This is a genomic window from Flavobacterium faecale (genome assembly GCF_048320115.1).
In the GTDB taxonomy this organism is placed as follows: domain Bacteria; phylum Bacteroidota; class Bacteroidia; order Flavobacteriales; family Flavobacteriaceae; genus Flavobacterium; species Flavobacterium faecale_A.
On sequence record NZ_CP182943.1, the window covers coordinates 576714 to 634384 of the forward strand.

Consider the following 57671-nt stretch of genomic DNA (forward strand, 5'->3'; position numbering starts at 1 on the left):
CTCAATATTCTAAATCCGAAAGATTCTTCGTCTTTTTCCCTAGCGTGCTAAAAGCTAACACTAAGGCTCTAGAAAGGAGGTGTTCCAGCCGCACCTTCCGGTACGGCTACCTTGTTACGACTTAGCCCTAGTTACCAGTTTTACCCTAGGCAGCTCCTTGCGGTCACCGACTTCAGGCACCCCCAGCTTCCATGGCTTGACGGGCGGTGTGTACAAGGCCCGGGAACGTATTCACCGGATCATGGCTGATATCCGATTACTAGCGATTCCAGCTTCACGGAGTCGAGTTGCAGACTCCGATCCGAACTGAGAACGGTTTTGTAGATTCGCACCTGGTCGCCCAGTGGCTGCTCTCTGTACCGTCCATTGTAGCACGTGTGTAGCCCAAGGCGTAAGGGCCGTGATGATTTGACGTCATCCCCACCTTCCTCACAGTTTACACTGGCAGTCTTGTTAGAGTTCCCGACTTGACTCGCTGGCAACTAACAACAGGGGTTGCGCTCGTTATAGGACTTAACCTGACACCTCACGGCACGAGCTGACGACAACCATGCAGCACCTTGTAATTTGTCTTGCGAAAGATCTGTTTCCAAATCGGTCAAACTACATTTAAGCCTTGGTAAGGTTCCTCGCGTATCATCGAATTAAACCACATGCTCCACCGCTTGTGCGGGCCCCCGTCAATTCCTTTGAGTTTCAAACTTGCGTTCGTACTCCCCAGGTGGGATACTTATCACTTTCGCTTAGCCACTGAGATTGCTCCCAACAGCTAGTATCCATCGTTTACGGCGTGGACTACCAGGGTATCTAATCCTGTTCGCTACCCACGCTTTCGTCCATCAGCGTCAATCAATTAGTAGTAACCTGCCTTCGCAATTGGTATTCCATGTAATCTCTAAGCATTTCACCGCTACACTACATATTCTAGTTACTTCCTAATAATTCAAGTTTAGCAGTATCAATGGCCGTTCCACCGTTGAGCGATGGGCTTTCACCACTGACTTACTAAACCGCCTACGGACCCTTTAAACCCAATGATTCCGGATAACGCTTGGATCCTCCGTATTACCGCGGCTGCTGGCACGGAGTTAGCCGATCCTTATTCTTACGATACCGTCAAGCTCCTACACGTAGGAGTGTTTCTTCTCGTACAAAAGCAGTTTACAATCCATAGGACCGTCATCCTGCACGCGGCATGGCTGGTTCAGACTTGCGTCCATTGACCAATATTCCTCACTGCTGCCTCCCGTAGGAGTCTGGTCCGTGTCTCAGTACCAGTGTGGGGGATCTCCCTCTCAGGACCCCTACCCATCGTAGCCTTGGTAAGCCGTTACCTTACCAACAAGCTAATGGGACGCATGCTCATCTTTCACCGTTGTGACTTTAATTATAAAGTGATGCCAATTCATAATACTATGAGGTATTAATCCAAATTTCTCTGGGCTATCCCTCTGTGAAAGGTAGATTGCATACGCGTTACGCACCCGTGCGCCGGTCTCTAGGTCCGAAAACCTATACCCCTCGACTTGCATGTGTTAAGCCTGCCGCTAGCGTTCATCCTGAGCCAGGATCAAACTCTTCATCGTATATTGTGCGTCCGCCATAGCGGACTATTAATTGTCGACTCAGTATCTATCGGTTTTTATTCGAATCTATCGATTCTATTACTCTTATTCTTTTGTTCTAACATCTCTGTTAAAACGGCTGTCAATTCAATATGTCTAGGAACGTATTCTTCTTTTTTTATCCTCGTTAACCACAATTTAATGTGTTTCTCGAAGCGGGTGCAAAAGTAAAAAACTCTTTTGTTTCTGGCAAGAAAAAATTAAAGTTTTTTTTTTAGAATTTTATTTCTATTTCTTTAACCTCTCTTATCAATAACTCAATGAACTTCTCTATTCTTGCGGGGTGCAAATGTAAAACGTAAATCCTAATCTCACAAGCTTTTTTTGATATTTTTTCTAGAAGAATTTCTCCCTCTTTATTTCTCTTAAAACCTGTCAGTATTTCTAGGAACTTATTCGCTATTGCGGGTGCAAAAGTAGTGAGTCTTCCCAATTAAACAATACCCCACAACAACCTTTTTTTAATCTTTTTTACAATATGCTGGAAATGCATTGTTTATGTTTTTATATTTGTAGGAATTTGGAGCTTTTATTATCGAGAATACTATGGACTATATCTTAGTTACTCGTATTATTAGACCATTTTCAGTATTTGCGTCTGATTATTTCAGGGTCGGAACTGTAATTCTATATCATTACAAGAGTACTTCAGCATTATTACATAGCAATCTGTATCCTATTTTAAACCAAATAAAACTAAACAGACTTCTTTTCATGATTAATTTTAATCTATACATAGTATACGCTATTTATTTTTCACCATAATACCAAAAACAAAGATTCAAATCAAAGCTTTTAGATCGCAATTTAGAGGAGTTAGAAAAATTGATTTTTTCCTGTATAGATTATCTAATACTTCTACCTAATCCCCAACTTTTGAACTTGATCCCAAAATATCCCGAACAAGAACAAACAGACTACAAACAAAAAAACCACCTAACAAAAGTTAGATGGTTTTCTTTGAGCCGGCGGAGGGACTCGAACCCACGACCTGCTGATTACAAATCAGCTGCTCTAGCCGACTGAGCTACGCTGGCATTTATTTCGGGTGCAAATATACATATGAATTCCTAATCTCCAAATAAAATAAACAAATAATTCAAACTCTTTTCACGCCTGAATAACCCATCTTTTTACACATAAAAAAAACCACCTAACAAAAGTTAGATGGTTTCATACTGAGCCGGCGGAGGGACTCGAACCCACGACCTGCTGATTACAAATCAGCTGCTCTAGCCAACTGAGCTACGCTGGCGTCTCATTACGGGTGCAAAGATACAGATGAATTCGATATTTCCAAAATAAATCTGTCTTTTTTTGCAGTTTTTAATAACTACAACTCGTTTATTTTAGCAATTAATTGATTTGCAACTTGTTCCAATTCTACATTAATTTGCTTGAAATGTGCTTTTTTGTTTTCAACATCTTTAGCATTCACTTTTGCGATCAAAGCATCAAATGCAGCGATAGCTTCATCTATTAAATTATTTGTTTCTTCAGTTGGTTTTCCTGTTGAAGTTAATTCATATAAATATACTGCTTCAATAATATCACCTAAAACGTAATTGATATCTTTTTTTAAATTCTTAACGTTTGCCATTTTTCTTTAATTTTAATTTGCGTCTGCAAAAGTACATATAATCTTTCTATTCCTTACTATGAAATATAAATTTCTAAAAGAGAAGCGTTTCCACTTAACTCATAAGCCTTTAATACAGCAGGAACAAGAACCGTGTCGCCCTTCGAAAACTTGTATTTTTGACTATTTACCTCAATTTGAAAGGCACCATCAATACACATATAAACGGTAAAACTTTCTCCTGTTTTACTTACCAAAACTGTTCCTTCCAAAGGAATTGAATTCGTACTGAAGTATTTACAGTCTACAATTGAATTAGATTGGTTTACTTTATTTTTATATTTTTTTTGAGTGTTTACTTTATTATAATTAATGGCATCTAATGCTAAATCAATATGCAATTCTCTCAAATTCCCGTTGGCATCTACTCTATCAAAATCATAAAGACGATAGGTAATATCAGATGTTTGCTGAATTTCAGCAACTACTAATCCTGCACCAATTGCATGAACTGTTCCTGTTTCAAGAAAAAAAACATCTCCTTCACTTACATTCACAGTATCCAGGATTGACAACAATGTTTTATCTTCAAGGTTTTTGACATATTCGACGGCATTCGAATCTTCTTTGAATCCTACAATAATACGTGAATCCTTGTCCGCCTGCATAATATACCACATTTCAGTTTTCCCAAATGAATTGTGACGTTTTTGAGCCAACTCATCATTAGGGTGCACTTGAATCGAAAGATCTTGATTAGCATCCAAATACTTAAACAATAATGGGAACTCTAAACCAAACCTTTCATAAACTGCAGTTCCTAAGATATCAATTGGGTTTGACGCAATTAATTCAGTCAACAAACTCCCCTTTGATTCACCATTCGAAACCATACTCACATCTCCTTCAACTGCTGACAATTCCCAGCTTTCGCCAGTTATACTAGAAGTTATTGATTTGTTCAAATAGGTTTTCAATTTCTCTCCTCCCCAAATTCGCTCCTTTAAAATGGGTTCAAATTGTAATGGATATAAATTCATATATTAATATTTATAATAAAAGAATTATTTACTTAACCCATTGGGTGAAATTAAATTAATAGTTTTATACATCTACATCACATGGACCTTGTCGAAAGGCATCTTACAAGAAGTCCTAAACTCCCGAAATTTCGGGACAGAATGACATTTTAGTTGTAAATAACTTTAGATTTAATTGGAATCGCCATTTTATAAGGGACTCAGATTAATTTCACACAACGGATTTATTTATTTGTTAATTCCTTGATTTTATTTAATGCGTTTATAATATGCTTCCTTCCAAAAATTGAATCAAAAACCATCTGAACTACTCCTGTTTCATCAACTACAAAAGTCACTCTTCCTGAAACTAATCCAAAAAATCGAGAACCAACTCCAAATTGCTTCTTGATTTTCTGATCTTTATCGGACAACAATAGAAATGGAAGTTTGTACTTGCTAGAAAACTCTTGATGTGATTCTTGGTTATCACTGCTAATCCCTATTACCTCAGCACCCATATCAAGAAAATCTTGATAACTATCTCTAAAACTACAAGCTTGAGCTGTGCAAATAGCCGTATCATTTTTGGGATAAAAATAAATCACAGCAATTTTCTTCCCAATGATCGTCCGACTATCGAATAATTCCCCACGAACATCTCTTGCTGTAAAAACGGGTACTTTATCTCCTGTTTTTAAAGTCATCATTCTCCTCTATAGGTTACAAAATTCCTTGGTGTTTCATACAAAACCACTTCTAATTCAAAATCCGTTTGAATTCTTTTTCGAATTTTGTCCCATATCACTACTACAATATTTTCTGCAGTAGGATTTAGATTTTCAAATTCAGGAACATCTAAGTTTAAATTTTTATGATCAAAAGGAACTTCAACTTCCTCTTTTATGATTTCTGATAATATTTTAACATCTATTACAAAACCTGTTTCTGAATCTATCAAACCTGTCACACTAACAATGAGCTCATAATTATGACCGTGGTAGTTTGCGTTATTGCATTTCCCAAAAACAGCATCGTTCTTTTCAAAAGACCAATCTTTACGATACAGTCTATGTGCCGCATTGAAATGTGCCTTTCTGCTTATGGTAACTTTCATATACTACTGTTTTTAATTTATAATTGTTTTGGCCTACAAGCTGTATTCGATTCGTACTGTATTTACCGCTAGTCTTATTTTTCACTAATAACACTCTTAAACACGCATTTTTTAAATTCTATTTTCTTCTAAAAAATGATAAAATTCTTCAAAAATAATCTTAAACCAAACGGTATAGGAATCTGGATTAGACTTTATATCTTTTTGAACAGCTTCAATTGCCATCCATTTCCAATCTTGCACCTCATCCGTATTGATTATTGGAGCCTCATTGTAATATCCAATCATCACATGATCCAGCTCATGCTCCGTCAATCCATTGTCAAAGGGAGCTTTATAAATAAAATGGAACAACTCTTTTAATTCGGTTTCAAAACCCATTTCCTCATACAATCTGCGACTTCCAGCCTCAAGGTTTGTTTCACCCTCTCGCTGATGACTGCAACAAGTATTCGTCCAAAGTAATGGAGAATGGTATTTATGAGCCGCTCTTTGCTGCAGCATCATTTCGTTTTTATCATTTAAAACAAAAACGGAAAAAGCCCGATGCAACACTGCTTTTTCATGCGCTTCTAACTTAGGCATTAAACCTATCTGTTCGTCTTTTTCGTTAACTAATATTACGTTTTCTTCTATCATAATTTATTTCAGTGTCACAAAAATACAAAAAGATAAGCGACTGTTTTTGAATTACTGTATTGTTTATTCCTTTAATCCTTTATTTTTTTAAGACATTCCGCAATCATGAGTGCACATTTTTCACCATCTATGGCGGCCGAAATAATTCCACCAGCATAACCAGCCCCTTCGCCACAAGGATACAAACCTTTGATTTGCAAATGTTCTAATGTTAGTCCGTCTCTAGGAATCCTAACAGGTGAGGAAGTTCTGGATTCTGGCGCATGGAGTATGGCGTCATTTGTCAAATATCCTTTCATCGATTTTCCAAATTCTGAAAAGCCTTCTCTTAAAATTTGAGTTAAAAAACTAGGAAAGACTTGCCCCATTTCTACCGAAGTCGTACCTGGAACATAGGAAGTTTTTGGAATTTCAGCCGAAACCTTGTTTTGCACAAAATCGACCATGCGTTGCGCGGGAACTCTCTGAGTTTCTCCAGCCAAATGCCATGCTCTTTGTTCGATACTTTTTTGAAATTCCATACCCGCTAAGGCTCCAAATTTTGCAAAAGGCTTAAAGTCTTCTAACTTTAATTCGATAACAATTCCTGAATTTGCCGTAGCTTGATCACGCTTAGAAGGCGACCAACCGTTAGTCACTACTTCACCCGGACTTGTCGCACAGGGAGCTATCACTCCTCCTGGACACATACAAAACGAATACATTCCCCTACCTCCCACTTGCTTCACAATACTATAAGGGGCAGGCGGCAAAAATTCTCCACGATAATCACAACTGTATTGAATTTGATCGATTAAAGACTGGGGATGTTCCGCACGAACTCCCAAAGCAAATGGCTTGGCTTCAATTAAAATCTTTTTTCTATCTAGTAATTCAAATATATCACGAGCAGAATGCCCTGTAGCTAAGATTAATTTATTCGCTAGAATAGTGTCCCCGTTTTGGGTAACAACTCCTTCTACCTCATTATTCTTGACCAGAATATCAATAACTCTTGTTTCAAAAAGTACTTGACCACCACATTCTATAATCTTATCTCGAATATCTTGAATAATCTGCGGTAATTTATTGGTTCCAATATGAGGATGCGCTTCCACTAAAATATCTGGTGTCGCTCCAAAAGCTACCAACAATTCCAATATACGGGTGACGTCACCACGTTTTTTGGATCGGGTATATAATTTTCCGTCAGAATAGGTTCCAGCTCCACCTTCACCAAAACAATAATTAGAATCTTCATCTACAATATGGTCTCTATTGATGGCTTTCAAATCTCTTCTTCGACCTCTTACATCTTTACCTCTCTCTAACACTATGGGCTTCAAACCCAACTCCACTAATTGCAATGCAGCAAAAAGACCTGCTGGCCCCGCGCCTACAACAATAACTTCTTGAGAATGAACCACATTAGGATAGTCGGGTAATTTAAACGATTCTTCCGAAAAAGCTTCCCCTTTTAAATAAACAGCCACTTTAAGGTTGATTTTTATTGCCTTCTGACGGGCATCAATTGACCTTTTCAATACAACAACTTGCTTCAAGTCAGCTGTTGGTGTTTTTATTTTTTTACCAATAAAATCTTTTAATAAAAGTTCATTGCTAGCAGTTTCTGGTGTTACTTGTATGAGAAGTTCTTGAGGCATTTTGTAGTATATTATTCTATGCTTTGTTCTATTCGAATATCGAAAATAGCATCAGCAAGCAAAAGTAGTATTTTGATTTGATTTTTTTCAAATAGCTGTTGTCTTTGTATCTTTGCCTTATAAAAAATTCACTACCAATGTCTCGAAAAATTAAAATGATTTGGGATTTCCGCGGACCTGCTGGCGCAAAAACAGCTGAACACCATGAAATTCACCTAAAAGAATATATCGAAATTGAAAAACTAACTTTAAAAATTACGGGGTTTGAAATCAAAAACGAAATGCACGCTATTGCTTTTATGGTGGTAACAGACGAAAATATGCTACAAGTACGTGATGCTTTGAAACCACATCGAGCAGAATTATATGTAGAGTAAATGCAATACACAGTCACAGTTTTTAGTCTCCATTCAAACTGAAAACTAAAAACTGCGACTGAAAACTAAAAACTAATTAGCTACTTCGCTAATAAACTTAATACGCATCAAGCGTAATTCATCAATATCGTATTCCCCATCGAATTCTTTAAGAGCTTCATCAATCTTATCCGATTCTGATTCCATAAAGTATTCGTGAATTTCTTCTTGTTGGTCTTCATCAAGCATATCATCAATCCAATATTGGATATTCAATTTGGTACCAGCATACACGATTTGCTCCATCTCCTTTATCAAATTATCCATTGTCAAGCCTTTCGCTTTTGCAATATCGTCTAATGATAATTTTCTATCTATATTTTGAATGATATACAACTTATTAGCCGAATTAGTCCCAGTAGATTTTACAACTAAATCATCAGGTCTGACAATGTCATTATCTTCAACATATCTGTTGATTAAATTGACAAATTCTTTACCATATTTCTTTGCTTTTCCTTCACCAACACCATGAATATTGACCAATTCCTCAATGGATATGGGATACTTCAATGCCATATCTTCTAATGAAGGGTCTTGAAAAACCACAAAAGGAGGCACACCAATTTTCTTAGCTTCCTTTTTACGCAGCTCCTTCAACATATTCATTAAAGTCTCATCAACAGCAGCAGTAGATTTTGCAGCTGAAACGATAGCTTCATCTTCAGACTCACTATATTCGTGATCATAGGACATCATAAACGAAGTTGGGTTTTTAATATAATCCAATCCCTTTTCGTTTATCTTAACTATACCATAGGTCTCAATATCTTTAGTCAAATAACCTGCTACTAATGATTGGCGCAATAATGCCATCCAATATTTTTCATCATACTTAGAGCCACAACCAAAAAATGGCTGAACATCTGTACGATGGGCTTTGATAACCGCGTTAACTCTTCCTATTAGTGTAAAAACAATTTCTTTTGACTTGTACAAATGCTTGGTATCTCTAACAACTTCAAGCAACTTAACCAATTGATCTTTAGCTTCCTCTTTTGACTTTGGATTGCGCACATTGTCATCCATATCAGCTCCTTCGCCTGTTTCACTGTCAAACTCTTCCCCAAAATAATGAAGTAAAAATTTCCTTCTTGACATGGAAGTTTCCGCATAAGCAACCACTTCTTGTAGCAAAGCAAAACCAATTTCCTGTTCAGCAACTGGTTTTCCCGACATGAATTTCTCCAGCTTTTCCACATCTTTATAAGAGTAGTACGCTAAACAATGCCCTTCACCGCCATCACGACCAGCACGACCAGTCTCTTGGTAATAACTTTCGAGTGATTTTGGAATATCATGATGAATCACAAAACGAACATCTGGCTTATCGATTCCCATCCCAAATGCGATAGTCGCGACAACAACATCAACATCTTCCATCAAAAACATATCTTGATGTTTGGCTCGAGTCTTAGCATCTAAACCTGCATGATAGGGTACAGCACTAATTCCGTTTACTTTTAAAACCTCGGCAATAGCCTCTACTTTCTTACGACTTAAACAATAAATAACCCCCGATTTTCCTTTGTGTTGGCGAATAAAACGAATAATATCCGACTCCACATTCTTGGTTTTTGTACGTACTTCATAAAATAAATTAGGTCTATTAAACGAAGCTTTGAAAGTAGTTGCATTAGACATATCTAAATTTTTCAAGATATCTTCTTGCACTTTTGGGGTCGCCGTTGCAGTAAGACCGATGACTGGAACATCACCTAACTGCTTGATAATATTTTTTAAATTTCGATACTCTGGTCTAAAGTCATGCCCCCATTCTGAAATACAATGCGCTTCATCAATCGCCACAAAAGAAATAGTGACACTTTTTAAAAACTCCACATTTTCTTCTTTGGTCAAAGATTCTGGAGCTACATAAAGCAATTTAGTCAACCCAGAAGTGATGTCTTTCTTAACTTGGGTAACCTCTGTTTTAGTTAATGAGGAATTTAAAACATGTGCTACACCATTCTCGGAAGACAAACTACGAATGGCATCCACTTGATTTTTCATTAAAGCAATTAATGGAGACACAACAATAGCAGTGCCTTCTTGTATTAATGCTGGAAGTTGGTAACAAAGGGATTTCCCTCCTCCTGTGGGCATAATCACAAATGTATTCTGTTTATTGAGCAAGCTTTTAATTACTTGTTCTTGCAACCCTTTAAATTGGCTAAAGCCAAAATATTTTTTTAATTCTTTATGGATATCAATTTCGTTTGAATTCATTCTTTATTATATGGTATTTTATATAAATTTGCACCATATAAAGATACTAATTTCTTTTACACATACAAATTATAACTATTCTGTTTTGATTACTAAAGAAAATATATTGGCAATTGCCAAAAAAACCATTCTATCCGAAAGTGACGCCATTGCAAAACTTACTGATTACCTTGATGATAACTTTCACAAAGCCGTAGAAGCAATCTTTAACTCCAAAGGAAGATTAGTGGTAACAGGAATTGGAAAAAGTGCCATTATCGCTCAAAAAATGGTCGCTACTTTTAACTCTACAGGCACTCCTTCCTTATTTTTACATGCATCTGAAGCCATCCATGGAGACCTAGGTATGATTCAGCATGAAGACATCATAATTTGTATTTCAAAAAGCGGAAATAGCCCCGAAATTAAAGTGCTAGTTCCTTTATTAAAACGATTTGGAAACACGTTAATAGCCATCACCGGAAACACCAGCTCGTTTTTAGGAAAGGGCGCTGACTATATCCTAAACACAACTGTTGATCAAGAAGCTTGTCCTATTAATCTTGCTCCAACCAATAGTACCACGGCACAATTAGTAATGGGCGATGCTTTGGCAGTTTGTCTGATGGAAATTCGGGATTTCAAACCTGAAGATTTTGCAGTATACCACCCCGGAGGTGCTTTGGGAAAAAAATTATTACTGAAAGTTAGCGACATGCTGGAACATAGTCTAAAACCAATTGTGACTCCAGACACTTCAGTCAAAAAGGTTATTTTTGAGATTTCTGAAAAAAGACTCGGGGTGACAGCAGTAGTTGAAAACAATAAAGTAATCGGAATCATCACTGACGGTGACATACGAAGAATGCTTACGGACAGAGATACATTTGTAGATTTAACGGCAAAAGACATTATGACGCATAACCCCAAATTAATTCAATCTTCAGATAGGGTTGTCGATGCATTGAACCTACTGGAAGACTATAAAATCACCCAATTGATAGTTGTAGACAATGACGAATACAAAGGGGTATTGCATTTACACGACATTTTAAAAGAAGGAATCCTATAATGGCAAAAAAAAACCTAAATGAGATGTCTTTTTTAGACCATCTTGAAGACCTGAGATGGTTACTTGTAAGAAGTACCATTGCCATCATTATTATGGCTTTTTTTACATATTTTATCAGTGACTATCTTTTTGACACTATCATTTTTGGCCCCACAAGGCCTTCCTTTTTCACCTACACCTATATGTGTGAACTGTCACATCAAATAGGTATTGGAGAAAGTATCTGCATCACCGAAATGCCTTTTATAATTCAAAATACCGAAATGGAAGGCCAAGTAAATGTTTTTATATGGATTTGTCTCCTTGCTGGTTTCATCCTTGCGTTCCCTTATATTTTATGGGAAATATGGAAATTCATCGGTCCAGCTTTGTATGAAAATGAAAAAAAGAACGCCAAAATATTTATCTTTTTCTCCTCTCTTCTCTTCTTCTTAGGGGTCCTATTTGGCTATTTTATAGTCATTCCCATGTCGGTTAATTTTGTGGCCACTTTTACCGTTAGTAGTGTGGTATTAAACCAATTTACTTTGAACTCTTACATTGGAATGGTCAAAACCTCGGTACTCGCAGGCGGATTGTTTTTTGAACTACCCATAATCATTTATTTTCTAACGAAATTAGGACTGGTTACCCCTACTTTCTTAAGAAATTCTCGAAAATATGCTATTGTATTGGTACTGATAATTGCCGCCATTGTTACACCACCTGATGTGGTGAGTCAGACCATTGTTGCAATTCCGATGCTATTGATTTACGAGGCAAGTATCTTTTTGTCGGTATTTGTCCATAAAAAAGAAAAAGCAATCGTAACAAAAAATTAGGACTATTATAAGTAGTTTATTTGTTTCTTTGTCTAACAAATAAAGTGCACACCAATTCAAAATAAAAATGATTTTAAGAGCCGATAATTTAATTAAAACATATAAAGGACGTAGCGTTGTAAAAGGCATTTCAGTCGAGGTGAATCAAGGAGAAATCGTAGGTTTACTCGGCCCTAATGGAGCAGGAAAAACCACTTCTTTTTATATGATTGTAGGCCTCGTAAAACCCAATGCTGGCAACATCTATCTTAACGATTTAAATATCACTAATTATCCCATGTACAAACGGGCACAACAAGGAATTGGATATTTAGCACAAGAAGCATCTGTTTTTAGAAAGCTGAGCATTGAGGACAATATTTTGAGCGTACTACAATTGACTAAACTTTCCAAAGAAGACCAAATTGCAAAAATGGAAAGTTTGATTGCCGAATTTAGTTTAGAACACATCCGAACGAATCGTGGCGATTTACTTTCTGGAGGAGAACGCCGTCGTACCGAAATTGCGCGCTGTCTCGCTACGGATCCAAAATTTATTTTGCTTGACGAACCTTTTGCCGGTGTAGATCCTGTAGCGGTAGAAGATATTCAGCGAATTGTAGCCCAATTAAAAAATAAAAACATCGGTATATTGATTACAGACCACAACGTTCAGGAAACACTTGCGATTACCGACAAAACCTATTTGATGTTTGAAGGAGGAATTCTGAAAGCTGGAATCCCAGAAGAATTAGTAGAAGACGAAATGGTACGAAGAGTCTACTTAGGTCAAAATTTTGAATTGCGTAAAAAGAAAATCGATTTTTAGTATCCCAATATAACAAAATTTAAAAGGCACTTTGTATTCTAACGAAGTGCCTTTCTTTTTTACTTTAGTACGTGTGTTGCCAATACTTTATGTACATCATATACATTAACCGATTTATTAAATTGTTTTTTAATACTAGGTAGTTGCTCACTGGAAACCCAAATTTTTAGTTCGGCTTCCAAGTCAAAAGTACCCGCCGTTTCAATACTAAATCTCGAAATATTCTTGTAAGTCACTGATTTGTACTCGACTTTACTACCTGTCAGTCCTTGTTTATCTACCAAAATAAGTCTTTTGTTCGTAAAAATAAACACATCTCTAACGAGCTTAAACCCTAATTCAATATGTTCTCCATCAATCAATAATTGACCGTAATCTTTTTGTAAATCATCTTGACTAACGGTACCTGCATTTCCTAAAATTGCTGAAAATATTCCCATTTTATTTATTTTTATAATTATTTCAAATCAGTATTCGACTAAAAATCAATCCACCGTTATAAACTGCAACTGCTGTAAATCACCATTAAAAATATTCACATCTACATTTCCAGTAATTCCAGTAACGGAAGCTTTTTCAGTAAATTGCCAAAAAAGCCAGTCTTCTTCAATATTTTCTCGATAAAAATTATAATTAGCAATCCAGAATAAGTATTCAGAAAATTCTTTTTTCAAGAAATCAGCATAATATTTTTCCCCAGTATAAATGATTGGCCTTACTTTATAATGGGCTTCTACCCGTTTCAACCAACGTCTCAATCCCAATCTCAATTGCTCCATGGACTGATTGTCAGGCATTCGTTCCAAATCGACTACAGGAGGCAAATCGCCTTTTTGTAACCGAACCGTTTTAATAAATAAATTAGCCTGTTCTATCGAGTTTTCATCGGGACGATAATAGTGGTAAGCACCTCTAATAAGTTTCTTTTCCTTGGCAGCTTCCCAATTCTCCTTATATTTTTTATCCAATCGATCACAACCCACAGTTGCTCTAATAAAAACAAAATGAATTGGATAATCATTCTCTATCATTTTCAATTCCTCCCAATCTATTGCTCCTTGATATTCAGAAACATCAATCCCAACCGATTTACCATTCAGACTTCCTAAAACCTGATGGTTTCGAATATCCGAAAGCCTCTTACTTTCTGCTTTTTCTTTTAAAACTTTGTCTGTTTTAAAACTAAAATAATACGCTAAACCATTGCGATAATGATACAGAATAGCCATTAGTACCAAAGTAAAAACCAACACCATAGAAAATATTTTAAAATTCCTATAGAATGCAGATACCTTTTTCTTTTTACCAACAGACTTCCTACGAACCGTTTTTTTTCTCATTTTAGGAATTAATTACTTCTTAATCCATTGGTTGTTGACAACTGAAAGGAGTACATAAAAAAGAATCAACAACGGAATTCCCGCAAAATGAAAAAACAAAACCAATAGAAAGGAAAAAAGAAGAAATATGATTTGAATCAGATTATCTTTAACAGTAAACTTCTTTAATTTCAACGAAAACAAAGGAATTTCAGCGTTAAGGATATAGGCACTTCCTAAAACAATAGCAAGCAAGACCCATTGATTCGTTAAGAACTCCAATGTAAATAACGAATCACTCGTATGTAAAACCAAGGGCAAACTCAATATAAACAACGCATTAGCAGGTGTAGGCAATCCTATAAACGAATCTGTTTGACGGGTATCAATATTAAAATTCGCCAATCGATAACAAGATCCTAAAGTAACCACAAAACCTATATATGCAAAGAGTGGATTATCCGTAATTTCATTTTGAGAACTATTCAACATCGAAAACATTACATAGCCAGGAACTACTCCACTGGTCACCATATCAGCTAAAGAATCCAATTGCAATCCTAACGGACTTGATACTTTAAACAATCGAGCAAAGAAACCGTCAAAAAAATCAAAGAATATCCCCAAACAAACAAAATAAAAAGCCCATTCAAAATTAGACTTTGTAATAAAAACCAAAGCAATGCAACCCGAAAACAGGTTTAATAAAGTAATCAAATTAGGAATCTGTTTTTTGATAGCAATCATGGTTTTTGTTTTTTCTGTTTGCACAAATTTAGTATAATAACGGAATGAAATTGATGTTTTTTACTATAGTTTTTTATCAACAACAAGTCACTTTCCTTTTTATTTAAGCATAAAGAGATATTAGCTCACTAAAAAATTATATTTTTGAAGAAAAATAACAACCTTTGTGTTTTAAAATCATACAATTGAAAAAAATTCATTGTTTCATTTTGTTCTTAATTTGCACTTCAAATTACAGTCAAACAGTTAGAAAATACTCTAACGAATTCATGAATATTGGTGTAGATGCTGCAGCTCTAGGAATGGCAAACACTGTGGTATCTTCTACTAATGATGTCAATTCAGGATATTGGAATCCTGCAGGACTTGTCAATTTAGAGGATCACCAAGTTGCTTTAATGCATGCTAATTATTTTGCAAACATAGCCAAATACGATTATATCGCCTATGCAAGCCCAATTGATGATAACAGCGCATGGGGAGTTTCATTAATTCGGTTTGGAGTAGACGATATTTTAAACACTACCGAATTAATTGATAGTCAAGGAAATATAGACTACAATAGAATTAGCCTTTTCTCAACTGCTGACTACGGCTTTACATTTTCTTATGCTAGACGATTGCCTATTGAAGGTTTTCAATATGGTGCGAATGCCAAAATAATCAGACGTATTATTGGGAAGTTTGCCAGCGCTTGGGGATTTGGATTTGATGCAGGGCTGCAATTTGAACGCAATAACTGGAAATTTGGATTGATGGCAAGAGACATCACCACAACTTATAATGTATGGAACATTGACGAAAAAGAATACAAAAAAGTATCCGATGCTGTGGAAGGACAAAACCAAGAATTACCAGAATCTACAGAAATCACCGCTCCCAAATTACAACTTGGACTCTCTAAAAAATTTATTTTCCACTACGATTACAGTCTACTAGCAGCCACTAGTTTGAACATGCGTTTTGCTCAAACCAATGATCTCATTACTACAAAATTTGCCAGTATCGATCCTGCCTTAGGTTTTGAATTTGGCTATACTGATCTAGTTTTCGTCAGAGCTGGAGTGGGAAATTTTCAAAATGTAGAACAATTGGACAGCACCCAAAAAGTCGAATTCCAACCTAATATTGGGTTAGGATTTAAATACAAAGGAATCCAAGTCGATTACGCTTTAACTAATTTAGGAAATCAAGGCACCACTTTGTATTCCAATATTTTCTCTTTAAAAGTAGATTTAGGTCAATTTAGAAGATAAAAAAAACACCAAAATGAAAACCAATAGTTTCAAATCAACCTTCCTTTTTTCATTTGTATTTAGTATCATTTCTTTTTCTCTCTCCAGTCAAAACATCACTTTGTCTCCAAAAGCAAAGGCGAGCATTTTGACCTGCGGTACAGGAAACGAATCTTATTCTTTATTTGGACATACCGCTATCCGAATAGCAGATACAGATAACAATCTCGACATAGTTTATAATTATGGTGCTTTTGATTTCAATACACCCAATTTTGTCGCCAAATTTGCCAAAGGCGATTTACAATATTTTGCAGTTACCCACTCGTTCTCTAACTTCATTGGACAATACAACTACGAACGCCGCGACGTTTATGAACAAGAATTAGCTTTGAATCTTGATTTAAAACAAAAGTTATTTGACAACTTAAATCAATCATTAGCGTCAGGAGACAGCTACTATACATACAAATTCATTGATAAAAACTGCACGTCAATGGTGGTAGACATCATCAATAAAACCATAGGAGAGCATTCTATTGCAAAAAAAACAGACACAGAAAACACTTATAGAGCCATCCTATATCCTTATTTTGACAATCATTTTTATGAAAAATTAGGAACGAGTATCATCTTTGGAACTAAAGTAGACGCAGTTGGAGACCATATCTTTCTCCCTTTAGAATTAATGCATAACCTAGAATTCGCCAGCTTTAATAAGCAAAAATTAGTTCCTGAAAAAACCAAAACTCTTTTAGAATTCAATGATACAGCGCCAACATCTTGGTGGAATAATTGGTATTCGTATTTAATCCTTCTCGGACTTATCGTCTTCTTGAACATTAAAATCATCAATCAAATTTACTTTTTAGTCTTAGGACTAATTGGAAGTTTATTTGTCTTTTTAGGATTTTACTCAGGACATCTAGAGCTAGCAAACAATTACAATATCTTACTATTGAACCCTTTGCTTATTGTCTTATCTTTTACAATGAATGCAAAGACAAAAAGAAAATGGGTATACCAATTAGCCTTGTTAAACCTAATCTTATTAATGGTTTATGTTATAGTACTAATGAATAAGATTCATTTTTTGCTAGTACTTCCGATGATTCTTACCAATGGATTTTTACTAACAAAACTTGCCATTCATCACAACAAAAAGATTGCCGTTATCGTATAGCGCTATTGCCCCCTGTAAAAAAGTATGGTAGTGATTGTTTTTAAAGAGATATTCAAATCAAGATAAAAACTTCTGTGCTTGATATAATACAAATCATATTGTAATTTGATAAGGCTATCGTCAATATTCTCACCATAGGAATAATTAACTTGCGCCCATCCCGTTACCCCTGGCTTTATAATATGACGTGTCTCATAAAAAGGCATGGTTGCAGCAATTTGACGAACAAACTCGGGACGTTCTGGTCTGGGGCCAATTAAAGCCATATCTCCTTTAATCACATTGACAAACTGTGGAATTTCATCAATTCTCGTTTTCCTCAGAAACTTACCAAAACGAGTAATACGATGATCGTTTGGAGTACTAAAAACCGCACCATTAGTTTCCGCATTCTTAATCATAGTCCTTAATTTCCAAATCTTGAAGGCAACACCATCCTTCCCAATGCGTTCTTGATAATAAAACAACCCGCCCCTATTTGCAATCAAATTCCCAAACAAAATAAATGGCAACAATACAAATCCAATTGCCAAACCTACAATAGAAATAAAAAGTTCTATTAAACGCACTACAGCAAGGTATAATTTATTTTGATTGCTTCGGCTAAAGGGAAAGAATCGATAAAAATCCATAGCAATATATTGAACAGGTATTCGGTGCGTTTTAGACTCATATACTTGGGTATACTCTCTAATAATCTTTCCTGTTTCTAATATTTTTATTAATTGCTGGTACAAGTCAGCATCGACACCTTCGGTCATTTTGGTAGCAATCACAACCTCCGAAATGCCATTTTCCTGAACATATTCTAGTAAATCTGGAACGGCAACACGCTCAACATACGGAAGTTGAGCTCCTTTCCCTAAGTCGCTTGGCTTGGTTGTTAAAAAAGCAATGATTTTATAATGTGGATCGATGTTTTCAATCCCTTGAATCAAACCCGAAACTTGATTTTCTTCGCATATCAACAATGCATTTTGCAAAAAACGATTGGAAGCTAAATATTTCACGTAGAATAAACGCCAAGCAATTAACATTGCAAACAGGACGGTATAAAAGGATAGAATCTGCAATCGATTCTTTGGGAGTTCAGGAGAAAAAACAGGGGTTAACAAATACACCAAAACAGTAAAGGAGACCGTTAAAAGCGTACTTTTCAGCACTTGAAACTCATTGCTAGCCACTTGAAGATGATACATTTCAAATACCACTCCAAATAGCACCAAATAACTAACAAGCAATATAGAACAACTTGGAGTGAATACAATTTCCTTTAAATAATGGATATCAAAAATACGCCCCACTCCGCATAGGGCAAATAAAACAAAAAAAACATCAAAAAGAAACAGTATCATCTTCCTTTCTGATATTTCAAAATGTATTTTGTTTTTGGACATACAATTTCTTGTTACAGTCGCAATTTAACCATTTCGGATGGGTAAAATCCGCAAAAAGCACATTTTTTTAATCCTAAAATTAAAATTTATTTTTTAGGATTGGTTTTTGATGGAACCAACTGGATATTAAGCAATGACAAAGAATATACAAAAGCTGGAACCGCAGTTCGCATGGCGGCATGATTAATCGTTAAAAACCAAAAAAGCACAAAACAAATCATAAACATATTAAACGAATTTTCCAGATATAGGACTAGTGGTGTGAAAAACAATATTAGCAAGGCTATAATCCCTAAAGAACCATGTTCTGCAAGCATTCGGGTTATCTCATCGTGTGAGACTGCAAAATTACCTGTAATCTCTTCTCTAATTTCAGCTCCCTTTGCCACTCCTACACCAAAAATAGGATTATTCAAAAACATATCAATCTCCGTCTCTGCGATATCAGCACGTCCTGTAAATTTACTGGTTTTTGCTCTCCCTTGAGCATCTTGGTTAGCATACCTCTTATCAATTAAACCTCCTGTCTGAAAAGAAGAATAAATCCAAGTGACTATCATAGCCATTGCCATTAACCCCAAGATATAGTTCAACTTAACCTTCCCTCTAAAATTCGTTTTTACATATAAAAAAAGCAATAAAGAAACAATCATCAACAAGCCCGTAAGCATCCCTCCCCTAGAAAAAGTCACAATTCCACGATAGGTGATATTCAAAGCAACTATTAAGTTGATAATTAATAAAAACTTATTTTTGGATACCAAAATGATCCTAGAAAAGAAAATAAACATCCCTAAACCTAAAAAAGTGGCTACCTGATTAGGACCAAACCCCCCAGAAGTAGCAAAATTAGACTGTGTACTAGTAACAACATCTCTAATATTTGGTGTGTAAAAGGTTAAATAGGACATACAAGTCACAATAGGCAAGCCTAATGCTAAAAGAATACTGTTAGTTTGTTCCAATGTAATCCTTCTTCTAAAAGTATATAATGAAGCTAGCCCCAGACAGACCGGACCAGAAATATTAAAGGCAATAGTTGTCCTTATATTGGTATCAAAATCCAAAACAAAAGTAGAGATTACAACACTAGGTACCAATAAGATTAAATAAATCCAATAGGGGGTTGCACCTCTAGCAAATCCTTTATAATACATCCCCAGCAACATAAAAATCATCACCCCATATTTCGAAAACTCATAGGAAATATTCCCTCCTGTCATTCTCAAAAAAACCTCACTACCAGCAACATAAGCCGCTGCCAAAAGCACTTCATGATTGGCATTCTGTTTTTTGACAACATAATAAACGCCAATAAAAAAAGTTGAAAAACCATATATTTTAGCTGTAAACGGGAATAAATAAACTAAAAAACCAATAAAGACATGGAGTAAAATCACATACAAATAAGGCAAATCAGCTTTTTTCATAATTCAATCTTTTTTAACCATCTTAAATATTTTTCTATAACCGAAGCCTCTATATATCCTTCAGTTATTGTTTTATGTAATGCCAATCCAAAATTCGTTTGTAGATGACTACTTTCGATTAAAGTTACTACGCATTTATAAAAATTAGCTACTTCAAAATCGGTTACTAAAAATCCATTCGAACCATTTTCAATCAGCGAAGGGATTTCGCCTACTGCAGTCACAACAACAGCTAGCTTGTGCAAACCATACTCTAATAAAGCAACAGGTAAACCCTCAGATTTCGAACTTAGAATACCAATGTTAGCTTGTTTTAAAACGGTACTAATATCTAGTACGGTTCCATAAACAAAAACAGTTTTTTCAAGATGATTATCTTTAATTTTCTTTTTAATTTGCATTGAATACAAATCGTTAAAATCTTTCCCTACTAAATGAAAAGTCCAATCAGGATGTGTGTTTTTCATTTTTATGGCTACCTCTAGAATTAAAAAATGATTCTTTTGTTTTCTTAAGTTAGCCAAACAAACGATTCGTTTATTTTTTTCTCCTTTCAAAATTGTTTGTCCTATCTCATCATTATTTTCAGAAACAAAATTGGGTAAATAAATCACATTTTTAAAATCAAGCTTTTCTTGAGCCCATTTTTTTAATTTTTGATTAACAACGATGATTCCATTAAAAAAAAAGCTACTCCATTGTAAAATAAATGATTTTCGCTTCTCTAAAAAATCACTATTTCCATAATGGTCATGCCATATTATTTTAAATTTTGGGTAAATTACTTTTAAAAATACCGCAATAAAAAAAGATGTACTATGTGCATGAACTAGTTCAACTTTATTTTTTTTCATAAAATCACGTAATCTCAGTACAGCTTTGATATCAAATGTACTTTTTCGATTTAAGAAAAGGTAATTAACATTCGAATTAATTTGTTCTACCAAACTCCCTTCCTTTCGACTAGCTACCAAACCTGAAAAATCAATTTGACGTGCAAGTGCATTAGCATAATTCACGGCCATTCGTTCAGCTCCACCGGCTTCTAATGAATCTATGAGTTGAAGTACTCGCATTATATATACTTTCAATTATTAAAAATAAGTTAACATAGTAACTTTTTTATTTCTTGCTCAAAAACAGTAAGGGTATATTGATTTGACCATTTGTAAGCTTGCTGACTTTTCAAATTGAACTCAGCCTGCTTTTTGATTAATAACAGAATTTGCTGACTATCTTTTTCCGAATCCATCGTTAAAATCACTCCTCGACTACCATAATCTAACATAAAAGGAATACAAGACACTTTTGTTGCCAGTGGCACCGTCCCCCAAAACATCCCTTCGGCAATGGCTTTTGGCCAACCCTCACTCACTGATGGCAAAATCACAAAATGACTTTGCTGATAGGCTTCTTTTAAAACAGCCTGGCTTTGATTTCCATTTAATAAGACAATAGAACCCAAATTGTATTCTGAAATATACTTTTCTAAAGCAACTCTCTCAGTACCTTCTCCATATAAATTTAAAAAAACATTGTATCCTTTTTTATGCAATACTTCTACTAATTGCACAGCATACAAAGGTCTTTTCCCTTTGGATAAAGTACCCACGAATATAAAATTAATGGCAGCTCCCATTTCTTTAGGCTTCCAAATCTTTTTTTCATCCTCTTTATAGGTAGCCGTAAAAAAAGGTATTATGTTCCTGGATTGATTAGGCCATTCTCCATACACTAAAACCTTCATATTGCGCGTCAAAAAAGAATTGTTTAAAATCCATTTTTGCAAACGATAACTCCAAGGTTGTCTGGATTGAGAATCCCAATTACCAGCATATTTAGCTGTTTTAGTTTTCGAAGGAAAAAAGACTTGAATCAAACACCCTAACAAACCTACATTTCCAGGGCAACGCAAATGAATATGATCTGCTTCTTTCATGGTCTTAAAAATAGACGAAAGAAGTCTAGGTAAAACTAAGATTGTAAAAAAAATAGACTTGACTGATAACAGATCAAAACTAGGAATCGCAACGAATTCTTGTTTTTCGTTCAAATAGGAAGTGTGAATTGCAGTTCGATTTTCATCCATTAATGGAGCCACAATGATAATTTTATCTACATAAGCCCCCCAAATATTCATTTCATTTACATAAGGTGCATAAGCAAAATAGTCCTCATCTACTTTTATGTGTGGAACATGCGTAAATATTGCAAATTTCATTATTACTTATTTTGGCTTACTAAATAACAAACTCAACCAACCAATAGTCCTTCCTACTGCTTCAGTTAACGCTTTATTTTTATTGTGGCTTGTAAATGTATTACTAAATCGGATAACAGTCAAAAGTATTGTGATAGAATGCCATTTGAATTGGTCTCTCCATTTTGGATTAGGATTTTTGGTTCGCCAAACAAACCATCCATTACGGACCACCATTTTACCATATCGGTACTGATTCGGTCTTCCTGAATCAGCGTGATAATGACTTAATTTAGCCTTAGTATTCAAATACAACGGTCCCATTTTGGAAACTCTTAAACTAAAATCGGCATCTTCGTACAAACCATAACCTTCAAAATAAGTTGAAAAGCGCATGTTTTCAAATATTTCTTTTCGAAAAGAGGAAACCCCTCCCATAATCAATTCAACCTCATAAATCTTCCCACTCGGAGGTAAAAATCCCACACTTCGCCCATGAGAATATAGGGAAGAATACCCTGGAGGATAATTACTATCCAATCCTAATTTCTTTCGCAGCACAAAACGAGAACCATCTTTACGCTTCCATCCATCAAAATAAAATTCATTTGGAGTTGCTTCATAATGTTTCCCTACATAATCCCATTTTGTTTCATTATGGATATAGCCTCCAACACCCAAAGCATCTGGATGAAGCTGATAGGTCTCCATCAATTTTTCAAAATAATCCCTTTCTAAAACCGTATCATCATCCAAAAAGCAGATAATATCTATTGCTTCTGCAACTCTTTCTATTCCATAATTACGTTGCTTGGTTAAACCGCGATTTTCATCTGAGACTTTAAAATAATGCAATTGTTCAAAACAATTTTTCTCGACCACTTTTTCAGTTTCATCGTTGAATGAACCATCAATAATTAAAATTTCATTGGGATAAACGGTTTGCTTCTTAACCGACTCTAACAACAAGAGCAACGGTTCTGGTCTCATATAAGTACAAATCACTAATGAAAACTTCATTGCTTTTGATTTAATTGATTAGCCCAAAATACACTTTGATTCCATTGTTTCCTGAAATTTACCAAATAACGAATCGGATTTTTTATTTTTTGATGTTTAAAATATTTAAAAAAAAGGGTTGTTTTATACCCCAATTGTTGTTTGCTCGTTTTATGTAAAATACAGCTCAACATAACTGTCGGGGACGGCTTAGGCTGAATATCATCCTTTTGCCATTTCAAAACAGCCTTCGTTCTGAAACCACCTATTGGCGCTTTTAAATGTAGAATATGTGGTTCTGGTAGATAAATAATATCTTGTCCCAAATTTCGTATTTGCATCCCGAAATCGAAATCTTCTCCAAATCCAAATTCATAGCCAACATTAAACTTAGATTGTTTTAGAATAGAAGTTGCAACTATACTACAACCCGAACCAAAACTTCGCCATTGGATTATGTTTTTTATATTACTTTTTTCACCTTCTCTCAAACAACTTACAGACACTGCTTTTATGTCAAATTCTAGAATAGTCTGGAACGCTTTTTTAAAAAAATCAGTTTCAAAAACAATATCATCATCCGCAAGAAAAACCCAGTCACTTTCCACTGCATCTAATGCCAAATTTCTAGCATTACAAGCTCCTGCTTGATGCGTAAAAATGTGTTTTATTTGAAAAGGCCAAAATTCGGATTCTAAATAATCCAACTCAGTGCTACTAGCTTCATCCGGATTTTGCTCTACAACAATCACTTTTTTGGGTAATACAATTTGTTTCGCTAAGTCTTTTAACACATCATATAAATATGTTTTTCTCCCAATCGTCGGAATGATAACATCAATTGTAGGCTCGTCAATTACTTCTTTGGAGGATACAACTTTAACACCTTCTAAACTAAATGATGAATTCCTTTTTCTAAAACAAAAAGCAGTTAAAAAAGGCAACAATACTAATCGTTTTTCATAAATAAGTAAATTTAGAAACAACAAAAACACCCATCGTGTTCGATAGTGTTGTTTGACAAATTTGAAAAGGGTGTAATGGGAAGAGGTCGGAATGTTGCTTATTTCTGCATTCTTCAATAACTGTGGTTCTGAATAACACAATAATCCCAAAGGCATTGCCTGTTTCGCTACTGAATTTAAATAATAATCAAAATCAGTATCAAAAGGAATGCTATCACTTATGGCAATTAAAACAGAAGCATGCACCATACCAACAATACTACTCATTTGCCAACTAGGATAACTTACTTTCTTATTAACATTGACAAATAAGGAATCGTCCACATAACCTATAGCTTCATTAATAAAATTAGAAAGACTAGGTCGATAAGAGAGTAATAGTTTATTATGATGAAAAAGAATTGGTAAAACCTCAGTATTTAAAGACGCTTTGCAATCCAAATGACACCAAACTATAATTTCATTAGAATAACGATTTGCCAATTGATTCAATCCTTTCACGATAGAAACTTTTGCATCAAATTCAATTGCAGTTCCTTCTAGCGAATGCACTGAACTAATTTTGTTATTTATATGATAAACAAAAATCAAAATCTATTGAATTAAGGATTGATAAAAGGCCAAACTTTGTTGAGCGACTACTGCAATACTAAACTTACGCATCACTTTTGCTCTAGCTGCCACACCAAATTCAGTTCTCATTTGGCTATTGGATAGCAATATATTGATTTTTGAAGCATATTCCACATGATTCTTTGGATGAACCAAAAAACCATTCACATTATCGTCAATCACATCTACTGCCCAACCTATATTAGAAGCAACTATTGCTTTTTCCATCGCCATAGCTTCAATCCAAGACACAGGTAAAGCCTCTGCAAAAGAGGGGAACACACAAACGGTACTTTGATTGATATGGGTTTGTATGGTATTATAGGGCACACTTCCTAAATAACGCACCTGAGCCATCGCCTGTTCAGAAAACAAAGATTTCATCATCTCCCAAGTTGACTTTGAACCTGATATGATATCGGGTACATCTTTCCCTACCAAGACCAATTGAGCTGTTGGATTTTCTTTGATGACTTCATTAAAAATATACGGTAGTTCCAATAATCCCTTCTTCCGAATCAAACTACCAAAATATAAAATAGTATTTGAGGAAACTTGTATCTTTTGATCTTTTGCAAAAGCAGTAACATCAATCGAATTAGGAATAATCGTAAACTCTTTCTTCAAACCAAAAACAGCATTTGTTGTATCCGCCGTAAACTGACTTACGGAGAGCAAGGCATCTGCGTTTTGAAGAGAACGTTTTTCGTGAAATTTATTTTTCCATTTGACCACTCGCTCGTCTAGATGACAAAAATAAGTATCAGAGCCGTTAAGTCGCATTACAACTGGACAGTCAAGAGACATAAACGAACTAATTCCTGTCCAATCCGCCACTTCAACTACCTCTATTTGCTTGCAGCGGTATAAGTTATTAATTATTTGCTGAATTTTTTTTCGAGTAAAAAACCATGACAAGCCTTTTATTTTGACATTTTTAATTTGCTGAACAAGCACTCCTTCATCTTCAAACATCGAGTCCTCCTTTTGCCCATATACCAATACTTTTACAACACAACCTTCTTGCAAAAGTCCCTGCGCTAAATTTTTGATACTGGTCCCAATACCGCCTGAATTACCAGTCTTGGCATGAGGATATTCAGGTGTTAAAAATGCTATTTTCATACTGTTTTGTTTTTATTGATGAGCATCTCAACTTAAGCCGTCTTGAGCGATAGTCGAAGCCTCGATCTGACAAACGTTATTGATTCACGACTCGTGTTGTCAGGTCGAGCGGAGTCGAGACCCGTTTTAATAATTACTTTTTTTTATATAAATCCATCTCGACTACAGCGTGCCTAACCGATAGTCGAAGTTCTCTATTTGACAATTGTTATCTATACACTAATCGCTCTGTCAGGTCGAGCGGAGTCGAGACCCTTTTAATAATACCTATTCCTCATCCGATAAATTATTCTTACAATGCGTTTCATTTCTACATTCTGACAACAATTGTAATCTGTCATAATTCTTATCAATCAAAGCTTGTTTCTTTGCCCTACTCCATTTTTTTATTTTCTTCTCAAATTCAATTGCTTGGTTAGGTTCTGTGAATTCTTGATAAAAAACTAAATGTACAGGTTTCCTTGAAAACGTATATGCCTCAGGATATTTACCTGAATTATGTTCCATTACTCTCCTTTCTATATCAGATGTAATCCCTACATATAAAGATTCGTCTTGACATTTTAATATGTACACAAAATAGAACTTCATATCTTTTCAAATTAAAACTAAATTAATTATGTTTTCTTAACTAAAAGCATCTCGACCATAGCCTTCCTTGAGCTATAGTCGAAAGGCTCGATGTGACAACCTTTGATGATTCACGACTCGCTCTGTCAGGTTGAGCGGAGTCGAGACCCGTTTTAATAATTACTTTTTTTTATATAAATCCATCTCGACTACAGCCTGTCCTAACCGATAGTCGAAGTTCTCTATTTGACAAACGTTATTGATTCACGACTCGTGTTGTCAGGTCGAGCGGAGTCGAGACCCATTTCAACAATTACTCTTCTTCTCTAAATGCAGCTCAACTTAAGCCTGTCCTGATAGATAGTTAAAGAAATCGATCTGACAATCGTTATCTATACACTAATCGCTCTGTCAGGTCGAGCGGAGTCGAGACCCGTTTTAATAATTACCCTTCTTCTCTAAATGCAGCTCAACTTAAGCCTGTCCTAACCGATAGTCGAAGTTCTCTATTTGACAAACGTTATTGATTCACGACTCGTGTTGTCAGGTCGAGCGGAGTCGAGACCCATTTCAACAATTACTCTTCTTCTCTAAATGCAGCTCAACTTAAGCCTGTCCTGATAGATAGTTAAAGAAATCGATCTGACATCTGACAATCGTTATCTATACACTAATCGCTCTGTCAGGTCGAGCGGAGTCGAGACCCGTTTTAATAATTACTTTTTTTTTATATAAATCCATCTCGACCACAGCCTGTCCTAACCGATAGTCGAAGTTCTCTATTTGACAAACGTTATTGATTCACTACTCGCTCTGTCAGGTCGAGCGGAGTCGAGACCCGTTTATCAAAAAAAATCATTAATCACCCTAGCTGTAAAAAGTCGGGCTCCATTATCATTCATGTGTCCACAAGAAGAAAAATAGTGATCCTCTACCACTGCATTTTCGTAATTGTGTATCTCGGGGTAGGCTTTTTTTACCTTATCAAAATAATTTATCCCTTGGGTATTCTCACACATTGGCGTCATTACCGGAATAAAATTAATATTATTTTGAATGCATAACTGTTTGATACTCTCGTAATATTTGTTGCGAACCAATGGCTTCAAATTGGTCAAATTGTTTTTCATATTTCCTTTTTTACTCTTAAGTAATGGATAGTATCCTTTATTATTGAGCAAACTAGTTTTTTCTTCTTTGATTATTTTAAAAACCTCTCTAAATCCTATTTGGGAATCAAATTTAATATAACGGTAAAATGGGATATAATACAACTCATTAAAATCTTCTTCCTTTAAAAAGTGGTTCTTTACAGCCTCTGAAGTATGTAAATAGGGCAAAAACTTAGACGAAACACCTTCGGCTCGATGTTCGTTCGACAAATTCAAATCGGCTTCAAGAATTAGATTTTTGATTTTGTACTTTCGTTCCAACATCAATTTCAGCAACAAATCGGCTTCAAAAAGATGCCCCCCACTCATACCAAAATTGAATGTCTTCAATCCTTTTTTCTCAAACATTTCACTTACAAAATGATTATTTGCTCGGGATGACCCTAAAATGATTACATCATATTGTTTGCCGTTAGAATTATAGACATAATCTATTTTCCCTCTATTGTTTGATTGATTATAAACTAAAGTATAACCGTAATCCAATACCGCTGCTACTACAATAGTAATAATGATTCCTTTCAAAATAAAGCCTAAAAACTTTCTCATTTATCTTTCAACATTTTTTCAATTATAATTTCGGTAAAAAAAGTGGCCCCATCTCGATTCAAATGAGAATAATTTTGAAACATTGCATCATTAGTAACAACTTTTGAAAAGTTATACAAGCCAGGTATTTTTAATTGTAACTTTTCGACAAATGATAAATTTTCAGCATGCAAACTAAACGGTGCACAAAAGTAAGAGACATTCATATTATTTTCTCTTACAAACAAATCAATTTGGTCAAAACATTTGTTATTTCTTTTTATCTCAGCAGGTAACGAATAATGGCTATTAGACGAAGTCCCTTCTAAAGGAATAAATCCTAAGTTTTTAATTAATGGGGTACTTTTATCTAAGGTATTCAAAAAAAATTCTCTAAATCCAATCTTAGGCTCATACCTACAATACCTATAAAACGGAATCATGCTAACTTCTCGATTATCCCTAAAATATTGATTGAAATACGCTCTTGTTATTTCGTTTTCATTTATAAAAGGCATTAATTGCCATTCCAGTACATTGGAATGACCATCCTCCATATTATATATATAATCAACCTGAATATAAACTTTATGAAATTTTATTTGATATTTTTTTATCAGTTTTAGAATAGTAAAAACATCATTTAATTTAGAGGCTGGAAATCCTAGATTTATCGCTGATTTTCCCGTTTTATCATATATCAACTTAGGAATTATTGCGTTTTCAACTCGGGAAGAACCTAAAAAAATATAATCTATTTTTTTTCCTTTTAAGCTTCTTAAATATTGGATTTTAGTACGCGGTACAGCTTTTTCATAAACTGTAGTGAACGAATAATCCAACAGGTATAAAATCCCCAAGATTAACAAAAAAAGAAATACTATATATTTAAGGAATTTCTTCATTAAAACTGAAAATAGATAAATTCTTTATAATCAGAAAAAGTGCCCAAAGTAATAATCACTACTAAGCAAAATGCTAATCTGGTCTCACTGTATTTTCCAGAAATAGGTTCTTCCTTAAAACGATTGTTCCATTCGACCGCAACAAACAATAAGATTAACACTAATAACTCGTAATTGTATCTTTCATTAGAAAGATACTGCGAAACAAAATTTCCTTTCGTAAACATTCCTTTTAAATACAATAGGGCATCGGAAATTGATTGGGCTCGAAAAAAAACCCAAGCCACACAGGACAAAAGGAAAGTAAGCATAATATGAAAAATGGTATTCAACGATTCTAAATTCCATTCTAAAGGTTTTGCTTCAACATTGTTCCTATTTCGCTTCAATAATAATAAAGGCAAAAAATAGACTGCGTTCAAAAATCCCCATGCCAAGTACGTCCAATTGGCTCCATGCCAAAAACCACTGACCACAAAAATGATGAATACGTTTCGAACTTGTTTAAACTTTGATCCTTTACTTCCTCCCAGCGGAATATATAGATAATCCTTGAACCAACTGGACAATGAAATATGCCAACGACGCCAAAACTCCGCTATATCTCGAGAGAAATAAGGATAATTAAAGTTTTTCAACAAATCAATTCCAAATAATTTAGACATTCCTAATGCCATATCGGAATAGCCTGAAAAATCACCATAAATCTGAAAAGCAAAATAAATGGCTCCTAAAATCAAAGACAGTGAATTCATTTGAGTATAGTTATCAAAGATTGCATTGGCATAAGTCGCACAGGTATCGGCGATAACCACTTTTTTCAATAAGCCCCAAATCAATTGAAACATTCCTTGTTTGGCTTTTTCAAAATCAAAATGTCTTTTTGTTTTTACCTGTGGCAATAAGTGTGTTGCACGCTCTATAGGCCCAGCAACTAAAAGCGGAAAATAACTCACAAACAAAGAATAATCAATAAAATTATACTCGGCTTTGATTCTTTTGTAATAAATATCAATTACATAAGACAAACCATGAAATGTATAAAAGGATATACCAACAGGCAATACCACATCCAACAAAAATGGACTAGACTTAAAGCCAACGCCATTTAACATTTCAGCAAACGAACTGGCAAAAAAGTTATAGTACTTGAAGAGTCCCAAAAAACCTAAATTAACTCCAATACTCAACCAAAACCAAAATTTTCGAGATTTGTCGTTTGCACTTTTCTCAATTTGAATTCCTGTATAATAATCTAAGAAGGTAGAAAAAACAAGCAGAAATAAAAATCGCCAATCCCAGCAGGAATAAAAATAATAACTGGCTACAATTAGAATTAAATTTTGACTACTCTTTGTTTTATTAAAAACAAACCAATATAATATAAAAACAATCGGTAAAAAAACCGCGAAAGTTAAGGAGTTGAAAAACATAGACCAGTTTAACTAATTTGAAAGTTTAAAAATATAATTTATTTATTCGATAACAAGGCAAAATGATTTTCAATCATTGCGGTTAATGAAATGTTTTGTGAAAGATTAGCTATCGAGGATTTATCAATTTGAGACTTGCTTGTCAAAATATTTTGTAAAATTTTAGACAATCCTGCTACATCCGCTTCCTTAAACAAAAAACCATTTTCATTTTCCAAAACTAAACCTAATACATTCCCTTGATTTATAGTCGTTATGACAGGCACTCCACTTAATAAACTTTCGACTACCGAATAGCAAAAAGTTTCCCCATGAGAAGGATGAATCAAATAATCATATTTACAATAGATTTCGTGAAGGTTTGAAACACTTCCTTTAAAAACAATTTTATGCTGAAGTGAAAACTCATGAATCATTTTTTTAAGTTCTCCTTCATAATATCCTTTTCCATAAATATCAATGACAAAATTATAGTCTTTGAAATTTTTGAGAGCTAAAATTAAATCTTGAATCCCTTTTTCTTTTCTTAAATGTGAAACTACGATGAATTTATTATTAGAAGTAAAATCTTCTTTAAGCAAATATTTATCTACATCCAGACCATTCCAAACAACCGTTATTTTTTTCTTAAGTTGGCTTCCAAAATCTTTTAGTAAAGCCTGTTTGGAATATTCTGATACCCCTACAAAGACATCTATATATTTTGAATAAAGAATTCCTTTAATTCTTTTTTCCAATTTCTTCTTGAATGGATAGCCCTTTAGCGGTCGTGGGTTATGATCTACTGCAATTATCTTGGCCTTAGTACGTTTCTTTATTTTATAAAAAAAAGGAGTGCTTAATTCTAAAAAATGCGTAATGACATGGCTGTATTCGGTTCCGTTCTCATAACAAAAATGTAAAAAATAATTCTCAATAGATTGTTCTTTACTTTCATAGATAGTTAAGCTCGTGTAGCTCCCATGGGTTGCATAATTTGGAAAGAACCAATCCACCTGATAGCCTTCTAACTTAGATTTGGCATCAAACCCCCAAAAAAAATGATCCATCCCTCCCACGCGATCTGGAAGTAATTCATAATTACATAGCACCGCAATTCTATTGTTTTTTATAGCCATTTTTGAAGTGTTTCTGCAATTCTTTTTCCTGTTCCAACAAGCGGTTTACTGAGTTGTAATTGTACCAATTGTTTTCTGTTTTCAGAATCTAAATTAGAATTGTCTAAATATAAATTTATTGCTGTAATTAGTTCCTCAGCATTTTTTACAATCTTAGTTGCCTTAGTATCCACCACATTCATAATATGGGCATACTTCAAAAAACGTTGGTCATCATACAGTCCGTTTTTAGAATGTCCAAAAACGGTATTAATTACAGGTTTGTCAAATTGCATAAAATCCAAACTCATGGTCGAAAGCATATTGATATTTATATCTGAATACTCAAGCAAACTTCTTAAATCGATAATATCTTCAGTCGTAGGGATTCGTTGCGACCATGCTTCTTGGTGTCCCTGTCTCGACAAAATCCATTTTGGAAAATTCCATTTGATGAAAGGAAATTTTTCCGCAAAGGCTGAAAACCGAACAGGATCTTCAGCAGGTGATGTTCTAACTATAAAATTCACATTTTTTATTTTTTCCTCAACAATGGCAGTGGCTATAGTTTCGATATACAATTCATCATTCTTACTGGTTGATATATCTCCACAGCTGAAACAAATGGTCTTTTGACTAGAATTTACATCAAATTTTGAATAAAAATGCGCTCTAGTGGTTTTATACCTTTCTAATACATAGGGTTCAAATTGAGGAGTCCCCACAACCTCAATATTTGAGGCTTTTATTGATGAATAAAATTGTAACAATTCGCTTTTCATCAATTCACTCCAAACTAAATAATAATCAAAATCCGAAGCCATTCTTCCTTTGGATGCCAAATTATCCCACGAAAAAATAAAAGAAGCTGTCTTTATTTTTAATTGCTTGCCTTGATATACTAATGGCGCAATAAATGGAGGACGCTGGTGTGTAAAAAAGAGCAAGTCGAATTTTTCCTTTAAAACCAATTCTTTATACTGCTGAGTAATGCTGTGTTTTTTAAAACTTAGTTGTTGCAATGCTTCAAAACGCTGAATCCACTTTTCTGAATGCAACCCATAGGTTAGTTTAAATAAAAACCGTGTGGCATATCCTCGTGAAGTTTTAGACTGTGTATCATTAATTCTTAAACTATCTTGAATACCAAAATTATTATTTTTATGTTTTTGAAGGTGAGCGAGTTCTTTGGCTTTTCTAAAAAACCAGGTAGGAAACTTTTCCTCAAACACAGCTAACTCAATGACTCTGTTTTTTGACAAGAAGCCACTATACACCTCTTTAGGCAAGCAGGAAAGAATTACAACCTCATCAAATATTTTATCTGCTTCTGCTAAAAAATCACTTAAAACAAAATTCCTAAAGCCAACACCATCGGTGATTACTATGCCTAATTTTTTATTTTTTTTTGTATTCGTCATCCCTAAACTGTTTATACCCTTTTCAACCCTTTCAGAGTTTAAAACTCTGAAAGGGTTAAAACAATTAACTATCCCTAAATTGTTTTTGATGATTAATTTCCCAAATAGTAGTCGTTTCTAATGCTTTTAGGAATAACTCGGTACTATTTCCGTTACCAAATTCATAATTCACCTGTTGTAATTGATGAGAAGCGATACTCTTTAAGGCTTTTAAAATGGTCTCTTTACGATAATCCACATGAATAATATCAGCACCAAAAGCCCTATTTTGTTGCCTTGTACCAATATTAATTATAGGTATTCCATAATAGGGAGCTTCACGGATTCCGGCGCTGCTGTTCCCCACAATAAATTGACTGTTTTTCAATAGCGTAAGGAAGTATTCAAATCGTATGGATGGAAAAACTCTAAAACGACTATTGTTTTTTAATTGTTGATAATTGGCAATAATGTACTGACTCCCTAAATCGTTATTGGGGTAAACTACGATATAATTATGTTCATCTTGCTGCAGAGCTGCAACAAAATCCTCAACATATTGTTTCATCTCATCAACCTCTGTGGTCACAGGATGAAACATAACAATGGCATAGTCGTCAAAAGGGATATCATAATAAGTCTTGACCGTATTGATATGGGGCAAATGTTCAGAAAACATAATATCAATATCTGGAGAACCAATAATAAAAATGGACGATTCCATTTCCCCCATTTGAATCAATCTTTTTTGGGCTTCTTTATTAGACACAAAATGAACATGACTTAATTTTGAAACACTATGTCGAATCAGTTCATCAACAGTTCCAGATAATTCACCACCCTCGATATGAGCTACTAAAATATTATTCAACGACCCTACAATGGCTCCCGCCAATGTCTCCACTCGATCTCCATGCACTACAATCATATCGGGATGAATTGACTTTGTATAAGCCGATAATCCTTCGATGGTTTTGGCCAAAGTCAAGTCCATAGTAGTCTCATGAGTATGGTTCTCAAAAGTATATAGGTTCTTAAACTGACATCTTTCAATTTCAATTAAAGTATAACCGTATTCTTCTTGCAAATGCATTCCTGTCACAAAAACAAAAACCTCGAAATCTTGATGAGCATCTAGGGCAGCAATTAATGATTTTATTTTCCCAAAATCAGCTCGTGTACCCGTAAGAAATAGAATTTTTTTTGGCATTATATAAATTGATATCACCCCATTGGGCGAAATTATCTAGATTCACTTAAAAAATGGTAATTATAACCTGTAGGGTGTAATTATTTTTTTGATGATGATTTTTCGTCAATTCAAGTGAATTTTCAGAAAATGCGAATAGCTTTTTCTGAAAATTTGTATCGAGAACAAGAAAAATAGCAGCAAAAACGGTTCTCGATACACGTCACTTCGAGTGCGAAGCGTATCGAGAAGTTTTGTTCCGTTTCTTTCCACAAAAAAGACTCGAACTAACGTTTTTAATAATTCCTCCTACTGCTTACAAATATAGTTTATTTGTTCATTAATAAACCTATTACTGCTCTACTAGCTATAGAACCGAATCTGTAGAAATCCCTATAATAATTGTTTGATTATTCAAAATCAGAAAAATCCAATTGTTCATCATTTTCAATATCCCTTCGTGCGACTTTCCCAATTAATTCATTGAAATTTTCAGCTAAAATTTTACCTGTTCCGGGTCGTTTCACCCAAATGTTATTTTTCGATAATTTTTCTCCTTTTGCAATTGGGGCAATAGAACAAACTGTGGCAAAAGCAAAATCAATAGTTACTTGTTCTTCTTGAGCCGGTTCTTTATTCCCTCCACGCATTTGCCATATTTCATTTGACGATTGCTTCAATTCGGCACAAGTCTTTTCGTCCATACTACAAACAATGTCGGGCCCCGTTCGTTGCATATGATCGGTAAAATGTCGCTCCAAAATACTGGCTCCCAACGCAACCGCCCCTAAACAAGCATTATTATTTAGTGTATGATCTGATAATCCAAAAACTTTAGTTGGAAAAAACTGATGCATTTGCATCATGGCTCCCAAACGTACTAAGTGTACTGGAGTGGGATACAAATTAGTGGTATGTAATAAAGCCACTGGAACCTTATGTTTATCAAAAATTGCCACAGCTTTTTGAATACTCTCAATGGTATTCATTCCTGTACTTAATATAATTGGCTTCCCAAAAGAAGCAATATGTTCTAATAGTGGATAATTATTGCATTCTCCCGAGCCAATTTTATAAGCAGGAATATTGAATTTCCTTAACCGATTAGCAGCGGCACGAGAAAACGGAGTAGATATAAAAATCATTCCTTTGGATTCCACATACAATTTTAATTCTAATTCTTCGGCTTCATTCAATGCACATCGTTCCATGATTTCATATATAGAAACCTCAGCATTTCCTGGAATGACCTTTTTAGCGGCACCACTCATCTCATCTGCTACAATATGGGTTTGATGTTTTACCATTTCCACTCCCGAACGATGAGCTGCATCAACCATTTCTTTAGCAACCTGTAATGATCCTTCGTGATTGATACCAATTTCGGCTATGACCAACGGTGGATAATCCGCACCTATTTTCCTTCCTGCTATTTCTATATATGGATTCATTCTTGTTTTTTATTTTTTATTTAATCAAACTGAGCTTAGCCTGCCCAGAGTCTATCAAAGGGTCGAAATCCTGTCGAAATTCTCCCTCCCTAACACATACTGCGCATAGTCAAAATCTTCTTGCGTATCAATATCGATGCTTGCAAAAATATGATTTACCTCCAAAGGAAAAGCCCTTTTTGTGATAATCTCATTTTCTAAAATAGCTTTAGACTTTGTAATATACAACAAACCGTTTTCCGAATAAAGTAATTCTAAATCCTGACTTCGTTGCCCGATTTCATAATTAAACGGGATGAATTGGTTATTTACAATTCGTCCTAATTTCTGATGACACCTACTAACGGTAAACAAACTATCTCGGTCTTCTTTTTGATAAATTTCAAAAGCTTCTTGAAGTAAGTTTTTTGGGCGCAACGGATTCGTAGGTTGCAACAAAATAACATTTTCAATTTCACCCTCCAAGCTTTCCAAAACATGTTTCAATGCTGAGACAGTGGGCTCGTTATCTCCTGACAAAGATGCTGGACGGTCAATGACATGTACACCATATTCTAAAGCAATCTTTTTAATTTGTTCATCATCAGTAGAAACATAGACCGTATCAATAATAGTATTGTTTTCCTGAGCATACAAAATACTATGGGCAATCAAAGGAATTCCTCCCAAAAGTTTGCTGTTTTTCCCGTGTAGTCTTTTGGAACCAGCTCGGGCAGGGATAATGCAAATATTTTTCATTAGCTGTCTTATTTGACCTTGAAATTGATTTTTAAGAATCAAATCTAATTAATTTAAAAAATTATTGACCCATTATTATCTTTAATTTCGAACTCATTTTATTTATTCAAAAGTATAAATCCTGTGGTTTAGCATAAAATAATGAAAAAAAAATTGTAATTATGCTTTATATTTTAACGATCATGGGGCTTAAAGGCAAAGTAAATTTCATTAAGAAAACATTTAATTACACTCTAAAAGTATTTTACACGTATATAGTTTTTAAATCAAAATATAATATTAAAAGGGGATACATCCATAAAACTTCATATAATTATTTTGACGACACTGCCAATACGGATACTTGGCAGCTAGAAGTATATACTAAAGCCAAAGAATATGCAGAAAGAGAAAACTTAAAATCTATTATTGATTTTGGTTGCGGTTCTGCTTATAAATTAAATAAATACTTTAGCGAATATCAAACTACTGGAATTGATGTTTCACCCACTTACGAATTTTTAAAAGAAACATACCCTAATGGTCATTGGTTAAAATTTGGTGACTTTGACTTAAATATGTTATCAGCTGATATCGTAATTTGCTCGGATGTAATTGAGCATGTGTTAGATCCTGACGATTTATTAAATAATCTAAAAAAGATAAAAAACGTAAAATATATTTTCATTAGTACTCCTGACAGGAATATAATCCCAACTGAAAAATTTGGACCACCATATAATCCTTGTCATATTCGAGAATGGACTTTTGAAGAATTAGAAAACTATTTATCCTCTCATTTTGACATTATTGAACATTTGATTACCAATAGAAAACAGTGGACGCAATTAGCAATCGTTAAAAACAAAGAATAATTTTTTCAATACGTTATTGATTGCAATTGTTTCATCTTAAAAATTATTGTTTCTGCTACAGGTTTTCTATATTTTAAAAGCTGGGGCATATCGATAATAACCTCAAAAATCACTTTAAAGAACAATTTAAAACAAACAACATCAGTTAGGGCATATTTTTTAAAATTATGCCAATACAGTTTCATTATTTTAAATACAGGATTTTTATAATAGACCATATAATAACTGGTCGTATTCTTTAATTGTCTTTCAAATCTAAAATGATTTTTCCCAGAACGTTTACGAGCCTCTTTATCTACACGATGATTTACTTTGATTGTATTAGAAAACAAAATAGCATAGCCTTTACTCATAACTTCAATAGAAACACAGGATTCCTCTCCATAAATATCCATCCAAACTGGAAAACCATTGGTCAACTGATACACCTCTTTCCTGATAGCAAAACCACATCCTATAAACTCCTTAGTTAAGTATTCAACTCTAGTATCTGAAGCTACATTTGCTAAGGCTACCTCATCTGAACTAAAGACCCCTTTTATTTCTTCAAAAGCAATAACCCCTACAGCAGGATTTTCATTAAACAATATTAAAACTCTTTCAACAAAATCAGAATACAATGGATGTGCATCATCGTCTAAACCTATTAAAACAGCCCCCTTTGCTTCTTTATATAAAAGATTTCGAGCTGGTGATGCTCCCAAACTTTTTTTAGAAGCATGCCAATCTACCCAATGAAATTGCGCAGTTAAAAGAGTAGAACCATCCGTACAACCATCTAAAAAAACCAGTACTTCTTGTGTTGTAAAATCAATTATTTTTTCAAGTATAGTCAAGGTTTTTTCGAGTTCCGTTTTTCTGTTTTTAGATACTATGAGTATTGATGCTTGCATATAAACTTTATCTAATAATACTTTTGATTAGTTTCAACTTATTTACAAATCTTACTTCTCTAATAATTGTCCACCAAATTACGGGATTACTTCTACTAACCTGAGAACGTTTCCAATAATTTAATAATTTTCTAGCCAATAAATAACTAAAAATCTTTTTTTCCTCTGAAACCAAATCAGTCTGTCTTTTAACTTTATTAAATGATTGAATTAAGATGGTACAGTTTTTCAAAAATTCCTCTTTTGAAAGCTTTTCTTCACTATAATAAAAATCAAAAATTTGAGTCGGCGACAAGTTAACATCAAAAAAACTCCAATAATTCGAAATTATATTTGATCGTTCTTGAAAATGCCTCACCTTATTAAGGGGGGAATGGTGATTGCTATATGGAAGAATACGGCACTTTATTAAAAATTCTGGTAAATTAACGATGCTACCCAATTTTACAATTCGAGTCCAAAATTCCCAATCTTCGCAAGTTGTGATTTTTTCATCGTATCTTAAATTATTTTCTAGCAAAAAATTGGCTCGAAACATAATTGATTGATGATTAAATGTAGCACCAAACAACAAATAATGTTTTATGTATTCATGACTTACAGGATATTTCCAGGCAGAACTAGGCTCTTGACTTATGTCTTTAAGCCAATAGCCCTGAGTGCCGCAAAGTACGGTTGCTGGATGTTGTTCTAAATAATCCAACTGTTTTTGAAACCGTTCAGGATAAGACCAATCATCAGCATCCATCCGCGCAATATACTCATAATGAGGTAAGAGTTCGTCCAGCCCTCTATTTAAGGTTTTAGAAATGCCTAGATTTTCAACATTCTTTCGATAATACAGCCGCACATCGGTATATTCTGCTATAATGCTAGCTGTTGCATCCGTTGAGCAATCATCATACACATACAAATCAAAATCAGCAAAAGTTTGATTCAAAATCGAATCAATACTTTCTTTAATGTAAGGAGCCGCATTAAAAGTGGGCAACAAAACTGCTAATTTTTTCATTTAAGGATAATTAAAGTACAATCTATTACTAAATTTATTCAGTAATAAAACACCAAGCCTAATTAATGGTATGGATTTTTAATGATACATAAGGCAAAAAATTTCTTTATTATCATTTTTTTTAAGTTATACCATTTGAATTTGTATTTTGAATTAAACAAATCCGAAGAAGGAGTAACAATTCTTTCATAAATATGATTTTCTTTCTTTAGATTATCAAGCTGAACATCATTCATCCAACTTTCTAAATGATTCCCGATATGAAAAGCATAATTATTAAATGTAGATAACCTAAGCTTCCCTGCCATATCGATTGGAATGTCAACATAATTATGTTCAGAATCATTTCCTACTAAAGTAAAAGAAGGATTTGAAGGGGTCGTAGTAAACAGAATATCCCTATCAATTGTTAACACCTGATGAGCACTCCCAATTACTGCTTTAATTCCTTTCTTCTCAACTACTGGCCATTTTTCGTCTTCATTTTTCTCAATTCCCCAATTAATACTTTCTAAAAACCTATTGTAATCTTTGTAATTCTCAACAATAGGGATAAAACTAAATTTCAATCTTCTAAATACTATTTCCTTCAAAACAGAACTAGTCGATGCGTACAATCCTTTCCTAATAGGAATAGGAGACACTGATCCAACATTTGGAAAGGCTGAAAAAATTTCTTCTACCTTTTCTTGCCACCCTTTTACAAATAGAATATCAGAATCAGCAAGTGTAATCTGCTTTTCTCTAGCACCTCGTGCAGCCCCAATTAGCGCATCTATTTTTCCAATATTAGTATTATGAGAAATTAAGGTATCAATCTTTTTTTCTGCTAGATACAGTTGTAAAAAATTTGACACTCTTTCATGAGAACCATTATTAACAATAGTTATCGCTGCATAGGAATTTATTGTACAAATAAGTGAATCTAAACTTAGTTTAAAAACATCAAAAGAATCTTTATAAAATCCTTCTTCATTGGGGATATAAACCACAACAATAATTCTGTGCTTTGTAGATGGTTCAATTTTCCTTTCCTGCTTTTGAGGATTCATTCCTACTCTCATTTATTCTAAAATTTTATTTACTAGATCTATATATTTTTTTCTTACTATATTTTGAGAATACTTTTTTCTATAGTTCTCCTTTAAATTTAAAGATATGGTTCTCACTTGAGATATATTAAGGGATTTAACTTTAAAAAAAACCTCTTTAAAAGATTCAAAATCATCATAATTATAAAAATAATCATTTAACGTATTTTCAAGTCTTTCTTGCATTGCACCAACTTTAGTTGAAATAATAATTTTTCCAGCACACATTGATTCAATTCCTACTAAAGGTCCTGATTCTTCGGATGAACCTATAATTAAACAATCAATTGTTTGAAATAAATTTGAAATATCACTACTTTTTACAAATCCTATAAAAATGATGTTTAAATAGTCTTTGTATTTATCCTCCAATTGTTTCTTTAAAACACCATCACCTGCAATATATAAGATGTCACTTTTAGAAGAAACTTTCAAAAAATAACCAATGACTTGTTCTATCCCTTTTTCAGTTGAAAGTCTACTAAGTATCAAAAACTTTTTTATTTCACTTTCTGAAAATGGAATTGATAATAAATTGTACTCTTCAAATGCACTTTGGTCGATAATTTCATAAAACTTCGTATCAGCAAGTTTATTTGCATTGCTCATTGAATGATGTACATAACAATCAACATCTTTTATAAAACTAAAATTCGAACCTTTAATTTCCCCAGTAGTTCTAAACAACACTTTTTTATTGTTCTCTCTCGATATTCTAATAATCTCGTTCATTAAATTTGAAGAAAGTTGAGCACAAATAAAAATAAGGTCATATTCTGTCACTAATTTTCTTAGTATACGAATTCTCTTTTCATTATAACCAAAATATTTTTTTGCCAATGAATTATTAGCAAAATTACTTATCACTTCACCTTTTCGATAATTCTTTAGATAACTAATTATTGATAGCAACTTTATAATTAAAAAACAATCACATAATAAATTATTTAACGAAAAAGACTTTTGATTTTTATTGAATTTAAACAATTGAGATTTAGTAGTAAAAGTACCACTTGAGCACACATCTACTTCATATTTAATTGCTAAAGTTTCAGCGATAAATCCTACTTCTAATTCCCTCCCTCCATAATCACCAATAGGTCCAAAAACTAATATTCTTTTTTTCATCCTCTATATTTAATTTAACCTAAAGCACTATATAATACCTCTATAGAAATAAAACCATTAAAATCCTCTCATAAATTTAATTCTGAATATATTATCATTCAAATAATTAATAAAGAACATAGTGAACATTTGAATTAATTACAAACCTGCCTTGACCTTTTTAACTATTTCAAGACGTTGAAATCCAAATTTTTGATCTGGCTCAAGGTGATTTCCTTCTCCCCATTCATTCCAAGATTTAAGAATAATAAATTGGGGATTTGTTTTATTTTTTTTTAATTCATTTACAGCCCGCGTTAAATGATTTTGCCAAGCTTGAGGTAATGCATTTTTAAAAATTAGCGATTTTTTTCCACTTCGAGCAGAATTATCCCAGTTTGGGAATACACAACTTATATATTTCTTATGTGGGAACCTTACATTTAACTTCTCAACACCTTTAGCGTAATCTAATATCAACGGTTTTAACCTCTTACCCACTCCATTAGTATAACCTACAATCGTATAAATCTTATTTTCAATACGTCCCAAAATAGATTGTCTATCAAAATATGTCTTTTGATTATAACGAATATCATTAAATATATCTACTCCTACAACACCATAAACACTTTCATTTTCAAGAACATTCATTGAAGAAACATTACCCGTCGCCACAAAATAAACCCCTTCAAAGCCACATTCTATAGCCATTTCATTAAAGACATTTATAAATAATTTTAAATCAGGTATATCATCAAGTCTAAATACATGAAACATTGGTTTATTATCAACTTTAATATATCTTTCATCTTTAAAAAAAGGGGTTAAATAATTAAAATAATCCCTATAACCTTGTTCTCCTTGATAGGTTTGGCGCATTAAAACATCTGGATTGTCCAATCCATGCCAAATTCCTTTCCATGTTTCATTTGCCCAACAAAAACAAAATGGTATATCAATCTTTTTATTTTTCAACATGGATTCAGCTGGTCTTTCTAACAACATTTTCCCATTACCAAACCAATACTGATAGTAAATAAAACCATCGACTCCATACTCTTTCGCAAGCTCAGCTTGTTGTATCTGTACCTCTGGAACTCTTAAATCATAAAAACCTAAATCAGCAGGTAGAATAGGCTGATAATGTCCTTTAAATAAAGGTTTTGCTTTAGTCACATTAGTCCATTCCGTAAAACCTTTACCCCACCAATTATCATTTTCAGGAATGGGATGAAATTGTGGAAGGTAGTATGCTAAAAATTGTATTCGACTAGACATTCTTTTTAACTATTTTTTGTTTTAAAATCAATAAAATTGGCGGAATAAACAACTTAAGAAACTTCTTAAGATTAAATTTATCTTTTCCTAATAGAATAATTAATTTATCATTACATATATTAGTCATTTTAATATCATTTAGTGATTCAAAAAAACTAATATTTGCTTCACAAGCTTTAACAAACCCTTTATTCATTAATTCTACATCAGAACACATTGAACTATTGTGAATTCTATAGCCAACTAATGATTCTTTTACAATAGAGATACCCTTTGAAAAATAAAAAATTTTAACCCAAAAAGCCCAGTCTTCATGATTAGGTAGAGACTCGTCAAATAATATTGTTGTGTTTTGTTCTAATAATTCTCTTTTAAATAGTATACAATGACACGGAATAGATATTCCCCTTTCCCATTTTAAAACAATATCATATTTATAGTTATTTAAATCAAGAAAAGGGCTCATGTATCTTCCTCTATGAAAAGCACCTGTTTTTTGATTAAATGGAAAATAATCGCAAATGACCAAATCCGTATTATCATTCCCAAAACATTTCAATTGATATTCAAATTTATATTTATTTAGATAATCATCCGCATCCAGAAACTGAATATAATCCCCTGTAGTAACCCTTAGTCCTGAATTTCTCGCACTACTTAAACCTCCATTCTCTTTTTTTATATAAGAAAAACGATTGTCTATGCTAATCCATTTTTGCACAATTTCTTCAGTTATATCTGTACTACCATCATTTACCACAATACATTCCCAATAAGAATAGGTTTGTTGATAAATGGACTCAAGTGCTTCATTTAAGTAATGAGCTTGATTATAGCAGGGAACAATTACAGATATTTTCTTAATGCTCATGTCTTTTTAACATTGTATTTAAAAATCTTTTTATGAATTTTTTAAATAAATAAACATCAAAATATTTAATATAAAAAAACAACAAATACAGCCATTCTTCCAAATTGATATCTCTGATATTTATAATTTCATTCTCATATCTTCTCATTAAATGATCTCTTTGATGTTTATCATACTTTTCTAATTTATTAGAAACTAAAAATCTGTAAAATTTAATTTGAGATAATGATTTATCATATATATTATCCGTTTTACCCGAAATATTTAATGACGAAATCCGAACAAAAACGGTACACTCATTAATTGTAAATATTGGTTTTTCATCTGAAAAATCCAACCAAGCACGGTCGTCACTATTCCAAGCCAAAGGATAATCACAAAAGCCATACTTAATAAATGATTTTCTAGAAAAGATATATTCCGACAACGAACTTCTTGTTATATTTTGATACTTTCTATAAAAAGAATCAGTTGCCATTTCCCATACTGGATGCTCAAATAAATTAGAAATAGTATTATCTTCTTCAAAAACAAGTTTCGAAGAAAATCTAACTACCTGAGATTTATTGCTAAATAAATCATGATTTTCATACCAAGAAGCTACACAATTTTCACCTAAAAAATCATCATCTCCTAATATCATTAACCACTCTTCATCTCTTGATAAATCAATACAACGATTCCATTGTTGCACTAATGAAATTCCTCCCAAATTAGATTCAAATCGTTGATAAACTAGATCTAGTTGGTCAATGTATTTTGCTATAAGCTCCGAAGGATTTTCTGGACTAGCATCATCACCGATATACACCTTAAACCGTTTATCTATTTGATTGGCTAAAGACTGTAAAGTTTCCTCAAAAAATGTTTTCTTATAATAGGGAATAATTATGGCAAGCATATCACTTATTTATTTTGAAAAGATTTTTAATTTTTCTTTTAGCTCTTTTCCAGTACTGTAAGTATGTTTTCTTTTGAAAAATATATATTGAATTAATTTGTAAATGATATTTAGGTATTAAAAACCAAAATATATTTTTCCTAAACAAATATTGATTTGTAATATTTTGTGATATATCATTCCTATTCCCATAATCTCCCAAATTATTTTTTTGAATGTAAACTCTTTCTAACCATTTTTTATTAGGTATTATATTATATAATGCATTTATCACTCTGTAATCTGAAGCTTTCCATTGATCCCACTTTATGTGATTTTTATATTTTGAATGAAAAATAAAACATGTAGTATCAATATTCCCTATTTCAATTTTTCTCGATATAAAATGTGTATGTTTAGGCAAAACATTACCATTAGGATATCGCATCTGCCAGATAAATAGTGTTTCCTCATTTGTTTTTTTTATTTCTGACACAATTTCAGCAATCACTTTATTATGCAATAAATGATCATCGTCATCCAAAAACATAATCCACCCATCTTCAACATTGTTTAGTAGCTCATTACAATATAGATTATAAGGAGCATGTAAATACCCCTCTGGATTTACTAACACTTCACCTTTATATTGCTCTACTTTAATCTTAACAACACCTGTACAATCAAGATACACAATATCTTCCTCATTATCATAACTGACATAATGCTTTATTTTTTTATAAGTTTGTTTTTCAATTGATTGCCTACAATTATAAAAACCTATTGGCCTATTAGAAGTTCTTGTTAGAATATTAACTAATATTTCTTTTTTTGATTTTTTATTTCTAATAAGTTGTAACATAATTGTAATTATGATTGAAAATTAAGAATATAAATCTAAATATTTTGTTGTAAGCATACTAATATCATATTTTTCTTTTATATGCTGTCTCGCTATACTCCCCATATATAATCTCTTTTCAACATTATTCATTAAAAATTCAATCTGATTTGCCATCTCATGATAATCTCTATTATTTACGGTAATTCCAGTTTCACCTTCAATAATTGTCTCTACAAATCCACCCGATTTAAAACCGATAATTGGAAGTCCCATAGCTTGTGCTTCTAAAGAAACCACCCCAAAAGCTTCACTTCTTTCAAATTTATCGTTAGTAGAAGTCATTAAAAACAACTGGTTCTCAGACAATAATTTTTTAATCTCTAATTGGCTACCTATTCCATAAAAGTGAATAAATTTTTCTAAGTTCAATTTCACAACCAATTTTTTCAAACTTTCCAATTCATCACCTGTACCGACCAAGGTATAATCTATTTTATATCCCTTATCTATAAGAAGTTTTATTGCATTAATACCATAAGACTGACCTTTAAGTTCTGTCAATCTGCCTACCGTTATTACTTTAAAAAAATTACTTTCTTTTTTATTATCACCATTAGCATCAAAAAAACTAGTATCTATCCCTATAGGAATTATTTTGATTTTTTCATTAGTAAATCCTTTAGCAAGCAACTTCTTTTTGAGATATAACGAATTTACAGTTACACATTCGACATAATTATGGAAGTCATTTTTCAATACATCCAACCGCTCTGATGTTGGCAAAAAATGGGCATCAAATCCGTGAAATGTTACTACTATTTTTGATTTTAAAAAACCTATTTTTTTTAATTCAAACAAAGGCTCAATCGCACTTGCAAAGTGAACATGAAAAGCTTTTGCTTTTCTATATTTTAAATAATAGTTCAAGGTAAAAATATAATCCAATGACTTTTTCTTTTTATATAAACTATATCTAATAAAATAATAACATAAAACTGGATTACACAGTAAAAATAGTGCCTTTATATTTCGTTCCTTTTTCAAGTCAGGATGTATCATTACAGAAACCTTATCCATTAATTTATAGTTTTGGACTAGTTCCTGCTGAGACGTATTTGTTTTTGAATTGATTGTATCAACAATAATTTTTATTATATGCCCTTTTTTTATAGTTTCAATAATATTAGAAACGATAAAAGTTTCAGACACATTAGGAAATGAATGTGTTTTAAAAACAATAAGACTTTTCATTTTAAGAACAATTTCATTTTTTGTTTTGACTTTGTATATATATTTCTACACAAATACAATAACCCATCTTTTAAGATAATACTTTTATTTTCTTTTAGAAAAAACAGTATCAAATTAAAAATAGCTGGTCTAAATTTAGATTTTTGCACAAGAACTTTAAAATACTCATTCTGAAAATTATAATATTTCAGCCTTAAAGCATTAATGTTATTGTTCTTACAATAAAGTTCTTTATAACACAAAGTTCCTATTTTAAGAGTATTTAAGTAATCAATTGAAGAATGAATCCCGCCATCATGAAGCCTATATATTGCACCAAAAAAATTTAAGCAAGTTCCTTTACCATTTTTCAATAATTCAGTAAAAAGGTGAACATCTCTAAAATATTTGTAATTATGAACAACATCACTATCAAACATTTCTTTCCTAAAGACTAACGTTTGAGTTCCAACATGCCAGCCTTTTGCAAATATTTCAAAATCGAATTCGACATTTAAATCTTTCTCTTCAAAATACCCTGTATTTGAATCTTCAGTAATAGTATTAGTGTTTTGTTGTAAAGTCTTAAATCTTGTAAAACACAGTGAATAATCCTTATTAGCTACCAAAAAATCCACTTGCTTTTGAAGTTTCAAAGGATCAGTCCAGTAATCATCACCTTCGCAAAGAGCAATATATTTACCTTGACATTGCTGTAATGCGAAAATAAAATTAGGCATCATACCAATATTCTTCTCATGCTTTATATACTTAATCCAAGCACCTCTAGGATAATTTTCAATAATAGAAGTTACAATTTCACCAGTTGAATCAGGTGAACAATCATCGGCAATAATTAATTCAATATCAAAATCACATTCCTGCATGAGAACTCCTTCTACGGCCTGTTGAATAAACTTTTCATGACCATAAGTTATCATTATAATACTAACTAATGAACTACTCATACAACCGATTGTTATTTTTTTTCTGCTTAATCACTCTTACAAAAAACATTTGTTATAAAATGAAAAATATTACTTACAAGAAGAGAATATTAATGAATCATTTTAGGTTCCTATTGCATTAATTTGATAATCAACAAACCTATATTTTTACAAATATACCATGACCATTTATATTGTGGATAAAAACAGAATTATCTAATTTTAATTCATTAACTAATTTTGTAATGCCTTCACATCCCCAAAAACCATAATCATCAAAAATCACTACCCCACCTTTAACTATAATTGGCCAAATATTAAAAAAAATATCTTTAGCGGAAGAATACGTATCCACATCTATATGACATATTTTTAGAGCAACATTATTCAAATTTAATAATTCAAAATTTATCTCGTCAGGGAAAACACCCTCTAAAATTTGTGTGTTTTTAAGTGCTAATTCTTTAACTAATAATTTTACAATTTGAATATTTGTATCTGAATGTTCTCCACCTTTGTAAACTGGATCCATTTCAGAAGCTTTAACAACTCCTTTAAAAGTATCTGCTAAATAAACTTTACCATCGGAAAACAATTCTGAAGCTTTTGCCAAAATACAGCCTGAACCTCCTTTCCAAACTCCAACTTCAAGAATATCCCCTTTTAAATGATTATTTTTTTTGACATAATTCCATAATTCATAACAACGATAAATATCAACCAATGTATTATTTTTACTTATTTCATATGTCTCCAAGAATTGCTTATCATCATACCATGGTGAATATGTCGAATATGGTACTATATTTTGATGAGAAATATTTTCCTCATTATTTGAAAGTTTAAAACTTCTTATCGTACTAATATTGTTTTTATAAAAATCAACCGTTTGCTGAAGAAAATCATTTCTATATTTCATATTTTATTTGAATTATACAAGTAGGAAACTAAATAAAACCAACAGTCACTTACTTTAATATTTGTAAATTACTCTAAAACCACACAAAATTGAGTATATAAACTAAACCTTTTTTTTAGCTATTAAAGTATAATGAATGGGCATCAAATCTCTACTCTGTGTTTCTAAAGCTCTTAATTCACATATTTCAAACGAAATAAAAAGTGCCCTTAAACCGTGTTCGGTAAATCTCCAACAATCTGGTAATGGACCATGTATTCTAAAATTAAAAGGCACTGATACACATACAATCCCGTTAGGCTTTAAAATTCTTTTAATTTCTTTTACAGCGTCAAAAGGATTTAATGTATGCTCCAAAACCTCTGTACATATAACCACATCAAATAAATTATTTGGAATTATATTTGAATTATTTTGGCATAAATCAGCAATATAATTTGCATTAGAATTTTCGTCTATATCTAAGGTACGTATTGTAGTTCTTTTAAAAAATTCTTTTGCGCCATTATGATCTTGAGGTGCAACATCTAATAGTAAATAATTATCATGGTCAAATTTTTCCGCACATTTTTTTATAAAATTTGTAACATTTTCCCTTAATAAGGATAAATGTAAGATATCTTGATCGCTTACCTTAATTTCTTTCATAATACTAGAACTTGTTCAACACTAAAAACCTGAATTTTTAATTTATCTAAAACATCTTTTCTTTCTTGAAACGAATCATCTATAAAAATAGCGTCCGTATGCTTAATATATTCAAATTTATTATCTTCTTTCTCTAGATGAATAATACTATCAAACAATTTATCAATCTTATACTTAACCAATGTCTCTGTTAAATTGTATTGATGTTTTGTAATCAGATGAATTTGTTTTCCTTCGTTTATAAATTTATAAAGGGTAGCTACTAAATTATAATTAATTTTATTTGCTACAATTATTGTATCATCTAAATCAACATACACATGATTGAATTCAATAGATATTTTAAAGATATTATTTAAAGCTCTGTCCATTTCTACTTCAAAATCATTTTCTAATATAGAAACAGGTAATTCAAAAGCATTAAACAAAGATAAGGCTGCAAAATTAATCCCTTTAGCTCTATAAACGGCAGAAGAACCACCTAATCGTGAAGCAATCTCCAACAAAACTAATTCTCCTTGTTTGTTCTCTTTTAGTTGAAAAAACCAAGCTCCATTGAGTTCTAAAGTTGTATTTATTATTAGGGCAATAGAATGAAATCTTTCATCTAAAGCCATCGTTTTTGTATGAACACTTATCCCATTAGCTATCCGACTTCTTTCTCTGGCTCCAGCAAATAACAGTTCTCCTTTAAAATTGGTAAAACAATCAATGGTAAATTCTTTTCCTGGTAAATATTCTAAAATTAATGTAGAAGAGTGTTTAACAATCTGATTATGGACTTCATTAGAGTTATACGCTTTTAACACACCTCTTGATCCATAGCCAACATCGGGTTTTAAAAAAACAGGATAGGTTTTTATCGATTCAATTGTTTTAAAAACTTCAGGAACTTGAATTAAACTTTTGAACTTCTCATAGGTTTTAGATTTGGACAAACAAATCGAAGTTGTATCAATATCGGAGGAAATTACCTTGCAACCTAATTCCTCCTCATTCATTTTCAATTTATGGAGAGCTAAATCCATCGCTGGATAAATGGCATCAATGTTATATTCAACTACTATTTTTTTTAACGATTCAATAAACAAATCATCTGTTACAAAAGGGATATTACCAATATACTGTTCAAAGACGAATTTTCCATGATCATCAATACTATTCCCTCCTATCATATTAAAATGAATAGAATGTTCTAATGACTTATATATTTCCAAAGCAACTTCTGAACCACATGGAAATACTAAAATATTTTTTTTACTCATTAGTATTAATAATATTTACAATTTTTTCAGTATCGGAAATACTTAAAACATGCGAAAGCGGCAAACACAATATCCTACTAGCAATATTTTCTGAAATAGGCATTGATTGTCCCTTAGTATATTCAATCGTATTCAAAGCAGGATAAAAATACCTCCTGGGAATTATTCCGTTTTCCTTCAATCTTTTTTCTACTTCTAAAAGTTGGTTTTCACTTTCAAAAATAACGGGATAGTAACTATAATTCCAGCTCGTATTTTCTCTTATTTTTAATGTTTGAAGTTTGGATAAATCCAGATGCTGATTATAATAATCAATTACTTTTTTTCTTTCTTCCAAAATAAATTCCATATATGGTAATACCGCTAATCCCATTGCGGCTTGCAATTCGGACATTTTTGCATTTATCCCTAAACCATGAAAAGCCAAAGGACCATTGTGACCAAAATTATGACTATAGAACATTTTATCTATTAAAGATTCATCGTTGGCAAACATAGCTCCCCCTTCACCTGTATGAAATAATTTTGTGGCGTGAAAACTGCAACTGCAGATATCTCCATAATTAAAAATAGATTGCCCCTTATAATGCACCCCAAAAGAATGGGCTCCGTCATAAATTACTTTAAGATGGTATTTTTTGGCGATTGCTTCAATTGCTTCCACATCACAAGGATTACCAAATACATGTGTGGCTAATATAGCTGTTGTTTTTTCTGTAATAGCAGCTTCTATTTTGGTTTCGTCGATAGTGAGGTATTCAGGATGTATATCTACAAACACTGGGGTACAATGTTCCCAGACAATGGCGGCCGTTGTGGCCACATACGAAAAGGGAGTTGTGATGATCTCTCCTTGATTACCTAGTAACTTTAATGCGATTTGCAAAGGAGTTGTGCCATTGTTAGTCGCAATCAAATGAGGAACTCCTAAATGTGCCTTTAACTTATCTTCCAATTCCAAAACTAATTCTCCGCGATTAGTCAACCATTGGTTATTCCAAGCGCGTTGCACCTGAAGCTGGTATTCTTCGATGGGCGGTAAGAAAGTTCGAGTTACATTAGTCATTTTGTTTGTCTTTAAATTGCCATTGGGCGTCTAAATGAAAGGGTACCCACATCTCAGTTTCACTCTCCACTTGAAAGCTATCGACATTGTTAATACGCAATATAGGTGATTTATTTTCAAAATGATTAACCGACAAATCATAGGTATAAATCCCTTTTGCCAATAAAACATTTGGTAGCTTAATCATCACTTTCATTTTTTTACTCAGCCAATCTACCTCTTGTTTCTCATTTAATATTCCCGCTATGGGTCTTTGTTCTTTATCTCTAAATTCTAAATAAACAAGTGGAACTTTAGCAAAAGACGCTTTAAAAGACAATTCCAATTCAATATGTAAATCATCCCCTCTTTTAATGGATTTAGTTGTCTTATGGTTTAATAATGTTACTGTTCCATCATCAAACATAATATTGAGTTCGTTGGAATTAAATTTCCCATAATAAGCATCAATCCCTTTAGGAACATTCTTTCCTTGATACTCAACTACACCATTTTGCATTAAAATGATTTGACTAGAAACTCTAGCTACCATTGGCATACTATGAGATACAAAAATTACGGCAGTATTCGGGAGTAAAGAATCAATTTGTTTAAAGCATTTCAATACAAATCCCAAATCCCCCACTGCCAAAACTTCATCAATAATCAAAACATCAGGTTGCATTTGCGCAGCTATGGCAAACCCCAGACGTACTTTCATACCAGAACTGTAATTCTGTACCGGCATATCTATAAACTCTTCTATCTCAGAAAAGGCGATAATAGCCTCAAACTTTTCTTCAATTTCCTTTTTTGAGAAACCAATGACCGCTGCATTATTATAAATATTTTCTCTTCCACTAAGGATAGGATTAAATCCAGCACCTAATTCAATCAATGCACCCACTTTCCCTTTGATAGTAATAGTACCTTCATCAGGTAAAATCAATCCATTAAGCATTTTTAATAAAGTACTTTTACCTGCACCATTATGCCCAATAAGCCCTAAACACTCCCCTCTTCTTACTTCAAAACTGATATCCTTAACGGCCCAAAACTCATCTTCACGCAAAGTCTTATGCTGTTCTTTTCTGGAAATCCCTCTAATTAAGTCGAGCACTCCATAATAAAGACTTTTCTTTAAGTTCTTCGCAAATTTTTTAGAAACGTTTTCTACTTTGATTAACACTTCTCCCATTAGGCACTCATTCTTTCAGTAATAATCGGAATCGAAACTCGATAAACTACCATTGCTATTAGACTCAAAAAAAAAGTCACTAAAACTAGTACTCCCCAAAACATCCAATGTGCTATTGGCATTCCTGTTAATGAATTTCGGATATCCATTAGTAGATAGGTCAAAGGATTGAAATACATTACTTTTTGCATTAATCCACTTTTAGGAACGGCATACAATACAGGACTAACATACATTAAAAGTTGTAACCCAATAGGAATTAGTTTGCTGATATCATTGTATAATACTCCTAATGGCATCAGCAACACCCCAATACTAGTAAATAATAGAATCATTACAATCAAAAAAGGAACAAACAGCCATATGGTTTGCGATGGTAATATTTGAAAATAAATTAAAAAGAAAAGAATCAAACTCAACTTAATGGTCAAATTAAAAAACAATTTAATAAAACCTAAACTGATTAATGCTTCTTTTTCAAAATTAATCTTTGTTAATATACTTCTGTTACTATTTACTGTCGTCATTGGCATATTCAAACATTCTCCAAAAATGGACCAAATAGTCGTGCCAATAAGAACAAAAACGGGATAAGGAATTCCTGTATCACTTAGATTAATCACACCCGTTCCTTGCAAAAACACCCAAACAAGTGCATTCATTACCACTGGTAAAAGCACCCAGAAGATGCCCAAAACAGATTGCCGGTGTTGTGATTTTATATCTCTTTTTGCCAACTGTCTAGCCAAGTAGAAAGAAGACTTAAAGCCTTTAATACTCTCTAAAAGTATTTGACGAATGTTATATTTTGTATTATTTGAATAAATTCTTGTTTCCAATGGAAAGTTTATTTAAGTAAAAGCAATATCCTGAGTAGTAATATCTCTCCCGTAAATTTACAATTATCCATTTTGTCCAACCTAATAAAACCGACCAGTAACACAAAAAAAAGTTTTCAGGGTATAAGATGGGTAAAATTCAGATAAACTTAGCCATAGCAGTGAAAGAAAGCATTGGTGAATGGATGAATGGCTTGAAGGTAACACAGTAGTATGGTAAACGAAATAGCGACAAAGTGACGAGGGGTTAATCGGTTAATTGTCAAAAAACGAAAGAGTTCACCGATTAAACTTTTAAACAACTAATCAGTTACCCCCTTAAACTCCTAAACCTTTAACCATTTAAACCCTAACCAATTAACCCCTTAACCACTTAAACTCCTAAACCTTTAAACCCTAACCGATTAACCGATTAAACCCATAAACAATTAAACCCTTAAACATTTAACCCTTAACCGATTAACCATTTAATATAAATTCTTATTTTTACTACAAAAAACTATTATGGCAAAAGTTATCGCTCCATTCAAAATTAAAGGAACATTAGATGACCTCAATTATGTAGTCACTGCAGACGGAAACAATTATGTTCGCACCAAAGGTAAAACGGGAGTCACTGCAGAACAATTTAAAAACAACCCTATTTTTGATCGTATAAGAAACCAATCGCAAGAATTCAAACACTGTGTCAATAAATCAAAAACCTTTAGGGCATTAGCGCTTCGTTTCAACAACCTAGCAAAAGACGGTAGCTTTGCAGGTAGAGTCAACAAACTTCTGTTAGAAATCCTTGATGAAGACCCATCAGAACCCAAAGGGCAACGAACACTAACTAACGGTTTAAAAACCTTTGATGGTAAAGAAGCTTTGTTAGGTTTTGAAAGCAACAAACTCAGACCTTTAGACAAAGTCCTGGCTATAAAACCAATTGCAATTCCAGAAAAACAAACCATTAACATCCCTGACTTCCATCCAGAAACTGATATCGACTGGCCTGAAAACGCAAATGAGCTAAGAATGGCAATGGCAACCGTCAATTGGAATTATGAAAACGATCTTTTTGAAAGTTGTTATAGTGACGAAATCTGTCTAACTAAAGAGTCCCCAAAACAAACGCTACAATTAACTACGGATAAACCCGTTAATCATCAACTCCATCTATACTTCCTATGCATCTATTTTGCAACCAAAGACAGAAAAAAAATCAAAATCCTCCACCGCAAATACAACAGCTGCACAATTATCAACTACCAAACCCCTGAACCAATCACCCCCTAAACAACTAACCCTTTAACCTTTTAACCCTTAAACAACTAACCAATTAACCTTTTAACCGATTAACCTTTTAACCAATTAACCAATCACCCTGTTCTCAACAAATAAACGATTAAACAGTGAACCAATTAACCAAATTGTATTTACTTTGCAAACTAATTTAAAATACAGTAACGTGCTCTTCTTTTCAAAGAAAAAACCACTCTTAAAGGATTTAATTCCGGACAATCATATCGATATTCATTCGCATCTACTACCAGGTATTGATGATGGCGCCCGAAATTTTGAGGAAACCTTATCCATGACTCGGGCCTTGCAAAGCTTTGGAATCACACAGTTCATCACCACCCCACATATTATTCAGCATGTATGGGACAATACCCACGAACAAATCCAAAACAACAGAAACAGCACCCTACTGGAATTGCAAAAAAACAATATCCAAATCCCTTTCAAAGCGGCGGCAGAATATTTAATGGACGACCAGTTTGTGAAACTTTTCGAGTCTCATGATTTATTGACATTGAAAGACAATTACGTCTTAGTGGAAATGTCCTATATCAATGCTCCAATTCAATTGTACTCGATACTTTTTGACCTCCAAGTAGCGGGTTATATCCCTGTACTCGCTCATCCAGAACGTTATTTGTTTTACCACAAAAATCCAAGCGAATTCGAAAAACTTAAAAAAGCGGGTTGTAAATTCCAATTGAACCTATTGGCAGTAACGGGTTATTATGGAAAAGAAGTAACCCTCATTGCCGAAGAAATACTAAAAAAAGGCCTTTATGATTTTGTAGGTTCAGATGCCCATCACAAAAACCATATCGCTGCCTTTGAACAAAAAGTAAAAATTAAAGATACTGCTCCTTTAAAAGAAATTATTGCTAACAACCAAATTTTCAAATTGGACTAAGTTTCAATTAATAATCCCTAAGCAGGCCTATATTTGAAAGCTAAAAAAAGGTTTACAATAAACTAATTGCAAACCTTTTTGGGAACTTATGATTTTTTAAACTTTTTATACCAAGATTGGTGTTGTTCAACGTTCACACCATAACCATAACCATAGCCATAGCCTTTGGTGGAATCCGTATCATTCAATAAAACACACATATTAGGTAGTTTGTTTTCTTTGTACAATGTATTCGGAATGTTCAACAAGCGTTTTTCTAAAACATTGGCACGAACCACGTACACAAAACAATCCGCATATTTAGCCACTAACAAAGTATCGGTTACCAAACTTACCGGTGCGGTATCCACGATAATATAATCAAATTGATCTTCAAAAGTTTTAAAAACAGTATCAATTTTTTTGTTCATCAACAATTCGGCTGGGTTAGGAGGAATGATTCCCGCAGGCAATACATAAAAAGCTTCATACCCTTCCTGTTTTATCAGTAAGTTATCCAAATTATCTTCTTTATTACTCAAATAATTTGTGAGTCCTCGCTCCGGTAATTGCATGTATTCGTCTAACCTTGGATTACGAATATCCATTCCTATTAACAAAACTTTCTTACCTGAGAGTGCAAAAGTAGCTGCTAAATTCACAGAGACAAACGTTTTTCCTTCCTTAGGAAAAGTCGAAGTCAAAAATATTTTCTTGGCTTTTCCGTCTGTTTCCTTACTAATCATGAACTCTAAATTGGTTCTTATGATTCGGATGGCTTCCGCTGAGCTGGAACGGCTTTCGGCATGCATAATTTCATGATAAGAGTCAGAGGTAGGCAAATCTCCAATAAAAGGAATCAATGTTTTTCCTTCAATATCCAAACGTGATTTTATCTTCGTATCTAATAAGTCAATGAGATAAATAATGCTAAATGGAATTAACAATCCTAATATCAATCCTACCAACATAATCATAGCACGCTTAGGAGATACTGGTTGTTTTTGCGCCTTAGCGGCATCAATTACTCTTGCAATAGGCTCCGTTGCTGATAAAGCAATGGCCGTTTCTTCTCTTTTTTGTAATAAATACAAATACAGCTCTTCCTTGACTTTCTGTTGTCTCGCAATCGCTCTAAATTGTCTTTCTTGAGAAGGGATTTTTTGAATTCTACTATCAATTAGTCCTTCTTGACTATTCAGATTTCTTTTTTGAATCGTTAGACTCGAACGCAAACGCTCCAAACTAGAAATTACATTGGCACGAAGGGAAGCAATCTGTTGATCTAATTTAATCACAGAAGGATTCTCAACCGTAGCAGACTTTAACAGTCTATTGCGTTCTAATACCAATTGATTGTATGAATCTACCATTGAACTTGACGATTCATCCTTGGAAATCATGTTAGAAGGTAATAAATCAGAGTTGTTACTCTTTTTAATGAAATCCAACATCGAATTAGTTACACTTAATTGAATATCCGTTTCAATTCCTTTTTTATCATATTCGCTTGATCCCTCTATAAAAAGTTTGGCTTCTGACTCGATATCTGTTAATCGGTTCGTAGTTTTAAAACTTTCCCCATCTTGCTCTACTCCATCCAATTCCTCAGCTATTAGAGCCAATCGCTTTGCTATAAACTTAGAAGTATTTCCTGAAATCAAGTTTTTATCCTCAATCGCATTATTATTATAAATCTGAACTAAATGATCTAAAAACTGCTCTGATTTCTCTACAACACCATCTACCAAAGACAATTCTAAAACACTACTTTGTTTACTTACAGGATTTACCTTAAGCCGCGTTCTCAAACCATCTGCAACATCTGCAACTTGGTTTAATCTAATAATTATTTCAGACTCACCGTCCCACAACTTATTCGTAGAAAAATATGGAATGGATTTATTAATAACTAAATCACCACAACTGGTTTTT

Annotated in this window: 52 protein-coding genes, 2 tRNA genes and 1 rRNA gene (1 of these 55 only partly in view); 9 read left to right on the forward strand and 46 right to left on the reverse strand. The window is 33.2% G+C overall.

The window, feature by feature from the left end; all coding sequences use genetic code 11:
- Positions 1-72: 72 nt before the first annotated feature.
- From ACNH59_RS02290 to ACNH59_RS02330, 9 genes are all read right to left on the reverse strand, one after another.
- Positions 73-1586: ribosomal RNA gene (locus tag ACNH59_RS02290) — 16S ribosomal RNA — on the reverse strand.
- Positions 1587-2588: 1002 nt separating this feature from the next.
- Positions 2589-2662, reverse strand: a tRNA-Thr gene (locus ACNH59_RS02295).
- A 144-nt stretch (positions 2663-2806) separates the two neighbouring features.
- Positions 2807-2880: transfer RNA gene (locus ACNH59_RS02300), tRNA-Thr, on the reverse strand.
- A 78-nt stretch (positions 2881-2958) separates the two neighbouring features.
- Complete coding sequence (locus ACNH59_RS02305; protein ID WP_418263840.1) at positions 2959-3225, reverse strand: hypothetical protein; 267 nt, start codon at positions 3223-3225, stop codon at positions 2959-2961.
- Positions 3226-3281: 56 nt separating this feature from the next.
- Complete coding sequence (locus ACNH59_RS02310) at positions 3282-4244, reverse strand: type I phosphomannose isomerase catalytic subunit (RefSeq protein WP_418263841.1); 963 nt, start codon at positions 4242-4244, stop codon at positions 3282-3284.
- A 224-nt stretch (positions 4245-4468) separates the two neighbouring features.
- Positions 4469-4933, reverse strand: a complete 465-nt coding sequence (locus tag ACNH59_RS02315; protein WP_418263842.1) for a peroxiredoxin — start codon at positions 4931-4933, stop codon at positions 4469-4471.
- Positions 4930-5340 carry a 6-pyruvoyl trahydropterin synthase family protein gene (locus ACNH59_RS02320; protein ID WP_418263843.1) on the reverse strand — a complete coding sequence of 137 codons (411 nt, stop codon included), beginning with the start codon at positions 5338-5340 and terminating at the stop codon, positions 4930-4932. The genes ACNH59_RS02315 and ACNH59_RS02320 overlap by 4 nt, the downstream gene beginning before the upstream one ends.
- Positions 5341-5451: 111 nt before the next feature.
- Complete coding sequence (gene idi / locus ACNH59_RS02325) at positions 5452-5979, reverse strand: isopentenyl-diphosphate Delta-isomerase (protein WP_418263844.1); 528 nt, start codon at positions 5977-5979, stop codon at positions 5452-5454.
- 71 nt (positions 5980-6050) lie between these two features.
- On the reverse strand, positions 6051-7622 hold the full coding sequence (locus tag ACNH59_RS02330; RefSeq protein WP_418263845.1) for an NAD(P)/FAD-dependent oxidoreductase: 1572 nt from the start codon (positions 7620-7622) through the stop codon (positions 6051-6053).
- A gap of 137 nt (positions 7623-7759) precedes the next feature.
- On the opposite strand from ACNH59_RS02330, the gene ACNH59_RS02335 reads away from it, so the two are divergent.
- Positions 7760-7999 carry a hypothetical protein gene (locus tag ACNH59_RS02335; RefSeq protein ID WP_418263846.1) on the forward strand — a complete coding sequence of 80 codons (240 nt, stop codon included), beginning with the start codon at positions 7760-7762 and terminating at the stop codon, positions 7997-7999.
- A gap of 72 nt (positions 8000-8071) precedes the next feature.
- Here ACNH59_RS02335 and ACNH59_RS02340 read toward each other — a convergent pair whose 3' ends face one another.
- Positions 8072-10267 (reverse strand): RecQ family ATP-dependent DNA helicase, encoded by a 2196-nt coding sequence (locus ACNH59_RS02340; protein WP_418263847.1) that lies wholly within the window; start codon positions 10265-10267, stop codon positions 8072-8074.
- Positions 10268-10352: 85 nt separating this feature from the next.
- Between ACNH59_RS02340 and ACNH59_RS02345 the strand changes: the two genes are divergently transcribed.
- From ACNH59_RS02345 to lptB, 3 genes are all read left to right on the forward strand, one after another.
- Positions 10353-11318 (forward strand): KpsF/GutQ family sugar-phosphate isomerase, encoded by a 966-nt coding sequence (locus ACNH59_RS02345; protein WP_418263848.1) that lies wholly within the window; start codon positions 10353-10355, stop codon positions 11316-11318.
- Positions 11318-12139 carry a twin-arginine translocase subunit TatC gene (gene tatC, locus ACNH59_RS02350; RefSeq protein WP_418263849.1) on the forward strand — a complete coding sequence of 274 codons (822 nt, stop codon included), beginning with the start codon at positions 11318-11320 and terminating at the stop codon, positions 12137-12139. The genes ACNH59_RS02345 and tatC overlap by 1 nt, the downstream gene beginning before the upstream one ends.
- Before the next feature lie 67 nt (positions 12140-12206).
- Complete coding sequence (gene lptB / locus ACNH59_RS02355) at positions 12207-12947, forward strand: LPS export ABC transporter ATP-binding protein (RefSeq protein ID WP_418263850.1); 741 nt, start codon at positions 12207-12209, stop codon at positions 12945-12947.
- Between the two features lie 59 nt (positions 12948-13006).
- Here the strand turns inward: lptB and ACNH59_RS02360 are convergent, their stop codons facing one another.
- From ACNH59_RS02360 to ACNH59_RS02370, 3 genes are read right to left on the reverse strand one after another with little or no spacing between them, the layout of a single operon-like run.
- Positions 13007-13387: a PH domain-containing protein gene (locus tag ACNH59_RS02360; RefSeq protein ID WP_418263851.1), complete on the reverse strand. Its 381-nt coding sequence runs from the start codon at positions 13385-13387 to the stop codon at positions 13007-13009.
- A gap of 45 nt (positions 13388-13432) precedes the next feature.
- Positions 13433-14287 (reverse strand): glycoside hydrolase family 25 protein, encoded by an 855-nt coding sequence (locus ACNH59_RS02365; protein ID WP_418263852.1) that lies wholly within the window; start codon positions 14285-14287, stop codon positions 13433-13435.
- Between the two features lie 12 nt (positions 14288-14299).
- Positions 14300-15010 (reverse strand): CDP-alcohol phosphatidyltransferase family protein, encoded by a 711-nt coding sequence (locus ACNH59_RS02370; protein ID WP_418264866.1) that lies wholly within the window; start codon positions 15008-15010, stop codon positions 14300-14302.
- A 272-nt stretch (positions 15011-15282) separates the two neighbouring features.
- On the opposite strand from ACNH59_RS02370, the gene ACNH59_RS02375 reads away from it, so the two are divergent.
- Positions 15283-16269: a PorV/PorQ family protein gene (locus ACNH59_RS02375; RefSeq protein WP_418264867.1), complete on the forward strand. Its 987-nt coding sequence runs from the start codon at positions 15283-15285 to the stop codon at positions 16267-16269.
- Between the two features lie 13 nt (positions 16270-16282).
- Positions 16283-17431 carry a DUF4105 domain-containing protein gene (locus tag ACNH59_RS02380; RefSeq protein WP_418263853.1) on the forward strand — a complete coding sequence of 383 codons (1149 nt, stop codon included), beginning with the start codon at positions 16283-16285 and terminating at the stop codon, positions 17429-17431.
- A gap of 2 nt (positions 17432-17433) precedes the next feature.
- On the opposite strand, the gene ACNH59_RS02385 is transcribed toward ACNH59_RS02380, so the two are convergent.
- The 16 genes from ACNH59_RS02385 to ACNH59_RS02460 form a co-directional block, all read right to left on the reverse strand.
- Positions 17434-18786 (reverse strand): exopolysaccharide biosynthesis polyprenyl glycosylphosphotransferase, encoded by a 1353-nt coding sequence (locus tag ACNH59_RS02385; protein WP_418263854.1) that lies wholly within the window; start codon positions 18784-18786, stop codon positions 17434-17436.
- A 128-nt stretch (positions 18787-18914) separates the two neighbouring features.
- Entirely contained in the window at positions 18915-20258 is a 1344-nt protein-coding gene (locus ACNH59_RS02390; RefSeq protein WP_418263855.1) for an O-antigen ligase family protein, read from the reverse strand.
- A complete protein-coding gene (locus ACNH59_RS02395; RefSeq protein WP_418263856.1) occupies positions 20255-21334 on the reverse strand; it encodes a glycosyltransferase in 1080 nt (359 codons plus the stop codon). Before ACNH59_RS02395 ends, ACNH59_RS02390 begins: the two co-directional genes overlap by 4 nt.
- Before the next feature lie 29 nt (positions 21335-21363).
- Positions 21364-22479: a glycosyltransferase gene (locus ACNH59_RS02400; RefSeq protein ID WP_418263857.1), complete on the reverse strand. Its 1116-nt coding sequence runs from the start codon at positions 22477-22479 to the stop codon at positions 21364-21366.
- Between the two features lie 6 nt (positions 22480-22485).
- Positions 22486-23478: a glycosyltransferase family 2 protein gene (locus tag ACNH59_RS02405; protein WP_418263858.1), complete on the reverse strand. Its 993-nt coding sequence runs from the start codon at positions 23476-23478 to the stop codon at positions 22486-22488.
- Entirely contained in the window at positions 23475-24974 is a 1500-nt protein-coding gene (locus tag ACNH59_RS02410; protein ID WP_418263859.1) for a glycosyltransferase family 2 protein, read from the reverse strand. Before ACNH59_RS02410 ends, ACNH59_RS02405 begins: the two co-directional genes overlap by 4 nt.
- A 42-nt stretch (positions 24975-25016) precedes the next feature.
- Positions 25017-26159, reverse strand: a complete 1143-nt coding sequence (locus ACNH59_RS02415; protein WP_418263860.1) for a glycosyltransferase family 4 protein — start codon at positions 26157-26159, stop codon at positions 25017-25019.
- A 267-nt stretch (positions 26160-26426) separates the two neighbouring features.
- Positions 26427-26750, reverse strand: coding sequence for a GIY-YIG nuclease family protein (locus tag ACNH59_RS02420; protein WP_418263861.1), 324 nt, complete (start codon positions 26748-26750; stop codon positions 26427-26429).
- Between the two features lie 824 nt (positions 26751-27574).
- The gene (locus ACNH59_RS02425) at positions 27575-28450 is read right to left on the reverse strand and encodes a hypothetical protein (RefSeq protein WP_418263862.1); all 876 of its coding nucleotides are present in this window, start codon (positions 28448-28450) and stop codon (positions 27575-27577) included.
- Positions 28447-29334, reverse strand: coding sequence for a hypothetical protein (locus tag ACNH59_RS02430; protein ID WP_418263863.1), 888 nt, complete (start codon positions 29332-29334; stop codon positions 28447-28449). The genes ACNH59_RS02425 and ACNH59_RS02430 overlap by 4 nt, the downstream gene beginning before the upstream one ends.
- Positions 29334-30767 carry an MBOAT family O-acyltransferase gene (locus tag ACNH59_RS02435; protein ID WP_418263864.1) on the reverse strand — a complete coding sequence of 478 codons (1434 nt, stop codon included), beginning with the start codon at positions 30765-30767 and terminating at the stop codon, positions 29334-29336. Before ACNH59_RS02435 ends, ACNH59_RS02430 begins: the two co-directional genes overlap by 1 nt.
- Before the next feature lie 38 nt (positions 30768-30805).
- Positions 30806-31885, reverse strand: coding sequence for a glycosyltransferase family 4 protein (locus tag ACNH59_RS02440; RefSeq protein ID WP_418263865.1), 1080 nt, complete (start codon positions 31883-31885; stop codon positions 30806-30808).
- A complete protein-coding gene (locus ACNH59_RS02445; RefSeq protein ID WP_418263866.1) occupies positions 31876-33285 on the reverse strand; it encodes a hypothetical protein in 1410 nt (469 codons plus the stop codon). The genes ACNH59_RS02440 and ACNH59_RS02445 overlap by 10 nt, the downstream gene beginning before the upstream one ends.
- Before the next feature lie 64 nt (positions 33286-33349).
- Positions 33350-34474 (reverse strand): UDP-N-acetylglucosamine 2-epimerase, encoded by a 1125-nt coding sequence (gene neuC / locus ACNH59_RS02450; RefSeq protein WP_418263867.1) that lies wholly within the window; start codon positions 34472-34474, stop codon positions 33350-33352.
- Positions 34475-34863: 389 nt separating this feature from the next.
- A complete protein-coding gene (locus ACNH59_RS02455) occupies positions 34864-35904 on the reverse strand; it encodes an N-acetylneuraminate synthase family protein (RefSeq protein WP_418263868.1) in 1041 nt (346 codons plus the stop codon).
- Between the two features lie 54 nt (positions 35905-35958).
- Positions 35959-36642, reverse strand: a complete 684-nt coding sequence (locus ACNH59_RS02460) for a cytidylyltransferase domain-containing protein (RefSeq protein WP_418263869.1) — start codon at positions 36640-36642, stop codon at positions 35959-35961.
- 161 nt (positions 36643-36803) lie between these two features.
- Here ACNH59_RS02460 and ACNH59_RS02465 point away from each other — a divergent pair, with 161 nt between their 5' ends.
- Positions 36804-37496: a class I SAM-dependent methyltransferase gene (locus tag ACNH59_RS02465; RefSeq protein WP_418263870.1), complete on the forward strand. Its 693-nt coding sequence runs from the start codon at positions 36804-36806 to the stop codon at positions 37494-37496.
- A gap of 5 nt (positions 37497-37501) precedes the next feature.
- Here the strand turns inward: ACNH59_RS02465 and ACNH59_RS02470 are convergent, their stop codons facing one another.
- The 16 genes from ACNH59_RS02470 to ACNH59_RS02545 form a co-directional block, all read right to left on the reverse strand.
- Positions 37502-38389, reverse strand: a complete 888-nt coding sequence (locus ACNH59_RS02470; protein WP_418263871.1) for a glycosyltransferase family 2 protein — start codon at positions 38387-38389, stop codon at positions 37502-37504.
- A 7-nt stretch (positions 38390-38396) separates the two neighbouring features.
- A complete protein-coding gene (locus tag ACNH59_RS02475) occupies positions 38397-39401 on the reverse strand; it encodes a glycosyltransferase family 2 protein (protein WP_418263872.1) in 1005 nt (334 codons plus the stop codon).
- 62 nt (positions 39402-39463) lie between these two features.
- Positions 39464-40453, reverse strand: a complete 990-nt coding sequence (locus ACNH59_RS02480) for a glycosyltransferase family A protein (protein ID WP_418263873.1) — start codon at positions 40451-40453, stop codon at positions 39464-39466.
- A gap of 12 nt (positions 40454-40465) precedes the next feature.
- Positions 40466-41620, reverse strand: coding sequence for a glycosyltransferase family 4 protein (locus tag ACNH59_RS02485; protein ID WP_418263874.1), 1155 nt, complete (start codon positions 41618-41620; stop codon positions 40466-40468).
- 138 nt (positions 41621-41758) lie between these two features.
- Positions 41759-42880, reverse strand: coding sequence for a glycoside hydrolase family 99-like domain-containing protein (locus ACNH59_RS02490; protein WP_418263875.1), 1122 nt, complete (start codon positions 42878-42880; stop codon positions 41759-41761).
- On the reverse strand, positions 42873-43751 hold the full coding sequence (locus ACNH59_RS02495) for a glycosyltransferase family 2 protein (RefSeq protein WP_418263876.1): 879 nt from the start codon (positions 43749-43751) through the stop codon (positions 42873-42875). The genes ACNH59_RS02490 and ACNH59_RS02495 overlap by 8 nt, the downstream gene beginning before the upstream one ends.
- Positions 43741-44652 (reverse strand): glycosyltransferase, encoded by a 912-nt coding sequence (locus ACNH59_RS02500; protein WP_418263877.1) that lies wholly within the window; start codon positions 44650-44652, stop codon positions 43741-43743. The genes ACNH59_RS02495 and ACNH59_RS02500 overlap by 11 nt, the downstream gene beginning before the upstream one ends.
- A 1-nt stretch (position 44653) precedes the next feature.
- Positions 44654-45493 (reverse strand): hypothetical protein, encoded by an 840-nt coding sequence (locus ACNH59_RS02505; RefSeq protein ID WP_418263878.1) that lies wholly within the window; start codon positions 45491-45493, stop codon positions 44654-44656.
- 21 nt (positions 45494-45514) lie between these two features.
- Positions 45515-46726, reverse strand: a complete 1212-nt coding sequence (locus ACNH59_RS02510) for a glycosyltransferase family 4 protein (RefSeq protein ID WP_418263879.1) — start codon at positions 46724-46726, stop codon at positions 45515-45517.
- Positions 46723-47673, reverse strand: a complete 951-nt coding sequence (locus ACNH59_RS02515; RefSeq protein ID WP_418263880.1) for a glycosyltransferase family 2 protein — start codon at positions 47671-47673, stop codon at positions 46723-46725. The genes ACNH59_RS02510 and ACNH59_RS02515 overlap by 4 nt, the downstream gene beginning before the upstream one ends.
- A gap of 139 nt (positions 47674-47812) precedes the next feature.
- The gene (locus ACNH59_RS02520) at positions 47813-48571 is read right to left on the reverse strand and encodes a TylF/MycF/NovP-related O-methyltransferase (protein ID WP_418263881.1); all 759 of its coding nucleotides are present in this window, start codon (positions 48569-48571) and stop codon (positions 47813-47815) included.
- Positions 48572-48673: 102 nt separating this feature from the next.
- Positions 48674-49219 carry a methyltransferase domain-containing protein gene (locus tag ACNH59_RS02525; RefSeq protein ID WP_418263882.1) on the reverse strand — a complete coding sequence of 182 codons (546 nt, stop codon included), beginning with the start codon at positions 49217-49219 and terminating at the stop codon, positions 48674-48676.
- Positions 49216-50484, reverse strand: coding sequence for an ATP-grasp domain-containing protein (locus tag ACNH59_RS02530; protein WP_418263883.1), 1269 nt, complete (start codon positions 50482-50484; stop codon positions 49216-49218). The genes ACNH59_RS02525 and ACNH59_RS02530 overlap by 4 nt, the downstream gene beginning before the upstream one ends.
- Positions 50477-51550 carry a DegT/DnrJ/EryC1/StrS family aminotransferase gene (locus ACNH59_RS02535; protein WP_418263884.1) on the reverse strand — a complete coding sequence of 358 codons (1074 nt, stop codon included), beginning with the start codon at positions 51548-51550 and terminating at the stop codon, positions 50477-50479. Before ACNH59_RS02535 ends, ACNH59_RS02530 begins: the two co-directional genes overlap by 8 nt.
- The gene (locus tag ACNH59_RS02540) at positions 51543-52727 is read right to left on the reverse strand and encodes an ABC transporter ATP-binding protein (protein ID WP_418263885.1); all 1185 of its coding nucleotides are present in this window, start codon (positions 52725-52727) and stop codon (positions 51543-51545) included. Before ACNH59_RS02540 ends, ACNH59_RS02535 begins: the two co-directional genes overlap by 8 nt.
- A complete protein-coding gene (locus ACNH59_RS02545) occupies positions 52727-53566 on the reverse strand; it encodes an ABC transporter permease (RefSeq protein WP_418263886.1) in 840 nt (279 codons plus the stop codon). Before ACNH59_RS02545 ends, ACNH59_RS02540 begins: the two co-directional genes overlap by 1 nt.
- A gap of 504 nt (positions 53567-54070) precedes the next feature.
- Between ACNH59_RS02545 and ACNH59_RS02550 the strand changes: the two genes are divergently transcribed.
- Both ACNH59_RS02550 and ACNH59_RS02555 read left to right on the forward strand, forming a co-directional pair.
- Positions 54071-54844, forward strand: coding sequence for a hypothetical protein (locus ACNH59_RS02550; RefSeq protein WP_418263887.1), 774 nt, complete (start codon positions 54071-54073; stop codon positions 54842-54844).
- Positions 54845-55016: 172 nt separating this feature from the next.
- Positions 55017-55757 carry a tyrosine-protein phosphatase gene (locus tag ACNH59_RS02555; RefSeq protein WP_418264868.1) on the forward strand — a complete coding sequence of 247 codons (741 nt, stop codon included), beginning with the start codon at positions 55017-55019 and terminating at the stop codon, positions 55755-55757.
- A gap of 86 nt (positions 55758-55843) precedes the next feature.
- Here ACNH59_RS02555 and ACNH59_RS02560 read toward each other — a convergent pair whose 3' ends face one another.
- Positions 55844-57671, reverse strand: the 3' portion of a protein-coding gene (locus tag ACNH59_RS02560; protein ID WP_418263888.1) for a GumC family protein. Its footprint extends 554 nt past the window's final position; 1828 of the gene's 2382 nt are visible here — the last part of the coding sequence; its start codon lies beyond the right edge, outside the window; the stop codon is at positions 55844-55846.

Bases quoted from the DNA above. Each gene is read 5' to 3' on its own strand.
- ACNH59_RS02320 (WP_418263843.1), bottom strand. From the start codon at position 5,340: ATGAAAGTTACCATAAGCAGAAAGGCACATTTCAATGCGGCACATAGA.
- ACNH59_RS02360 (WP_418263851.1), bottom strand. From the start codon at position 13,387: ATGGGAATATTTTCAGCAATTTTAGGAAATGCAGGTACCGTTAGTCAA.
- ACNH59_RS02400 (WP_418263857.1), bottom strand. From the start codon at position 22,479: ATGAAATTTGCAATATTTACGCATGTTCCACACATAAAAGTAGATGAG.
- ACNH59_RS02375 (WP_418264867.1), top strand. From the start codon at position 15,283: ATGAATATTGGTGTAGATGCTGCAGCTCTAGGAATGGCAAACACTGTG.
- ACNH59_RS02310 (WP_418263841.1), bottom strand. From the start codon at position 4,244: ATGAATTTATATCCATTACAATTTGAACCCATTTTAAAGGAGCGAATT.
- ACNH59_RS02540 (WP_418263885.1), bottom strand. From the start codon at position 52,727: ATGGGAGAAGTGTTAATCAAAGTAGAAAACGTTTCTAAAAAATTTGCG.
- ACNH59_RS02455 (WP_418263868.1), bottom strand. From the start codon at position 35,904: ATGAATCCATATATAGAAATAGCAGGAAGGAAAATAGGTGCGGATTAT.
- ACNH59_RS02475 (WP_418263872.1), bottom strand. From the start codon at position 39,401: ATGAAAAAATTAGCAGTTTTGTTGCCCACTTTTAATGCGGCTCCTTAC.
- ACNH59_RS02415 (WP_418263860.1), bottom strand. From the start codon at position 26,159: ATGAAAATAGCATTTTTAACACCTGAATATCCTCATGCCAAGACTGGT.
- ACNH59_RS02470 (WP_418263871.1), bottom strand. From the start codon at position 38,389: ATGCAAGCATCAATACTCATAGTATCTAAAAACAGAAAAACGGAACTC.
- ACNH59_RS02365 (WP_418263852.1), bottom strand. From the start codon at position 14,287: ATGAGAAAAAAAACGGTTCGTAGGAAGTCTGTTGGTAAAAAGAAAAAG.
- ACNH59_RS02510 (WP_418263879.1), bottom strand. From the start codon at position 46,726: ATGAAAAGTCTTATTGTTTTTAAAACACATTCATTTCCTAATGTGTCT.
- ACNH59_RS02480 (WP_418263873.1), bottom strand. From the start codon at position 40,453: ATGAATCCTCAAAAGCAGGAAAGGAAAATTGAACCATCTACAAAGCAC.
- ACNH59_RS02505 (WP_418263878.1), bottom strand. From the start codon at position 45,493: ATGTTACAACTTATTAGAAATAAAAAATCAAAAAAAGAAATATTAGTT.
- idi (WP_418263844.1), bottom strand. From the start codon at position 5,979: ATGATAGAAGAAAACGTAATATTAGTTAACGAAAAAGACGAACAGATA.
- ACNH59_RS02490 (WP_418263875.1), bottom strand. From the start codon at position 42,880: ATGTCTAGTCGAATACAATTTTTAGCATACTACCTTCCACAATTTCAT.
- ACNH59_RS02395 (WP_418263856.1), bottom strand. From the start codon at position 21,334: ATGCGAGTACTTCAACTCATAGATTCATTAGAAGCCGGTGGAGCTGAA.
- ACNH59_RS02390 (WP_418263855.1), bottom strand. From the start codon at position 20,258: ATGAAAAAAGCTGATTTGCCTTATTTGTATGTGATTTTACTCCATGTC.
- ACNH59_RS02550 (WP_418263887.1), top strand. From the start codon at position 54,071: ATGGCAAAAGTTATCGCTCCATTCAAAATTAAAGGAACATTAGATGAC.
- ACNH59_RS02440 (WP_418263865.1), bottom strand. From the start codon at position 31,885: ATGGCTATAAAAAACAATAGAATTGCGGTGCTATGTAATTATGAATTA.
- ACNH59_RS02445 (WP_418263866.1), bottom strand. From the start codon at position 33,285: ATGACGAATACAAAAAAAAATAAAAAATTAGGCATAGTAATCACCGAT.
- tatC (WP_418263849.1), top strand. From the start codon at position 11,318: ATGGCAAAAAAAAACCTAAATGAGATGTCTTTTTTAGACCATCTTGAA.
- ACNH59_RS02385 (WP_418263854.1), bottom strand. From the start codon at position 18,786: ATGATACTGTTTCTTTTTGATGTTTTTTTTGTTTTATTTGCCCTATGC.
- ACNH59_RS02525 (WP_418263882.1), bottom strand. From the start codon at position 49,219: ATGAAAGAAATTAAGGTAAGCGATCAAGATATCTTACATTTATCCTTA.
- ACNH59_RS02380 (WP_418263853.1), top strand. From the start codon at position 16,283: ATGAAAACCAATAGTTTCAAATCAACCTTCCTTTTTTCATTTGTATTT.
- ACNH59_RS02305 (WP_418263840.1), bottom strand. From the start codon at position 3,225: ATGGCAAACGTTAAGAATTTAAAAAAAGATATCAATTACGTTTTAGGT.
- ACNH59_RS02500 (WP_418263877.1), bottom strand. From the start codon at position 44,652: ATGCTTGCCATAATTATTCCCTATTATAAGAAAACATTTTTTGAGGAA.
- ACNH59_RS02420 (WP_418263861.1), bottom strand. From the start codon at position 26,750: ATGAAGTTCTATTTTGTGTACATATTAAAATGTCAAGACGAATCTTTA.
- ACNH59_RS02520 (WP_418263881.1), bottom strand. From the start codon at position 48,571: ATGAAATATAGAAATGATTTTCTTCAGCAAACGGTTGATTTTTATAAA.
- ACNH59_RS02530 (WP_418263883.1), bottom strand. From the start codon at position 50,484: ATGAGTAAAAAAAATATTTTAGTATTTCCATGTGGTTCAGAAGTTGCT.
- ACNH59_RS02425 (WP_418263862.1), bottom strand. From the start codon at position 28,450: ATGAGAAAGTTTTTAGGCTTTATTTTGAAAGGAATCATTATTACTATT.
- ACNH59_RS02485 (WP_418263874.1), bottom strand. From the start codon at position 41,620: ATGAAAAAAAGAATATTAGTTTTTGGACCTATTGGTGATTATGGAGGG.
- ACNH59_RS02465 (WP_418263870.1), top strand. From the start codon at position 36,804: ATGCTTTATATTTTAACGATCATGGGGCTTAAAGGCAAAGTAAATTTC.
- ACNH59_RS02515 (WP_418263880.1), bottom strand. From the start codon at position 47,673: ATGAGTAGTTCATTAGTTAGTATTATAATGATAACTTATGGTCATGAA.
- ACNH59_RS02405 (WP_418263858.1), bottom strand. From the start codon at position 23,478: ATGAAGTTTTCATTAGTGATTTGTACTTATATGAGACCAGAACCGTTG.
- ACNH59_RS02315 (WP_418263842.1), bottom strand. From the start codon at position 4,933: ATGATGACTTTAAAAACAGGAGATAAAGTACCCGTTTTTACAGCAAGA.
- ACNH59_RS02535 (WP_418263884.1), bottom strand. From the start codon at position 51,550: ATGACTAATGTAACTCGAACTTTCTTACCGCCCATCGAAGAATACCAG.
- neuC (WP_418263867.1), bottom strand. From the start codon at position 34,474: ATGCCAAAAAAAATTCTATTTCTTACGGGTACACGAGCTGATTTTGGG.
- ACNH59_RS02460 (WP_418263869.1), bottom strand. From the start codon at position 36,642: ATGAAAAATATTTGCATTATCCCTGCCCGAGCTGGTTCCAAAAGACTA.
- ACNH59_RS02340 (WP_418263847.1), bottom strand. From the start codon at position 10,267: ATGAATTCAAACGAAATTGATATCCATAAAGAATTAAAAAAATATTTT.
- ACNH59_RS02335 (WP_418263846.1), top strand. From the start codon at position 7,760: ATGTCTCGAAAAATTAAAATGATTTGGGATTTCCGCGGACCTGCTGGC.
- ACNH59_RS02495 (WP_418263876.1), bottom strand. From the start codon at position 43,751: ATGAGCATTAAGAAAATATCTGTAATTGTTCCCTGCTATAATCAAGCT.
- ACNH59_RS02435 (WP_418263864.1), bottom strand. From the start codon at position 30,767: ATGTTTTTCAACTCCTTAACTTTCGCGGTTTTTTTACCGATTGTTTTT.
- ACNH59_RS02330 (WP_418263845.1), bottom strand. From the start codon at position 7,622: ATGCCTCAAGAACTTCTCATACAAGTAACACCAGAAACTGCTAGCAAT.
- lptB (WP_418263850.1), top strand. From the start codon at position 12,207: ATGATTTTAAGAGCCGATAATTTAATTAAAACATATAAAGGACGTAGC.
- ACNH59_RS02430 (WP_418263863.1), bottom strand. From the start codon at position 29,334: ATGAAGAAATTCCTTAAATATATAGTATTTCTTTTTTTGTTAATCTTG.